This is a genomic window from Mycolicibacterium septicum DSM 44393, assembly GCF_000455325.1.
Taxonomy (GTDB): domain Bacteria; phylum Actinomycetota; class Actinomycetes; order Mycobacteriales; family Mycobacteriaceae; genus Mycobacterium; species Mycobacterium septicum.
Genome location: NZ_HG322952.1, coordinates 44149 through 96615, shown reverse-complemented (window position 1 = coordinate 96615; position 52467 = coordinate 44149). Strand labels below are relative to the sequence as shown.

General features: G+C 67.9%; 50 protein-coding genes and 2 pseudogenes. 36 read left to right on the top strand and 16 right to left on the bottom strand.

Features of this window, described 5'->3' with window-relative positions:
* Both TX88_RS20405 and TX88_RS20400 read right to left on the bottom strand, forming a co-directional pair.
* A partial coding sequence (locus TX88_RS20405; RefSeq protein WP_044519706.1) for a HAMP domain-containing protein occupies positions 1 to 752 on the bottom strand: 752 nt, incomplete at its 3' end.
* On the bottom strand, positions 749 to 1465 hold the full coding sequence (locus tag TX88_RS20400) for a response regulator (RefSeq protein ID WP_044519705.1): 717 nt from the start codon (positions 1463 to 1465) through the stop codon (positions 749 to 751). The genes TX88_RS20400 and TX88_RS20405, both read right to left, overlap by 4 nt.
* A 99-nt stretch (positions 1466 to 1564) precedes the next feature.
* Here TX88_RS20400 and TX88_RS20395 point away from each other — a divergent pair, with 99 nt between their 5' ends.
* The 6 genes from TX88_RS20395 to TX88_RS20370 all read left to right on the top strand — a co-directional run bounded on the left by TX88_RS20395 (position 1565) and on the right by TX88_RS20370 (position 7626).
* Positions 1565 to 1771, top strand: coding sequence for a heavy-metal-associated domain-containing protein (locus TX88_RS20395; protein WP_044519704.1), 207 nt, complete (start codon positions 1565 to 1567; stop codon positions 1769 to 1771).
* A gap of 13 nt (positions 1772 to 1784) precedes the next feature.
* Positions 1785 to 2612 carry a DUF8832 domain-containing protein gene (locus TX88_RS20390; RefSeq protein ID WP_044519703.1) on the top strand — a complete coding sequence of 276 codons (828 nt, stop codon included), beginning with the start codon at positions 1785 to 1787 and terminating at the stop codon, positions 2610 to 2612.
* Positions 2609 to 4825, top strand: coding sequence for a heavy metal translocating P-type ATPase (locus TX88_RS20385; protein ID WP_044519702.1), 2217 nt, complete (start codon positions 2609 to 2611; stop codon positions 4823 to 4825). Before TX88_RS20390 ends, TX88_RS20385 begins: the two co-directional genes overlap by 4 nt.
* Complete coding sequence (lpqS, locus tag TX88_RS20380; protein ID WP_049925223.1) at positions 4822 to 5205, top strand: putative copper homeostasis (lipo)protein LpqS; 384 nt, start codon at positions 4822 to 4824, stop codon at positions 5203 to 5205. Before TX88_RS20385 ends, lpqS begins: the two co-directional genes overlap by 4 nt.
* A 73-nt stretch (positions 5206 to 5278) precedes the next feature.
* Positions 5279 to 6367: a PLP-dependent cysteine synthase family protein gene (locus tag TX88_RS20375; protein WP_044519701.1), complete on the top strand. Its 1089-nt coding sequence runs from the start codon at positions 5279 to 5281 to the stop codon at positions 6365 to 6367.
* On the top strand, positions 6364 to 7626 hold the full coding sequence (locus TX88_RS20370; RefSeq protein ID WP_044519700.1) for an MFS transporter: 1263 nt from the start codon (positions 6364 to 6366) through the stop codon (positions 7624 to 7626). Before TX88_RS20375 ends, TX88_RS20370 begins: the two co-directional genes overlap by 4 nt.
* Here the strand turns inward: TX88_RS20370 and TX88_RS20365 are convergent.
* A complete protein-coding gene (locus tag TX88_RS20365) occupies positions 7607 to 8461 on the bottom strand; it encodes an AIM24 family protein (RefSeq protein WP_044519698.1) in 855 nt (284 codons plus the stop codon). The genes TX88_RS20370 and TX88_RS20365 overlap by 20 nt on opposite strands.
* Before the next feature lie 148 nt (positions 8462 to 8609).
* Here TX88_RS20365 and TX88_RS20360 point away from each other — a divergent pair, with 148 nt between their 5' ends.
* The 3 genes from TX88_RS20360 to TX88_RS20350 all read left to right on the top strand — a co-directional run bounded on the left by TX88_RS20360 (position 8610) and on the right by TX88_RS20350 (position 10450).
* Complete coding sequence (locus TX88_RS20360; RefSeq protein ID WP_244438555.1) at positions 8610 to 9608, top strand: zinc-binding dehydrogenase; 999 nt, start codon at positions 8610 to 8612, stop codon at positions 9606 to 9608.
* Positions 9609 to 9635: 27 nt separating this feature from the next.
* The gene (locus tag TX88_RS20355; protein ID WP_044519696.1) at positions 9636 to 9839 is read left to right on the top strand and encodes a hypothetical protein; all 204 of its coding nucleotides are present in this window, start codon (positions 9636 to 9638) and stop codon (positions 9837 to 9839) included.
* Positions 9840 to 9916: 77 nt separating this feature from the next.
* Entirely contained in the window at positions 9917 to 10450 is a 534-nt protein-coding gene (locus TX88_RS20350) for an ATP-binding transcription factor AbmR (RefSeq protein ID WP_044519694.1), read from the top strand.
* Here the strand turns inward: TX88_RS20350 and TX88_RS20345 are convergent.
* Genes TX88_RS20345 through TX88_RS20335 form a run of 3 tightly spaced genes read right to left on the bottom strand, consistent with a single transcriptional unit; the run spans position 10447 to position 16283 of the window.
* Positions 10447 to 12612 (bottom strand): molybdopterin-containing oxidoreductase family protein, encoded by a 2166-nt coding sequence (locus tag TX88_RS20345; RefSeq protein WP_044519693.1) that lies wholly within the window; start codon positions 12610 to 12612, stop codon positions 10447 to 10449. The two genes, TX88_RS20350 and TX88_RS20345, sit on opposite strands and share 4 nt — an antisense overlap.
* A 36-nt stretch (positions 12613 to 12648) precedes the next feature.
* The gene (locus tag TX88_RS20340) at positions 12649 to 14541 is read right to left on the bottom strand and encodes an ABC transporter ATP-binding protein (protein ID WP_044519691.1); all 1893 of its coding nucleotides are present in this window, start codon (positions 14539 to 14541) and stop codon (positions 12649 to 12651) included.
* A complete protein-coding gene (locus TX88_RS20335; protein WP_044519689.1) occupies positions 14538 to 16283 on the bottom strand; it encodes an ABC transporter ATP-binding protein in 1746 nt (581 codons plus the stop codon). The genes TX88_RS20340 and TX88_RS20335 overlap by 4 nt, the downstream gene beginning before the upstream one ends.
* A gap of 116 nt (positions 16284 to 16399) precedes the next feature.
* Between TX88_RS20335 and TX88_RS20330 the strand changes: the two genes are divergently transcribed.
* Together TX88_RS20330 and TX88_RS20325 are read left to right on the top strand one after the other, a co-directional pair.
* A complete protein-coding gene (locus TX88_RS20330) occupies positions 16400 to 16993 on the top strand; it encodes a DUF3558 domain-containing protein (protein WP_044519687.1) in 594 nt (197 codons plus the stop codon).
* The gene (locus tag TX88_RS20325) at positions 16993 to 17538 is read left to right on the top strand and encodes a DUF3558 domain-containing protein (protein WP_044519686.1); all 546 of its coding nucleotides are present in this window, start codon (positions 16993 to 16995) and stop codon (positions 17536 to 17538) included. Before TX88_RS20330 ends, TX88_RS20325 begins: the two co-directional genes overlap by 1 nt.
* On the opposite strand, the gene TX88_RS20320 is transcribed toward TX88_RS20325, so the two are convergent.
* Positions 17535 to 18056 carry a SixA phosphatase family protein gene (locus TX88_RS20320; protein WP_210742831.1) on the bottom strand — a complete coding sequence of 174 codons (522 nt, stop codon included), beginning with the start codon at positions 18054 to 18056 and terminating at the stop codon, positions 17535 to 17537. The two genes, TX88_RS20325 and TX88_RS20320, sit on opposite strands and share 4 nt — an antisense overlap.
* A 128-nt stretch (positions 18057 to 18184) precedes the next feature.
* Here TX88_RS20320 and TX88_RS20315 point away from each other — a divergent pair, with 128 nt between their 5' ends.
* From TX88_RS20315 to TX88_RS20305, 3 genes are read left to right on the top strand one after another with little or no spacing between them, the layout of a single operon-like run.
* A complete protein-coding gene (locus TX88_RS20315; RefSeq protein WP_044519684.1) occupies positions 18185 to 19345 on the top strand; it encodes a metallophosphoesterase family protein in 1161 nt (386 codons plus the stop codon).
* Positions 19342 to 21984 carry an AAA family ATPase gene (locus TX88_RS20310; protein WP_044519683.1) on the top strand — a complete coding sequence of 881 codons (2643 nt, stop codon included), beginning with the start codon at positions 19342 to 19344 and terminating at the stop codon, positions 21982 to 21984. Before TX88_RS20315 ends, TX88_RS20310 begins: the two co-directional genes overlap by 4 nt.
* A 36-nt stretch (positions 21985 to 22020) precedes the next feature.
* Entirely contained in the window at positions 22021 to 23520 is a 1500-nt protein-coding gene (locus tag TX88_RS20305) for a GMC family oxidoreductase (protein ID WP_044519682.1), read from the top strand.
* Here the strand turns inward: TX88_RS20305 and TX88_RS20300 are convergent.
* Both TX88_RS20300 and TX88_RS20295 read right to left on the bottom strand, forming a co-directional pair.
* Positions 23511 to 24731: an acyl-CoA dehydrogenase family protein gene (locus tag TX88_RS20300; protein ID WP_044519681.1), complete on the bottom strand. Its 1221-nt coding sequence runs from the start codon at positions 24729 to 24731 to the stop codon at positions 23511 to 23513. The two genes, TX88_RS20305 and TX88_RS20300, sit on opposite strands and share 10 nt — an antisense overlap.
* 66 nt (positions 24732 to 24797) lie before the next feature.
* Positions 24798 to 25394: a TetR family transcriptional regulator gene (locus tag TX88_RS20295; protein WP_044519680.1), complete on the bottom strand. Its 597-nt coding sequence runs from the start codon at positions 25392 to 25394 to the stop codon at positions 24798 to 24800.
* Between the two features lie 122 nt (positions 25395 to 25516).
* On the opposite strand from TX88_RS20295, the gene TX88_RS20290 reads away from it, so the two are divergent.
* The 5 genes from TX88_RS20290 to TX88_RS20270 are packed head-to-tail and all read left to right on the top strand — an operon-like array spanning position 25517 to position 29152.
* The gene (locus TX88_RS20290; RefSeq protein ID WP_044519679.1) at positions 25517 to 26284 is read left to right on the top strand and encodes a hypothetical protein; all 768 of its coding nucleotides are present in this window, start codon (positions 25517 to 25519) and stop codon (positions 26282 to 26284) included.
* A complete protein-coding gene (locus TX88_RS20285) occupies positions 26281 to 27003 on the top strand; it encodes a hypothetical protein (protein ID WP_044519678.1) in 723 nt (240 codons plus the stop codon). The genes TX88_RS20290 and TX88_RS20285 overlap by 4 nt, the downstream gene beginning before the upstream one ends.
* Before the next feature lie 4 nt (positions 27004 to 27007).
* Positions 27008 to 27604 (top strand): cytochrome c oxidase subunit 3 family protein, encoded by a 597-nt coding sequence (locus tag TX88_RS20280; protein WP_110918109.1) that lies wholly within the window; start codon positions 27008 to 27010, stop codon positions 27602 to 27604.
* Between the two features lie 2 nt (positions 27605 to 27606).
* Entirely contained in the window at positions 27607 to 27873 is a 267-nt protein-coding gene (locus TX88_RS20275; RefSeq protein ID WP_044521445.1) for a cytochrome C oxidase subunit IV family protein, read from the top strand.
* A gap of 25 nt (positions 27874 to 27898) precedes the next feature.
* Entirely contained in the window at positions 27899 to 29152 is a 1254-nt protein-coding gene (locus tag TX88_RS20270) for an alpha/beta hydrolase (protein WP_044519677.1), read from the top strand.
* Here the strand turns inward: TX88_RS20270 and TX88_RS20265 are convergent.
* From TX88_RS20265 to TX88_RS20250, 4 genes and pseudogenes are all read right to left on the bottom strand, one after another.
* Entirely contained in the window at positions 29145 to 30836 is a 1692-nt protein-coding gene (locus TX88_RS20265) for an oligopeptide ABC transporter substrate-binding protein OppA (RefSeq protein ID WP_044519676.1), read from the bottom strand. The genes TX88_RS20270 and TX88_RS20265 overlap by 8 nt on opposite strands.
* Before the next feature lie 42 nt (positions 30837 to 30878).
* Positions 30879 to 32724: pseudogene (locus TX88_RS20260) on the bottom strand (ABC transporter ATP-binding protein).
* Entirely contained in the window at positions 32721 to 33662 is a 942-nt protein-coding gene (locus TX88_RS20255; RefSeq protein WP_044519675.1) for an oligopeptide ABC transporter permease OppC, read from the bottom strand. The pseudogene TX88_RS20260 and the gene TX88_RS20255 overlap by 4 nt, the downstream one beginning before the upstream one ends.
* Positions 33659 to 34636: an oligopeptide ABC transporter permease OppB gene (locus TX88_RS20250; RefSeq protein WP_044519674.1), complete on the bottom strand. Its 978-nt coding sequence runs from the start codon at positions 34634 to 34636 to the stop codon at positions 33659 to 33661. The genes TX88_RS20255 and TX88_RS20250 overlap by 4 nt, the downstream gene beginning before the upstream one ends.
* A gap of 161 nt (positions 34637 to 34797) precedes the next feature.
* Here TX88_RS20250 and TX88_RS20245 point away from each other — a divergent pair, with 161 nt between their 5' ends.
* From TX88_RS20245 to TX88_RS20240, 3 genes are all read left to right on the top strand, one after another.
* The gene (locus TX88_RS20245; RefSeq protein ID WP_044519672.1) at positions 34798 to 35052 is read left to right on the top strand and encodes a hypothetical protein; all 255 of its coding nucleotides are present in this window, start codon (positions 34798 to 34800) and stop codon (positions 35050 to 35052) included.
* 65 nt (positions 35053 to 35117) lie between these two features.
* Positions 35118 to 35387 (top strand): hypothetical protein, encoded by a 270-nt coding sequence (locus TX88_RS33425; protein ID WP_084622035.1) that lies wholly within the window; start codon positions 35118 to 35120, stop codon positions 35385 to 35387.
* A 75-nt stretch (positions 35388 to 35462) separates the two neighbouring features.
* Complete coding sequence (locus TX88_RS20240) at positions 35463 to 35699, top strand: hypothetical protein (protein ID WP_235732578.1); 237 nt, start codon at positions 35463 to 35465, stop codon at positions 35697 to 35699.
* Here TX88_RS20240 and TX88_RS20235 read toward each other — a convergent pair.
* Entirely contained in the window at positions 35696 to 36145 is a 450-nt protein-coding gene (locus tag TX88_RS20235; protein WP_044519671.1) for a hypothetical protein, read from the bottom strand. The two genes, TX88_RS20240 and TX88_RS20235, sit on opposite strands and share 4 nt — an antisense overlap.
* A gap of 178 nt (positions 36146 to 36323) precedes the next feature.
* Here TX88_RS20235 and TX88_RS20230 point away from each other — a divergent pair, with 178 nt between their 5' ends.
* From TX88_RS20230 to TX88_RS20205, 6 genes are all read left to right on the top strand, one after another.
* Positions 36324 to 37028 (top strand): response regulator transcription factor, encoded by a 705-nt coding sequence (locus TX88_RS20230; RefSeq protein ID WP_044521442.1) that lies wholly within the window; start codon positions 36324 to 36326, stop codon positions 37026 to 37028.
* Positions 37006 to 38613, top strand: a complete 1608-nt coding sequence (locus TX88_RS20225) for a sensor histidine kinase (RefSeq protein WP_044519670.1) — start codon at positions 37006 to 37008, stop codon at positions 38611 to 38613. Before TX88_RS20230 ends, TX88_RS20225 begins: the two co-directional genes overlap by 23 nt.
* A gap of 151 nt (positions 38614 to 38764) precedes the next feature.
* Positions 38765 to 40516: a glycosyltransferase family 39 protein gene (locus TX88_RS20220; protein WP_409365896.1), complete on the top strand. Its 1752-nt coding sequence runs from the start codon at positions 38765 to 38767 to the stop codon at positions 40514 to 40516.
* A gap of 55 nt (positions 40517 to 40571) precedes the next feature.
* Positions 40572 to 41858 carry a bifunctional glycosyltransferase family 2/GtrA family protein gene (locus tag TX88_RS20215; protein ID WP_044519669.1) on the top strand — a complete coding sequence of 429 codons (1287 nt, stop codon included), beginning with the start codon at positions 40572 to 40574 and terminating at the stop codon, positions 41856 to 41858.
* Positions 41855 to 43795, top strand: a complete 1941-nt coding sequence (locus TX88_RS20210) for an ArnT family glycosyltransferase (protein ID WP_044519668.1) — start codon at positions 41855 to 41857, stop codon at positions 43793 to 43795. The genes TX88_RS20215 and TX88_RS20210 overlap by 4 nt, the downstream gene beginning before the upstream one ends.
* A 125-nt stretch (positions 43796 to 43920) precedes the next feature.
* A complete protein-coding gene (locus TX88_RS20205; RefSeq protein ID WP_044519667.1) occupies positions 43921 to 44412 on the top strand; it encodes a beta-class carbonic anhydrase in 492 nt (163 codons plus the stop codon).
* A gap of 3 nt (positions 44413 to 44415) precedes the next feature.
* Here TX88_RS20205 and TX88_RS20200 read toward each other — a convergent pair whose 3' ends face one another.
* A complete protein-coding gene (locus TX88_RS20200; RefSeq protein WP_044521437.1) occupies positions 44416 to 44805 on the bottom strand; it encodes a PaaI family thioesterase in 390 nt (129 codons plus the stop codon).
* Between the two features lie 146 nt (positions 44806 to 44951).
* Between TX88_RS20200 and TX88_RS20195 the strand changes: the two genes are divergently transcribed.
* The 6 genes and pseudogenes from TX88_RS20195 to TX88_RS20170 all read left to right on the top strand — a co-directional run bounded on the left by TX88_RS20195 (position 44952) and on the right by TX88_RS20170 (position 51024).
* The gene (locus tag TX88_RS20195; protein WP_162563213.1) at positions 44952 to 46286 is read left to right on the top strand and encodes an MFS transporter; all 1335 of its coding nucleotides are present in this window, start codon (positions 44952 to 44954) and stop codon (positions 46284 to 46286) included.
* Positions 46287 to 46379: 93 nt separating this feature from the next.
* Entirely contained in the window at positions 46380 to 47321 is a 942-nt protein-coding gene (gene cysD, locus TX88_RS20190; RefSeq protein ID WP_044519665.1) for a sulfate adenylyltransferase subunit CysD, read from the top strand.
* A complete protein-coding gene (cysC, locus tag TX88_RS20185; RefSeq protein WP_044519664.1) occupies positions 47321 to 49165 on the top strand; it encodes a sulfate adenylyltransferase subunit CysN in 1845 nt (614 codons plus the stop codon). The genes cysD and cysC overlap by 1 nt, the downstream gene beginning before the upstream one ends.
* Positions 49162 to 49904: pseudogene (locus tag TX88_RS20180) on the top strand (3'(2'),5'-bisphosphate nucleotidase CysQ). The gene cysC and the pseudogene TX88_RS20180 overlap by 4 nt, the downstream one beginning before the upstream one ends.
* A gap of 17 nt (positions 49905 to 49921) precedes the next feature.
* Positions 49922 to 50518 (top strand): cysteine hydrolase family protein, encoded by a 597-nt coding sequence (locus tag TX88_RS20175; RefSeq protein ID WP_044519663.1) that lies wholly within the window; start codon positions 49922 to 49924, stop codon positions 50516 to 50518.
* Between the two features lie 35 nt (positions 50519 to 50553).
* Positions 50554 to 51024: an Rrf2 family transcriptional regulator gene (locus tag TX88_RS20170; RefSeq protein WP_044519661.1), complete on the top strand. Its 471-nt coding sequence runs from the start codon at positions 50554 to 50556 to the stop codon at positions 51022 to 51024.
* Positions 51025 to 51033: 9 nt separating this feature from the next.
* On the opposite strand, the gene TX88_RS20165 is transcribed toward TX88_RS20170, so the two are convergent.
* The gene (locus TX88_RS20165) at positions 51034 to 51417 is read right to left on the bottom strand and encodes a VOC family protein (protein ID WP_044519659.1); all 384 of its coding nucleotides are present in this window, start codon (positions 51415 to 51417) and stop codon (positions 51034 to 51036) included.
* A 55-nt stretch (positions 51418 to 51472) separates the two neighbouring features.
* Between TX88_RS20165 and TX88_RS20160 the strand changes: the two genes are divergently transcribed.
* Both TX88_RS20160 and TX88_RS20155 read left to right on the top strand, forming a co-directional pair.
* On the top strand, positions 51473 to 51997 hold the full coding sequence (locus TX88_RS20160; protein ID WP_044519658.1) for a GNAT family N-acetyltransferase: 525 nt from the start codon (positions 51473 to 51475) through the stop codon (positions 51995 to 51997).
* Positions 51997 to 52467: nitronate monooxygenase (locus TX88_RS20155; protein WP_044519657.1), on the top strand; the 471-nt coding region annotated here is incomplete at its 3' end. The genes TX88_RS20160 and TX88_RS20155, both read left to right, overlap by 1 nt.

Sequence of the window (52467 nt, the reverse complement as noted above, 5' to 3'; positions counted from 1 at the left end):
GCCCACAGCGACGGCAGGTTCTCGTCCGCCCGCCAGCTCAGCGTCACGCCCTTGTCGTCGAACCGGTCCTGGGCCGCGGCGACCGCGGCGGCCACCACGGCGTCCGTCGCCACCGGGACCGGGGTGACCGTGGCCGGGCTTTCTTCGGCCTTGGCCAGGGCGCCGGCATCGTCGGCGAACCGGACCAGGCGGTGCGTCTGCTGGCGCAGCATCGAAACAGTCTCGGGGTCAAGAGTTCTCACGCCGTCCTCGATGGCCTCGAAGTAGGCCTCCAGAACCGAAACCGGAGTCCGGATCTCATGGGCAAGATCGCTGAACAATCTGCGCCGGCCGGCGTCGACAGCCTCCAGTCGCCCGGCCATCTGATTGAAAGAACTTGCCAAGGAGTCGAACTCGTCACCGAGATGGGCCGGCGGGACCCGCGAATCGTAGTGGCCGTCGGCGATGGCCGTGGCGGCCTGCGACACCTGGGTCAGCGACTTCTGCAGCCGCCTGCCGAAGTACCAGGTGACGATGAGCGCCGCCAGGATCGCGACGCACGATGCCACCCCGATCGCGATCACCGTGGCGTAGACGTAGGCCTCTTCCGCGTGCATCTGCTCGGCCGAGTCGCCGGATACCCCTGCGCGGTGCAGATGTTCGCGGAACAGCGGAGGGCCGACGATGGCGGCCACGAGTCCGGTGGTGCCCGCACCGGCGACCAGCACCAGGGCCTGGGCCGAGAGCAGCCGGGTGCGCAGGCCGACGCTCACCGTTGGCCGTCCTGCCCGGTGCCCATCCGATATCCGACACCGCGCACCGTGATCACGTACAGCGGGTCGGCAGGATCGTCGCCGAGCTTACGGCGGAGGTGACCGATATGGACGTCCACGAGATGCTCGTTGCCGACATAGGTGGTCTCCCAGACGGATTCGAGCAGCTGGCGACGGCTGAGCGCCACCCCTGGGCGGGCCGAGAGGGCGGCCAGTACGTCGAATTCGGTGCGCGTCAGCATGATCGGGTCGTCGTCGAGGAACACCTGGCGGCCGTCGACGTCGATACGCAGTGCGCCGAACACCCGGCCGCCGGTCGCCGCGGGGGAGGAGACGCGCGGCCGGCGCAGCATGGCCCGGATCCTGGCCACCAGTTCCCGCGGGCTGAACGGTTTGGTCATGTAGTCGTCGGCGCCGACCGACAGGCCGACGATGGTGTCCACCTCGGTGTCGCGGGCGGTCAGCATCACCACGTAGGCATCGGAGAACGTGCGCAGCGATCGACAGACTTCCACGCCGTCGATGCCGGGCAGGCCGAGGTCGAGGACTACCACGTCGGGGTCGACCTCACGGGCCAACCGCAGTGCCTCCGACCCGTCGTGGGCGAGGGTGACCTCGAACTGTTCGCGGGTCAGATAACTGGCGATGACCTCGGCGAGCGGGGCTTCGTCGTCGACCACCAGGGCCCGGTAGCCACCCGGAATGTGCTCCATCAGCCCATAGTGCAGGAGTGGGGAGGGAGGCATAGGGAATTCATACCCTAGGGGGGTATAGTATGAAGCGACAACGAATCGGGTTCAGGAGGAAACTGCATGAGTACCCAGACTGTCACGGTCACCGGGATGACCTGCGGGCACTGCGTCACGTCGGTGCGTGAAGAGGTCGGCGGCCTTCCCGGTGTGCGCACCGTCGAGGTCGACCTGTCGACCGGGCTGGTGACCATCGACAGCGACAGTCAGCTCGATCCGTCCGCCATCAGCGACGCGGTCGCCGAGGCCGGCTACGCCGTCGCGGGTTGAGCAGGGGTCGATCATGAGTGCGCCGCGGAAGCTCATCGGGTTCGTCGTCGGACTCGTCGTGGTCTTCGCCGTGTCCTTCGGGATCGGTTCTGCGGTCACGATCAACAGCGTCCCGGCCGAAGGCCATGACGCCGGCCATGTCGCGGATCATGGGTCCGCGTACACGCTCCAACTCGAAGAGATAGCGCTGCCATCCGGCACCGCGGTTCCGCTGCGGTTCCGCATCGCCGACGGCACCGGCGCCCCGGTCACCGAATACGTCGAGAGCCACGAGAAGCTGCTGCATCTGATCGTGGTGCGCCGCGATCTCGCCGACTACCAGCATGTGCATCCGGTGCTCGACGATTCCGGCACCTGGAGCGTCCCGCTGAATCTGACCGAGCCCGGCGACTACCGGGTGTTCGCCGACTTCGTGCCTGCCGACGGCCGCGCGGTCACGCTCGGCGCGGATATGACCGTTGCCGGCAGGTATGCGCCGCAGCCTCTGCCCGCGCCGTCGGGCACCGCCACGGTCGACGGCTACACCGTGACTCTGACCGGGGTGGCCAACGTCGGCCGGCCCTCGGAGTTGACCCTCTCGGTCAGCCGCGACGGCAAGCCGGTCAACGATCTGCAGCCGTACCTGGGCGCCTACGGACACCTGGTCGCGGTACGCGCGTCGGACCTGGGCTACCTGCACGTCCATCCGATGAGCGATGCGGCAGACCCGGCCACCGCGCCCGGTCCGCAGATCGCGTTCCACACCACGCTTCCAAGTGCCGGTGAGTACCGGATGTTCCTGGACTTCAAGCATCGCGATGCGGTGCACACCGCCGAATTCACCGTTGAGGGGGCACCGTGAGCACCGCCACCGGACACGTCGTACTCGAGATCGGTGGGATGACGTGTGCCTCGTGCGCCGGACGTATCGAGCGGAAGCTCAACCACCTGGACGGCGTCACGGCGACGGTGAACTTCGCCACCGAGAAGGCCACCGTCGACGTGGCGGGTGAGGTGACGCCCGAACAGCTGATCGAGGTCGTCGAAACCGCGGGCTACACAGCACAACTGCCCGCCACCGAACCGGGCGAGAGTCATACCGAGGACGATCCGACCGCCACGTTGCGCACCCGGCTGATCGTGTCGGCGGTGCTGACCATTCCCGTTGTGGCCATGGCGATGGTCCCTGCGCTGCAGTTCACCAACTGGCAGTGGCTTTCGCTGACCCTGGCCGCGCCGGTCGTGGTGTGGGGCGCGCTGCCGTTCCACCGGGCTGCGTGGACCAACCTGCGGCACGGCACCGCCACCATGGACACCCTCATCTCGATGGGCACCATCGCGGCGTTCGGCTGGTCGCTGTACGCGCTGTTCTGGGGTACCGCCGGGATGCCGGGTATGACGCATCCGTTCTCGCTGTCCATCTCGCAATCCGACGGCACCGGCAACATCTACCTGGAGGTCGCGGCGGGCGTCACCACCTTCATCCTGGCCGGCCGGTATTTCGAGGCACGGTCCAAGCGGCGTGCCGGGGCGGCGCTGCGCGCGTTGCTCGAGCTCGGCGCCAAGGACGTCGCGGTGCTGCGAAACGGTGTGGAACAACGCATTCCCATCGAGTCGCTGGCCGTGGACGACGAGTTCGTGGTCCGGCCCGGAGAGAAGATCGCCACCGACGGCGAGGTGGTCGACGGTTCGTCCGCGGTGGATGCCTCGATGCTCACCGGCGAATCGGTGCCGGTCGAAGTCGCCCCGGGGGACCAGGTCGTCGGCGCGACCGTCAACGTCGGCGGCCGGCTCGTGGTGCGGGCCAAGCGAATCGGATCCGACACCCAGCTGGCCCAGATGGCCCGGTTGGTCGAGGATGCGCAATCCGGCAAGGCGCAGGCACAGCGCCTGGCCGACAAGGTCTCCGCAGTGTTCGTGCCGATCGTCATCGCGCTCGCGGTGGGAACCCTGGGATTCTGGCTGGGTACCGGCGGCCCGGTCGCCGCGGCGTTCACGGCCGCGGTGGCGGTGTTGATCATCGCCTGCCCGTGTGCGCTGGGCCTGGCGACCCCGACGGCGCTGTTGGTCGGTACAGGTCGCGGTGCCCAGCTCGGCATCCTGATCAAGGGGCCCGAGGTGCTGGAGTCCACCCGTCGCGTAGATACCGTCGTGCTGGACAAGACCGGGACGGTGACCACCGGGGCGATGACGCTGCTCGACGTGATAGCCGCTGCCGGAGAGGATCCCGCCGAGGTGCTGCGGTTGGCCGGTGCGGTCGAGGACGGCTCCGAGCACCCGATCGCGCGGGCCGTCGCCAAGGGCGCCCGTGACAAGGTCGGGGAGCTGCCTCCGGTGGAGGATTTCGCCAATGTGGCGGGACTCGGGGTGCAGGGCGTCGTCGACGGCCATGCGCTCGTGGTCGGCCGGCGCCAGTTGCTGGCCGACTGGTCACAGAGTCTGCCCCCGGAGTTGGATACCGCGATGCGCGAGGCTCAGGCCCTGGGCCGCACGGCGATTGCCGTGGGCTGGGACGGGCAGGCGCGCGCGGTGCTGGTGGTCGCGGACGCGGTCAAGCCCACCTCGAAGGAGGCGATCGAGCAGCTGCGCGCCCTCGGCCTGGATCCGATCATGCTGACCGGCGACAACGAGGCGGCAGCGCGGGCAATCGCCGAACAGGTTGGTATCCAAGAGGTTTACGCCGAGGTGCTGCCGCAGGACAAGGTCGATGTGGTCAAACGCCTGCAGGACGAGGGCCGGGTGGTGGCCATGGTCGGCGACGGCGTCAACGATGCAGCGGCGCTGGCCCAGGCGGATCTCGGCCTGGCCATGGGTACCGGCACCGATGTGGCGATCGAGGCCAGCGACCTGACCCTGGTCCGCGGTGATCTGCGGGCAGCCGCCGATGCCATCCGGCTGTCCCGGCGCACGCTGGCCACGATCAAGGGCAACCTGTTCTGGGCGTTCGCCTACAACGTCGCCGCGTTGCCACTGGCCGCGGCCGGACTGCTCAACCCCATGCTGGCCGGCGCCGCCATGGCGTTCTCCTCGGTGTTCGTGGTCAGTAACAGCCTGCGGCTGAGACGCTTCCGATGAAGCGGCTGGCAGCCCTGATGGCGATTGTCCTGTGGGCTGGGGTACTCACCGGGCAATGGCAGGCGACGGGCCACGATCACCCGACGCATCTGCCGCACGCGGTCTCGGCAGCGATCGGCGAGGGTGCCGATCTGATGATGCTGGATCACCCGCACGTCAGTGACGGCTCGCCTTCACACATGCCGGATGGCTTCACCGCCGCCGTTCTGCCCAGGTCCTCCGTCACCCCTGTAGCGCTCTCGGTTGTGGCGCTCGTCCTCGGCTGCGCGGTGGTGTGCGCGTGTGCCGCGGTACGCACGCAGCGGGGTCCACCCGACCGGCATGGTGTCCTACTCGCCGGACAGGAACTTCTGGTCCGGATCTGTATCGCGCGCCGCTGATCTCGCAGCGCTCCAACGCTGCCCAGGTCAGTTGCCGCGCTCAGTCGCGGCCGGATACAGAAACGACGAATCCATGAACCATGCCCTGTCCACCCGTTCATTCCACATTCTGCGCAGAAACCGTGGTCCCAACACCATGGTCGGCCACACTCCCACGCTGTGGGTGTCCACTCCGTTCGCCGACGCCGGGCGCGGATTCTGGGCGAAACTCGAAGGTTTCAACCCCGGCGGCATGAAGGACCGGCCCGCCATGCACATGGTCGAGCAGGCCCGGGCCCGCGGCGATCTGAAACCCGGTGGCCGCATCATCGAATCGACCAGTGGCACATTGGGTCTGGGGCTCGCATTCGCGGGAACGATGTACCACCACCCGGTGACCTTGGTGACCGATCCGGGTCTGGAACCCATCATCGAGCGCATGTTGACCGCCTACGGCGCCCAGGTGTCGACGGTGACCGAACCGCATCCCACCGGGGGTTGGCAGCAGGCCCGGCGGGACCGGGTGGCCGAACTGCTCGCGGCTGACGAGAACGCCTGGTACCCGGACCAGTACAACAACCCGGACAACGTGGAGGCCTACCGGCCGCTGGCGCTGGAACTCAATGCCCAGATCGGCCATGTCGACGTGCTGGTCTGCTCCGTCGGTACCGGCGGGCATTCGGCCGGGGTGGCGCGGGTGCTGCGTGAGTTCAACCCGAACCTGCGGCTGATCGGGGTCGACACCATCGGTTCGACGATCTTCGGTCAACCCGCCGCGACCCGCGTCATGCGGGGCCTCGGCTCGAGCATCTATCCCCGCAACGTGGATTACGCCGCGTTCGACGAGGTGCACTGGGTCGCACCGGCCGACGCGGTATGGGCCGCCAGGACTTTGGCGTCGACGTACTACGCGAGCGGGGGATGGAGCGTGGGCGCGGTCGGTCTGGTGGCGGGTTGGGCAGCACGAAACCATCCGGCCGGTACCACGATTGCCGCGGTGTTCCCCGACGGACCGCAGCGCTACTTCGACACGGTGTACAACGACGACTACTGCCGTGACCTCGGTCTGCTCGATCACCAACCGGCCGATGAGCCGGAGACGATCGCCAACGCAGGCGACCGCGTGGTGCAGACCTGGACACGTTGCGAGACGGTGGCCGACCCGACGGCGGTGGCCCGATGAGCGGACTCATCACGCAGTTCCGCAGCTTCGACCTGCCCAGCCGGTTGTTGATGGTCAACCAGTTCGGCATCAATCTCGGCTTCTACATGCTGATGCCGTATCTGGCCGGCTATCTGGCCGGGCCGCTGGGTCTGGCGGCGTGGGCGGTGGGCCTGGTGCTGGGCGTGCGCAACTTCTCCCAGCAGGGCATGTTCATCGTCGGCGGCACGCTGGCCGACCGGCTGGGCTACAAGCCGCTGATCGTCGCCGGGTGTCTGTTGCGCACCGCCGGGTTCGGTCTGCTGGTCGTCGCGGATTCCCTGCCGGCGATGCTGATCGCCTCGGCGGCAACAGGGTTCGCCGGGGCGCTGTTCAATCCCGCGGTGCGGGCCTACCTGGCTGCCGACGCAGGTGACCGCCGGGTCGAGGCCTTCGCGACGTTCAACGTGTTCTACCAGGCCGGGATCCTGTTGGGCCCGCTGGCGGGAATGGCGTTGCTGGTCTTCGATTTCCGGGTGACCGCGGCCGCGGCCGCCGGAGTCTTCGCGGTGCTGACGGTGGCCCAGCTGCTCGCCCTGCCGCGGCAGCGCGCCCAACCCGTCGAACAGCGGAGCTCGGTGCTCGACGACTGGCGCAGCGTGGTCGCCAACCGCGGGTTCCTGTTGTTCGCGGTGGCGATGATCGGCTCCTACGTGCTGTCCTTCCAGGTCTACCTGGCATTGCCACTACAGGCCGCGGCGCTGCGGCCGGGGAACGAAACCGTATTGGTGGCAGCCGTGTTCGTGGTCTCCGGCCTGATCGCGGTGGGCGGTCAGTTGCGGATCACGCGATGGTTCGGCAACCGCTGGGGCCCGCGCCGCAGCCTGGTGGTCGGCTTGCTGGTGCTGGCGGCGGCCTTCGTTCCGTTGGCAGTGGTACCGGACGCGGACCGGTTCGGCACCGCCGCCGCGGTGGCCGCACTGCTCGGCTCGTCCGCACTGCTGGCCCTGGGGTCGGCCGCGGTATTCCCGTTCGAGATGGACACCGTCGTGGCACTGTCGGGGGATCGGCTGGTGGCCACCCATTACGGGTTCTACAACACCGTCGTCGGAGTGGGCATCTTGCTCGGCAATGTGGCGACCGGATCGCTGATCGGCGCGGCGCGCGCCGCGGACCTGGCCGAATTGGTGTGGCTGGGCCTCACGGCAATCGGGCTGGTGTCCGCGGCGGCGCTCTATCTGCTGACCCGGGATGGTGGGAGGCTGGCGCCGGACGCGTCGCTCACTGCATCGGAACCGTGACACCCTCCGAGGGCTGCACGATCACAAAGCCATTGCCGTGGAACGCGACCTGAATCGCTTCACCGGAGCCCCGGCCGATCAACGCACCGGCCTTGAAGCTGGTCTTGAGCTGGGTCTGCAGGTGCGCCGACCAGGCCACGACGGCATTGGTGTCGGCGAAGGTCGGGGCCTCGGAGGCGTTGAGCACCACGGGCGGGCCATCGGTGGTCAGTGCCACCCATCCGGTGCCACGCAGGGTGGTGTTGAACAGGCCGCCGGTGGCGATGCTGCCGCCGCGGACCCGTTCGATGTTCCAGTCCAGGCTCGATGAGAACGCCAGCACGTTCTTGCCGCTGATCGACAGACCCGAGTTGGACAGCTGCAGCAGGTGTACGTCGAAACCCTGATCCGCCAGGAACACATCGCCTTGGCCCTGGCAGCGCATCAGCGGCAGGCCCTCACCGGTGAGGGCCTTCTTGATGAACTTCGATGCGCCGCCGCCTTCGAAGGCGAAGTCGACGTTGCCCTGGTACGCGACCATCGAGCCCTGCCGTGCCATGAAGGGTTCGCCGAGGCGGACCCGCAGCATCTTCTTGTTCTGGTTGGCGATCGGCGTCGCCTCTTTCTCGCTGAACCGCCCGTCGACGAGATCCCCGCTGATGCCGTTGAACCCGTCACCGGTCGGCTGGGCCTGGACCTGCTGTGGCTGCTGAGGGGAAGCGCTGAGCGGCGCCCGGCCGGCCTGGCCCTGATGAGAGATCTGATCGGTCCAGGATTGTCCGTCCCACCAGCGGTATTCGTAGCGGCCTTCGGGATCGGGCAGCCAGCCGGGTTGCCAGTTTCCGTTCACAGTCATTCCTCGAATCGTCGGGTGGGGGAGAAATCGACACCAGGCTACAAGTCGGGGTTTCCGCCAAGTACTGTAACGATTACGGTAGCTCCGCCCAGGGTATCCGCGAGAGGTTCGGTGGTTGATGAAAGCCGTTGTCGCGCAGCGTGGTTCGGTGAGTGTCGAGACCGTCTCCGACCCTGTTCCCGGGCCTGGCCAGGTGCTCGTCGCCCCGCTGGCCTGCGGGATCTGCGGTTCGGACCTGCATCTGGTGGAGTCGCAGGCGGCGATGCCGGATCTGGTGCCGGCCATGGTGCTCGGGCACGAGTTCGTCGGGGAACTGCTCGACTACGGTCCGGGCACTGAGCGCTCCTTCCCGATCGGGACGCCGGTCACCTCCGTTCCCTACCTGGACACCGGCGACGGGCCGCAGCTGGTGGGGCTGTCCCCGGCGGTGACGGGCGGGCTGGCCGAACGCCTTGTTCTGCAGGAGAAGCGGTTGCTGCCGGTATCGGGCGACATCCCCCTGCGCTATGCGGCCGTTGCGGAGCCGTTGGCGGTAGGCGTGCACGCCGTCGCCGCTGCGGACCTGCAGCCCGGTGATGCGTTCCTCGTCGTCGGCTGCGGCCCGGTGGGCCTGTCGGTCATCGCGTGCCTCAAGGCCGCCGGACTGGGGCCCGTCGTCGCGGCGGATTTCTCGCCGGCTCGCCGGGCCCTGGCCGAGCAGGCCGGTGCCGACGTCGTCGTCGATCCGGCCCTGAGCAGTCCCTACCAGAGCTGGACCCAGCTGGCCGGTGCGCCGGTACCCATGTCGCCACTGATGGATACGCCGATGCGGGCCAACACCGTGGTTTTCGAATGTGTCGGTGTACCAGGAATTCTCGCGACCGTGATGGATTCGGTGCCCCCGCAGACCCGGATCGTGGTGGTCGGGGTGTGCCAGCAACCGGACACCATCACGCCGGTCATCGGCATCACCAAGGAACTCTCGATCCGGTTCGTGTTCGCCTACCGCCCCGACGAGTTCGCCAGGGCGCTGGACTGGATCGTCACCGGCACGGTCGATGTGGCACCGTTCGTCACGGCGACCTTGCCGCTGGAGGCGGCCGCCGAGGCCTTCGATGAACTCCGGCAGCCCGACAAACACTGCAAGATTCTGCTGCTGCCATCCTGACCGGCGGTCAGCTGGCATTCTGGTGCCATGGCAAAGGAAATCGACCCGGTCCGCGCCCAGGGTGCGCTCGCGGTCTTGAAGCAGCACCCCGGCATGGTGCTGTTCGCGGTGTCGCCGGCAATCATCGTGCTGGGTGCCGTGTGGTGGATCGCCGGCCCCGGCTGGGCGGGGCTGCTGCTGGTCGCCCTGGTGCTGGCCGGCGGCGCTGCGCTGCTGCTCAAGCGCAACTGATCACTCAGCGGCGAAAATGACGTTCGCCGGTGGTGAACGCCGTCCCATCAGCGATGTAACGGTGTAATCATGTAATCATGAACAAGCATCAGCACCATCGCCGGTCTGCCGATGAGGCCGCCGAATGGTTTGCGGGCCGACTGCCCGATACCTGGTTCACCGGCGACCCGACCGTGATCGTCGACCGTGAAGAGATCACCGTCATCGGCAGACTCCCCGAGGGGTCCGAAGAAGAGTCCACGGCACGGGCCTCCGGGCGGGCTGCCCGGTTCCGCGAGGAGACTCGTGGCGAGCGCATGCGTATCGCCGACGAGGCGCAGGGCCGGTTCGACCGGAAGGTGTCCTGGGGCGTGGAGGTCAGCACAGCAGCCGGGTCCGATCCCGAACGAATCCTGTTCACCCACATCGCCGTACCCGTGATGACCCGGCTCAAGCAGCCCGAACGGCAGGTGCTCGACACCCTGGTCGACGCGGGCGTGGCGCGGTCGCGCTCGGATGCGCTGGCCTGGTCGGTGCGCCTGGTGGGTGAGCACACCGAGGAGTGGCTGGACAAGCTGCGCGACGCCATGAAGGCGGTCGACGATCTGCGTGCCGAAGGCCCCGGCGCCTAGACCAGCTCGATCCCGACGTACACCGAGCCCAGCGTCGAGGTCTGCGAGAGCGGATCGATCGCCGCGCGGTCGGCCAGCAGGTTGCGGTTGACCCCGTAGGAATCCGGTGCTCCGCCGTGGCGCGGGTCGAATACCCGTGAGCCCCAGCCATGGTCGAGCACCACGACTCCGCGGCGGGGCCGGTCGCTGAGCGCGGCCGTCACCTCCAACCGCCCGACCGGCGAGAACACCCGGACCCGGTCGCCGGCCGAGATACCCAGGGTTGCGGCGTCATCGGGGTGCAGCAGTACCTCGTTGCCCTTGCCTGCCGGATGCAGGCCCGGCAACTCGTTGAGCCAGGAGTTCATCGAGTGCCGTCGGCGCCGGTTGCCCAGCAGGAACGGGAAACCGGCCGGCGCCCCCGGCTCCGGTGTGGCGAGCAGTTCACGGGCCCGGGCCACGAACTCAGCGGGCGCCGCATGGACCTTGTGGTCCGGGGTCCGCAACGCCTCCCGGAACCGGCCGAACTGCCGGGGGCCGAGCACCATGCCGTGCGGGTGCGCCTTGAGCTCGCGCCAGGTGAGCTTGTGCCCGTCGAACTTCCGCGACGTGAGAATGATCAGGCGGTCCATCCACTGCGGCCCGAACGCCAGCCCGGGCCGCCGGGTCCGCGCGGCCAGCCGGCGGGTGGCACGGACGAAACCGTTGAACCCCTTGGCGCCGAACAGCGGACGGCGCATCGCCAGCGCCAGATCGGTGAATACCCGCCACTCCTCGCGGGCGCCGTCCGGTGGTTCGACGGCCTTCACGCCGTACTGCACGTACGGCTCGTCGTGCATGCCGCTGGTGAAGGCCAGCAGATCGTCGCGTTCCAGCCAGTGCACCGCGGGCAACAGCCAGTGCGCATGCCGGTGGCTTTCGCGCTGCACGAGATCGATGGCCACCAGCAGATCGAGCTGGGCCAGGGCCTCGTCGAGCCTGGCCCCGTCGGGTCCGGAGACCACCGGGTTGCCGGAGTTGATCAGCAAGGCCCGGATCTGGCCGCGGCCCGGCGTGGTGATCTCGTCGGGCAGTTCGGAAAGCGCGTGCGCACCGGCCACCAGGTCCCGCCCGGCCAGCCGGCTCGAGTGCGGGCGGGTCGCCGCCAGCCCGGCCAATCGCAGGGTGTCGACATACCCGGGCTCGAAGCGACGCCCACCCGGGCGGTCCATGCGCCCGGTGATCAGGTTGAGCACGTGGCCCAGCCATTCGGCCACCGTGCCGGCGGCATGCAGCGACACTCCGGTCCGCGTGATGGCCATCGCCCCTGCTGCGGAGGCGAAATCCCGGGCCACCTGCTCGATCACGTCGCGGGCGACGTCGCAGCGCGCGGCCAGGTCGTCGAGGTCGGCCTCGGCGGTCAGGGTGCGCAGTTCGGCCATCCCGGTGGCCAGCTCGGCGCAATCGCCGCGGTGCTCGCGCCCCTCGTCGAGGATCACCTTGACCATCGCGAGCAGCAGCGCCCAGTCCTGACCCGGGCGCACCGCCAGATGCAGATCGGCGGCCTCTGCGCTCTCGGTACGGATCGGGTCTACCACGACGATGCGGGCACCCTGCTTCTGGCGGGCCAGCGCGCGACGCCAGCCGCCTGGCACCGATTCGACCCAATTCCAGGCGCTCACAGCGGGATTGGCCCCGATGATCAGGAAGTAGTCGCAGTTGTCGACATCGGACACCGGCACCATCAGCGGCGATCCGTACATGGCCTCGGCCACCACGTGCAGGGCGTTCTGGTCCACCGATCCGACCGCATACCGGTTGTGGGTGCCGATGGCGTCCAGCCAGGCGTTCATGAACACCAGGTTCGACGACGAGTACCCGGCCGGATTGCCGTAGTAGGCCGCCACCGCGTCGGGGCCACCGGTCTCGATGATCCGGTTCATCCGCTGCGCGATATCGCCGATCGCCTCGTCCCAGGTCGCCTCGACATAGCTGTCACCGACCCGGCGCATCGGCGCCACGATGCGTCGCGGATGCTCCACCACCTGACCGGCGGTGCGGCCCTTCGCGCAGAAATCGCCCCAGGTGTGCGGGTTGAGTTTGTCGGGGGCGATCTTGAGCACCCGGTTGTCCTCGACCGTCACCTCGAGACCGCAGGACGCCAGGCAGTACCGGCAGAACGTGTGCACGGTACTGGTCGTCATTACATCGACACTACAATTTGTAATGGGTGCGCGGAGCTAAACCTGGGTCATCTCCCAGTACCGCCCATGTCGCGCCACGAGCTCCTCATGGGTACCGCGTTCGACGATCCGGCCGGCATCCATCACCAGGATCAGATCGGCATCGCGGATCGTCGAGAGCCGGTGGGCGATGATGAAACTCGTGCGGTCCCGGCGTAACTCGGCCATCGCGTGCTGGATCAGCAGTTCGGTCCGGGTGTCCACGGCGCTGGTCGCCTCGTCGAGCACCAGCACCCGGGGTCGCGCCAGCACCGCCCGGGCGATCGTGATGAGCTGCTTCTCACCGGCACTGATGGCGCCGCCGTCGTCGTCGACGCGGGTGGCGTATCCGTCCGGGAGAGTGTGGACGAACCGGTCCACGTACGCCGCCCTGGCCGCCTCGAGCACCTCGTCCTCGGAAGCGTCCGGCCGGCCGTAGGCGATGTTGTCGTAGATGGTCCCGCCGAACAGCCAGGTGTCCTGCAGCACCATGCCGATCGAGGATCGCAGCGACTCGCGGCTCACCGTGGAGATGTCCACACCGTCGATCAGGATCCGGCCGGAGTCGACGTCGTAGAACCGCATCAGCAGGTTGACGCACGTCGTCTTTCCCGCACCGGTGGGGCCGACGATCGCCACGGTGCTGCCGGCCTCGGCCACCAGGGACAGGTCCTCGATCACCGGGGTGTCCGGGAGGTAACCGAAGTTCACCCGGTCGAATTCGACGCGGCCGGCCCGGATCTGGAGAGTGGCGGGCGGTTCCGGGCTCTGCTCGTCCGCGTCGAGCAGGTCGAAAACACGTTCGGCGCTGGCGATCCCGGACTGCAGCGTGTTGTACATCCCGGCCATCTGGCCCAGCGGCTGGTTGAACTGCCGCACGTACTGGATGAACGCCTGGATGCTGCCAAGCGTGATCTGTCCTCCGGCCACCTGCAGGCCGCCCACCACGGCGACGGCCACATAGCTGAGGTTCCCGATGAACATCGTCGCCGGGCCGACCAGACCCGAGAAGAACTGCGCCCCGATGCTGGAGCGGTAGACCTCGTCGTTGAGCTCATCGAAGCGTCGCTGTGCGGCGTCCCGGTGGCCGAACGTCTTGACGATCGTGAAACCGCTGTAGGTCTCCTCGATGTGGGCCGCGAGCCGGCCGGTGTTGCGCCACTGCGCGACGAACAACGGCTGCGACCGGCGGGTGATCCAGCGGATCACCCACAGCGACAGCGGCACGGTGACGACGGTCAGCAACGCCAGCAGTGGCGAGATGGTCAGCATCATCACCAGCACCGCGAACACCGTCAGCACCGAGGTCAGCAGCTGGCTGATGGTCATCGACACCGAGGTCTGGATGTTGTCGATGTCGTTGGTGACGCGGCTGAGCACCTCACCGCGCTGACGGGAGTCGAAGTAGGACAGCGGAAGTCGGTGGAGTTTGTCCTCCACCTCGGCCCGCAGCGCCACCATGGTGCGTTGCACCGTGACGTTGAGCAGCCGGGCCTGCAGCCAAACCAGCACGGCGGCAAGCAGATACAGGCCCAGTGCCAGCGCCAGCGTGCGGGCCACCGCCGCGAAGTCCACCCCGTGGCCGGGGACCACGTTCATCCCGGACAGCAGGTCGGCGAACCTGGTGTCACCGCGGGCCCGGGCGGCCTCGACGGCCTGATCCTTGGTCAGGCCGGCGGGCAATTCCCGCCCGATCACGCCGTTGAACAGCAGGTCGGTGGCGTGCCCGAGAATCCGCGGACCGATCACCCCGATCGCGATCCCGGCCACGCCGAGCAGCACCACCGAGATCGCCAGGCCGCGTTGCGGCACCAGGCGTCTGACCAGTCGCAGGGCCGATCCGCGGAAGTCACGGGTGCGTTGGGGAGGTGCGACGGGCGTCCCCGAGCGGCGCAACACGGGCCCGGTCATCGCGGGTCTCCGGCGGTGACCGCCTGCGACGCGGCGAACTCGGCATAGGTGGGGCAGTCGGTGAGCAGTGACTCATGGGTGCCGGTGCCGACGATGCGGCCGTCCTCCACCACGACCACCTGGTCGGCCTCGATCACCGTCGAGATCCGTTGCGACACGATGACTACGGTGGCGTCGGCCGATACCTCGCGTAACGCGGCCCGCACCCGGGCGTCGGTGTGTACGTCGAGTGCCGAGAACGCATCGTCGAACAGGTAGATCGCGGGCCTGCGGATCACCGCACGGGCGATCGCGAGCCGTTGTCGCTGTCCGCCAGAGAAATTGATGCCGCCCTGGGCCACCGGGCGCTCCAGCCCGTCGGGGTGCGCGGCCACGAAGTCGTCGGCCGCCGCGATGCGCAGTGCCTCCCACATCTGTTCGTCGGTGAGTTCCTGGCCCGGCGCAGCCCCGTAGCGCAGGTTCTCGGCGATGGTTCCGGAGAACAGGTAGCCGCGCTGGGGGACCAGACCGATCGACGCCCACAGCTGTTCGAGGTCGAGTTCCCGGACGTCGTGGCCGTCGATGCGCACTGCCCCTGAGCTGACGTCGTAGAACCGGCAGATCATGGCCAGCAGGGTTGACTTGCCGGAGCCGATGGAGCCGACCACCGCGGTGGTGGTGCCGCGCTGTACCCGCAACGTAACCTGCTGCAGCACGGGGCGATCGGCGCCGGGGTACCGAAACGATGCGTCGTCGAAGGCGATCTCGCCGGTCAGCGCCTGCGGCCGCACCGGGTTCTCGGGGCTGGTGATCTCGGGCCGGGTGGCGAGCACGCCCGTCACGCGCTCGGCGCACACCGACGCGCGCGGGAGCATCACCGCCAGGACGGCCACCATCAGCACGGCCATCAGAATCTGCATGAAGTAGGCCAGAAACGCGATCAGCGAGCCCACCTGCATGTGCCCGGCGTCGATGCGCAGCCCGCCGAACCAGATCAGCGCGACACTGGAGATGTTGATCACCAGGGTAGTGGCCGGCAGCATCAACGCCTGCCACTGCCCGGCCTCCAGGGCGGTGGCCGACAGAGCCTGGTTGGCTTCGGCGAATCGTCGTTGTTCGACGGGTTCGCGGGCGAACGCCCGGATCACGCGGATGCCGGACAGCTGATCGCGCATCACCCGGTTGATCCCGTCGATATACCGCTGCATGCGACGGAAGATCGGCATCAGGTGGGTGATGACCCAATAGTTGGCCAGCGCCAGGACCGGGACACTGACCAGCAGCAGCCAGGACAGGCCCGCGTCCTGATGCACCGCCATCAGGATTCCGCCCACCGACATGATCGGGGCGGTGATCAGAATCGTCGCGGTCATCTGTAGCAGCTGCTGGATCTGGCCGACGTCGTTGGTGGTGCGGGTCAGCAGCGACGGCGCGCCGAACCGGGCGGTCTCCTCGGCCGAGAACGTGGTGACGTGGCGGAAGACCGACGAGCGCAGGTCGCGGCCGAAGCCCATGGCTGCGCGCGACCCGAAGAACACCGCTCCGATGGCGCAGGCCACCTGCAACCCGGTGACGCCCAGCATCACGCCGCCGAGTTCGACGATGAGCCCGGTGTCGCCCTTGGCCACTCCGTCGTCGATGATGGCCGCGTTGACCGTGGGCAGGTACAGCGAGGCCAGGGTGCTGATCACCTGAAGCGTCGCGACGACCGTGAGCAGCCGCCGGTACGGCCGCGCGTACTGTCGCAGCAGCGCCCAGAGCATCTGGCTACTCTCGCACACCGGCCCGGTGTGGTCCGTTTCCGGAGTCGTCGTGTCCGCGTTGCCGAAAGTCCAGGTCAGTCGGTATACCGGGATGGGACATAGGTGTTGCCGCTACAGTGCATGGCGTGACTGTCCGCACGGCCGCCAAGGCACGATTCGCCCACGCCAGAGCCTTTGCGGTACTGGCTGCCGCAGTGGTTCCGGTGTTCGCCGGCTGCTCGTCGGGTGAGCCCGCGTCCCCGCAGGTTCCCCAGACCGAGACGCCGAGTGCCGACGCGTCGGGCAAGCACGGCCCGCATTTCCCGCATTGCGGCGGCGTCACCGATCAGACGGTGACCGAGTTGACCCAGGTGCAGGGGCTGGTCAACACCGCGACCAATTCCTCTGGCTGCCAGTGGCTGCAGGGCGGCAGTATCCTCGGACCGCACTTCTCCTTCACCTGGTTCCGGGGCAGCCCGATCGGCCGGGAGCGCAAGACCGAGGAGTTGTCGCGGACCAGCGTGGAGGACATCAACATCGAGGGCCACGGCGGCTTCATCGCCATCGGGGAGAACCCGCTCAAGGCCGGCGACGTGAACCTGTGTGAGATCGGCATCCAGTTCGACGACGATTTCATCGAGTGGTCCGTGAGCTTCGACCAGAAGCCCTATCCCGATCCGTGCGAGGTCGCCAAAGAGCTGACCCGCCAGTCGATTGTGAATTCCAAATGATGACGCGACGTGGGGCTGCCGGACTCGTGGCCGCGATGGCGGTGTTCGTCGGCCTGACCGGGTGCACCAGCACGGTGGAGGGCACCGCGGCCAAGGAGGGGTCCAGTGGCGGCCCCAGCAACAACAAGTCCGAGAAGACCTACCCCAACTTGCTCAAGGAATGTGACGTCCTGACCACGGACATCCTGGCCAAGACGGTGGGTGCCGACCCGCTGGACATCCAGAGCACGTTCGTCGGCGCGGTGTGCCGCTGGCAGGCGGCCAACCCGGCCGGCCTGGTCGACATCACCCGGTTCTGGTACGAGCAGGGCAGCCTGGCCAACGAGCGCCAGACCGCCGAGAAGCTGCAGTACGCGATCGAGCAGCGCCGGATCGCCGGTGTCGATTCGATCATCATGCGGCCCAACGGGCTCAACGGCGCGTGCGGAGTGGCCAGCGACGCGGCCGGTGTGGTCGGCTGGTGGGTCAATCCGCAAGGGCCGGGCATCGATGCCTGCCCCATGGCCATCAAGCTGATGGAACTGACGCTGGCCACCAACTCCTAGCGAGGCACGTGGAAACGCACCAGCGTCGCGCCGCCCAGCGCGAGCTGGTCCCACGGGTCGCTTGTGCTCAGCATCGCGATCGCCGAGGTCGGGAATTTCAGCGAGATGCTCTCCGCGGCAGTGGGGTTGGATCCGTCGGCCAGCCCGAGCGCGACGGCGGACATGGCGGGCTCGTGGCCGATGACCAACACCGTGGACGGGTCGGTGCCGAAACGTGACGACACACCGTTGATCTCGTCGATGACGGTGCCCGGCCGGGCGTCGTAGATGCGCTCGGCGAACTGCACGGGTGCCTCGATGCCGGTGCGCTCCAGTGTCTGACGGGTCCGCGTCGCCGTCGAGCACAACACCGCGTCCACCGCGGGAAAATTGGCCCGGATCCAGTCTCCGGCGAGCGCAGCTTCCCTGATGCCGCGCGCGGCGAGCGGGCGGTCGTGGTCGGCCACCCCGTCGGGATAGTCCGACTTGGCGTGGCGCATCAGCAGCAGGGTTCTGATCGGACTGATCGGACTGGCCATTCTTCATACGGTATCGGCAAACCGGGGCCATGCCGCCGCAGGTCCCCGGACTTGTCGGCCCCCGGTTTTAGACTCGCCTTGCTTCCGGGATGAACCCACGGGGAACGGACACAGAAGGGACGGGGCCGATGCGTTTTCTACACACCGCCGACTGGCAACTCGGCATGACCCGTCATTTCCTCAGTGCCGGTGACGGCGAGGCCCAGCCCCGCTACTCGGCGTCGCGCCGGGAGGCCGTCGCGGCCCTTGGCCCGGTGGCCGCCGCATCGGGTGCGGAGTTCGTCGTGGTGTCCGGGGACGTGTTCGAGCACAACCAGTTGGCCCCCCGTGAGGTGAGCTTGTCGCTGGAGGCCATGCGTGCCATCGGCGTGCCGGTGTATCTGCTGCCCGGTAACCATGACCCGCTCGATGCCGCGTCGATCTACACCAGTGCGCTGTTCACCGCCGAATGCCCGGACAACGTCGTGGTCCTGGATCGGGCGGGCGTGCACGAGGTGCGGCCGGGTCTGGAGATCGTCGCCGCGCCGTGGCGCTCCAAGGCGCCCACCTCGGATCTGATCGGGGACGTGCTGGCCGACCTGCCCGCCGACGGTGTCACCCGCGTGGTCGTCGGGCACGGCGGCGTCGACATCCTCGATCCGGACAAGGACAAGCCGTCGCTGATCCGGCTGGCCGCCGTCGAAGACGCCCTGGCGCGCGGCGCGGTTCACTATGTGGCATTGGGGGACAAGCACTCCCGCACCGAGGTCGGGTTGACCGGCCGGGTCTGGTACTCGGGCTCACCCGAGGTGACGAACTACGACGACATCGAATCCGACCCGGGACATGTCCTGCTGGTCGAGATCGACGAGACCGATCCGCACCGCGGCGTCCGGGTCGACTCCGAACGGGTGGGCCGCTGGCGGTTCATCACGCTGCGCCGTGAGGTGGACACCGACCGCGACGTGGCCGATCTGGATCTGAATCTGGATCTGTTGGAGGGCAAGGAACGCACCGTGGTGCGCCTGGCGCTGACGGGCTCACTGACGGTCACGGACAAGGCCGCGCTGGATGCCTGCCTGGACCGCTACGCCCGGCTGTTCGCCGCGCTGACGTTGTGGGAGCGGCACACCGAGATCGCTGTCCTGCCCGCCGACGGTGAGTTCGACGACCTGGGAATCGGTGGCTTCGCCGCGGCCGCGGTGGACGAGTTGGTGGCCACTGCCCGCACCGACGGCGCCGGGGCCGACGACGCGCGGGCCGCGCTGGGGCTTCTACTGCGCCTGGTCGACCGGGGGAGTGCGGCATGAAACTGCACCGCCTGGTCCTGACCAACTATCGCGGCATCACCCACCGCGAGATCGAATTCCCCGATCACGGTGTGGTGGTCGTCAGCGGCGCCAACGAGATCGGCAAGTCCTCGATGATCGAGGCGCTGGATCTGCTGCTCGAGGCCAAGGACCGCTCGGGCAAGAAGGAAGTCAAGCAGGTCAAGCCGACCCATGCCGATGTCGGCGCCGAGGTGATGGCCGAAATCTCCACCGGCCCTTATCGGTTCATGTACCGCAAGCGCTTTCACAAGCGTGCCGAGACCCAGCTGACGGTGCTGGCGCCGGTCCGCGAGCAGCTCAGCGGCGACGAAGCGCACGAGCGGGTGCTGGGCATGCTCGCCGAGACCGTGGACACCAATCTGTGGCAGGCCCAGCGGGTGCTGCAGTCGAGCTCGACGGCACCGGTCGATCTGTCGGGGTCGGATGCACTTGCCCGCGCACTGGATGTGGCCGCGGGCGAGGCGGTCGCCCTCTCCGGGGACGAGCCGCTGCTGATCGAGCGGATCGACGCCGAGTATCTGCGCTACTTCACCGCCACCGGCCGGCCGACGGGTGAGTGGGCGGCGGTGACCAAGCGGCTCGCCGCGGCCGAGGGCGAGGTGGCGCGGTGCGCCGCCGCTGTGGCCGAGGTCGATGACGCGGTGCGCCGGCATGCCGAGCTCACCGCCGAGGTCACCGGGGTGTCCGGTCAACGCGAACAGGCCCAGGCCGACTTGGCCGCGGCCCGCAAGGCCGCCGATGAGGTCGCCGCGCTGGTTCAGCGGCTCAAGGAGGCCGAGGTGGTGGCCGAGGCCGCCCGGGTTGCCGGGACCGCATCGGCCGCTGCGCTCACCGAACGCCGGCGGCTGCGTGCCGAGCTCGACGAGCGCGCTACCACCATCACCGAATTGCAGGCGGCGCTGGCCGTGGCCGACGGCGAAACCGGCACGGCGCGTGAGGTTCACGAGGCCGCCGAGCTGGCAGCCGAAGAGGCGCGGGTGGCGGCGCAGGAGCACGAAGCCCGGGTGGAGACGGCCCGCACCACGCTGACGCGGATGACGGATCGTGACGAGGCCGACCGGCTGGCCACCCGGCTGAGCAAGATCGACGCCGGTGCGCGTGAACTCGACCGGGTCAACCGCGAACTCGCCGAGATCACCCTCGACGATGCGGGGATGCGGGCCATCGAGACCGCCGCGGTAGCAGTGGAACGCGCCGCGGGACAGGCGGAACTCGCCTCGGCGCGAATCGAACTCGTGGCGGTCGCCGACTGCGACGTCCGGGTGGACGAGGCGCAGGTGTCCCTGGAAGCGGGGCAACCGTGGTCGGTCAACACCACCGCCGACACCGAGATCGACGTGCCCGGGGTGCTCACGGTGCGCGTGGTGCCGGGCACGCCGGCTGCGCAGACGCAGGCCCGTCTCGACGAGGCGCAGAGCGCGCTCACTGCCGCACTGGCCGCGGCCGGGGTCGACGATGTGGATGCCGCGCGTATCCTCGACGCCCGTCGCCGCGAGCTGCTCGGCGGCCGGGACCGGATGCGCGCCACGGTGGATGCCCTCACCGGTGATGATGTATTGGCGGATCTGCGATCACGGCTGACCCAACTGCAAGCCGGCCAGCCCGATGAAGCCGGCCTGTTCGAGCTGGCCGGGCCCACCGATACCGGCGCCGCCCGAACCGAACTCGAGGCCGCGGTGGGGGCGCACCGTAAAGCGGTGGCCGACAGCGAGACCAGCCGCAAGGTGATCGTCGCGGCAGCCAAGAAGCTGTCGGAGAAGTCGACCCGCTGCAGCGTTCTGCGCGACAAGCTCACCACGGCGCAGGCCGAGCTGACGGTAGCCGGCGGCCGGCTCGAAGTCCAGCGCGCGCAAACCGGCGATGACGAGTTGGCAGTGAAGGCCCAGGCTGCCGATGAGGAGGCTGCCGCCACCGCGGGCCGGGCGGTCGCGCTGCGGACCGAATTGTCGGCGACCGAACCGAATTCGGTGAAGGCCGCGCTCGACGAGGCGGTGCGCCGCGCGGAGCTGCTCAACACCCGTCACGAGGCCGCTGTCGAGGGGCTGCGGGAGGTGGCCGCGCAACTGAAGGTCTACGGCACCCAGGGCCGCAAGGGGCATCTCGATGCCGCCGAGACCGAACGCGAGCACGCCCACGCCGAGTACCTACGGGTGCACCGTCGGGCCCGCGCGGCCGAGACGCTGCGGTCGGTGATGGCGCGCCACCGTGACGCCACCCGGCAGCGTTACGCCGATCCGTTCCGCCTCGAGGTGCAGCGGCTGGGCCGGCTCGTGTTCGGTGAGGATTTCGAGGTCGACGTCGACAGCGATCTCAACATCAGGACCCGCACGCTGTCCGGTCGGACGGTCCCGTACGAATCGCTGTCCGGCGGCGCCAAGGAGCAGTTGGCCATCGTCGCGCGGCTGGCCGGTGCCACGATGGTGGCCAAGGAGGACAGCGTGCCCGTCATCATCGACGACGCGCTCGGCTTCACCGATCCGGACCGGCTGACCAAGATGGGCGCGGTGTTCGACGCGGTCGGTGGAGACGGTCAGGTCATCGTGTTGACCTGCAGCCCAGACCGCTACGCCAGCGTCGCCGGCGCACACCACATCGAACTGACCACCACATCGAATTAGCCGCGCGCGGCCGTGCCGGGTCCTACACTCCGCCACGTGGAGGCTGACTACATCGTGGTGGGGACCGGTTCGGCAGGCTCGGTCCTGGCGAACCGGCTGAGTGCACGACCGGATGTGTCGGTGCTGGCGCTGGAGGCCGGGCCGCGCGACCGCAACAAGTTCATCCACATCCCGGCGGCGTTCTCCAAGCTGTTCCGCAGCGAGGTCGACTGGGACTACCTGACCGAGCCGCAACCGGAACTCGACGGCCGCCAGATCTATTGGCCGCGTGGCAAAACACTCGGCGGCTCATCGTCGATGAACGCGATGATGTGGGTCCCGGGCTTCCCCGCCGATTACGACGAATGGGGCGATCATGCCGGCGCGGACTGGAACTACGCAGGCCTGGAAAAGTACCTGAAGCGGATCGAGGCCGGGCCGCTGGTGATCGAGGCGCAACGCAGCCCGCGCAGTTCGACGGCGGCGTGGCTGGCCGCGGCCAAGGAGCGCGGACACGACGGCTTCTGCGAGACCAGGGTCACCCAGCGCCGCGGCGCCCGGTGGAGCACCGCCGACGCGTACCTCAAGCCCGCGCTGCGGCGGCCCAATCTCGACCTGCTCACCGAGGCCACCGCGACGCGGATCGTCTTCGCGGGGAATCGGGCCATCGGCGTCGAGTTCGACAGGGGCGGTGTTCGGGATGTGGTGACGGCGCGCCGCGAGGTCATCCTGTGCGGGGGCGCGATCAATTCGCCGCACCTGCTGATGCTGTCGGGAATCGGAGACCGGGACCAGTTGGCGCACCACGGGATCAAGGTGACCCGGCACGCGCCCGCTGTCGGCACCAATCTCCTTGACCACCTGGTGGTTCCGCTGGGGTTCGACGTCCGCGACGACAGCCTGTTCGCTGCCGAGAAGCCGCTCGAACTGGTCAACTATCTGGCTCGCCGTCGCGGCATGCTGACCTCCAACGTCGGCGAGGCGTACGGATTCGTCCGCAGCAGGCCGGACCTGGATCTCCCTGACCTCGAACTGATCTTCGCCCCGGCCCCCTTCTTCGACGAAGGTATCGGCGACCCGTACGGTCACGCCGTCGTGATGGGCCCTATCCTGCTCAAGCCCCGCAGTCGGGGGACCATCACGCTGCGGTCGGCCGATCCGACGGACAAACCGATCATCGACCCGCGCTACCTGAGCGACGAGGCCGACCGCGCCGCACTGATGGCCGGCCTGCGGATAACCGCCGATATCGCGCGGGCGCCGGCACTGGCGAATGTGGTCGGCAAGGTGGCCAGGCCACTCGGCGCGGCCGATCTGGACGACGAAACATTCACGCGGGCAATAAATTCGGTGTCACACACGCTGTATCACCCCGTCGGCACCTGCCGCATGGGAAGCGACGAGGGCAGCGTGGTCGACCCGCAGCTACGAGTCCGGGGAATCGAGGCGTTGCGGGTCGCCGACGCATCGGTGATGCCGACGCTCATCCGTGGCCACACGCACGCGCCCAGCGTGCTGGTCGGTGAGAAGGCGGCCGAGCTGATCACTCAGAAGTAGGCATTGGCCGGAACGGGCGTGCCGTGCAACAGGTTCTGGCCGATCACCCGCGCCTTGTAGGCAACCGGGTTGTGCAAGGTGATCGTGCGGATGTTGCGCCAGTGCCGATCCAGGTTGCGCTGCCGGGAGGCCGCGCTGGCCCCACCGAGTTCCAGCAGCCGGGTGGCGGCTTCGGGGGCGACGTCGTCGAGGTGCACTTTCACCTTGGCGACCTTGAGCTGGGCTTCCGCGGCGAGCCGCGAATCGGGCACAGCGGCGAGCGCCGAATCGGTGGCAGCCCCGATCGCCGCGGCTGCATCGAGCACTGCGGCCCGCGCCACATAGGCCGTGCTCGCGAGAACCCCGAGCTGGCGCTGCAGCAGGGGATCGTCGGTGGGCCGCTCGGTGACGGCATGGCTGAAATTGCGTTCCCGGGAGCGCAGCAGCGCCACGCCGTCGTCGACGACGTTGGCCAGGATGCCGGCGACCACCGCGTGGATGAACAACTGAAGCGAGGCGTACTGCACGGTAGGCACCGGCTCGGCGTCATACGGGGTGTCGGTGAGTATCTCGTCGGCGGCCACCGCGACGTCGGTGAACGTCGTGGTGCCGGTTCCGGTGCGGCGCTGGCCGAACCCGTCCCAGTCGTCGACGAGCCGCACTCCCTCGCGGTCGGTGGGGACCAGGACATTGGCCACCGAGTCGTGATCGGTGGTGGCGGTGACGGTCAGATAGTCCGAGAACAGGGTGCCGGTGCTGTAGTACTTTTCGCCGGTCAGGCGGAACGCGCCCGGGTTCGCGCTGTCGGCCAGCAGCCGGGTGTTGAACACCAAACTGCCCACGGCCAGTGAACCCTTCTCGCTGAAGGCGTTGCCGAAGATCTTTCCCTCGGCGATCTTGCCCAGCCAGTGCCTGGACACCGGGTCGTCGGCGCTACGCAGCCGCTCCTCGGTGAACCAGAAGTGGGTCCGGAAGATATGCGCCACGATGGGATCGGCCTTGGCCACGTCGATCACCGCGGAGAACAGCTGCGGCACAGTGAATCCGGCACCACCGAGGGACTCGGGCAGGCGCAGGGTGCCGAACCCGGCGCGCTTGAGCGCGGCGACCTGATCGAAGGGATTCTCGTCGTTGAGGTCGCGGTCCTTGGCGCCTGCGGCGATGGAGGCCAGCAGGTCATCCCATTCCGGTGTACCGGGCAAAACACGGGTCACGTTCTCGACGGTGGTCATGGCACCGTTTGTATCCGCACCGGCTATCGGTGGGCACCCCTTTGGATCAGCCCGAACGTAAGCCGCCTAGACGACCCGCAAGCCGTACAGATACGTGGTCAGGTATTCGGCGATCACCGGGGCTCGGACCTCGGCCGCGTCCGGGATGGTGATGAGCAACGCGTAGAGCCCGACGAGGAATGACACGCCGTTGTACATCACGTCCACTTCGGCCGGGATCTCGCCGCGCTCCTGGGCCCGTTGCAGTTCTTCCACGACGGCGACGATCACGGGGTGACGCGACCATTCCTCCGAAGGCGGCCGCGTGGTGGAAAAATGCAGGGCGAGAAAATCTTTGAACAATCGGCCACCCAGGCGCCGTTCGAGTTTCTCCAAGACGCGGACGGATTCGGCCAGGGTGGTGTGCACGTCGTGCGGCGTGGCGAAGAGCCGGCCGAGCTCGGTGGCCATGCGGAGTTGCTCGCGGTGTTCCAGTTCCACCAGGACGTGTTCCTTGGTGGGGAAGTGGAAGAAGAAGGTGCCGTGGGCGACACCCGCGGCCGACGCGATCGCAGCGGTATCGGCCGCGGCCATGCCGTCGCGCTTGAACTCGGAGATCGCGGCTCCCAACAGCCGTTCCCGCGTCTGCAGGCCCTTGCGGCTGCGGGGCGGTCCAGTGAGCACGGCCCGATGCTACGACATCGACAAACTGACTGTACTCAGTATTGCTCTTTCCTTTCTTCCCGCCTGCAGTTACGGTTTCGAGGGCAGACAGTTCTGACTTGAGTCAGTTTTTGGAGGTTGGCGTGCAGATCCTGGAGCAGGTACAAGACCTGCCGAAAGCCGGAAACATCAAGGCCCAGTGGGTGAGCCTGTGGACCGGGCCCGTCGTCGGCGCGGTGCTGCTGGTGGCGATGCTGGCGTTTCCCGGCTTCTGGCCGCCGATGGCGCCGACCTGGAACGCGCAACAGGTCGCCGAGTTCTACGCCGATCACACCGCGTGGATCCGATTCAGCCAGGTGACGTTCAACCTCTGCGGGATCCTGATCCTGCCGTTCTTCATGGTGATCGTCGTCCAGATGAAGCGCATGAAGACCCAGAGCCATGTGTTCGCCTACTGCTATCTCACCGCGGTGGTCAGTGGCGCCACCATCTTCGCGCTGTCCAATGTCTTCTTCCTGGTGGCCGCGTTCCGTCCGGACCGCAATCCCGAGCTGATCATGCTGCTCAACGACCTCGCCTGGATCGTGTTCGTCGCCCCGGTGGGGATGGTGGTGTCGCAGTTCGCGCTGCTGGCGGTCGCGGTGTACTTCGACAACGGGCCCGCCCCGGTGTTTCCCCGCTGGGTAGGGCATTACTCACTGGCCACTGCTGGGGCGATGATCCCGGCCGCCGGCGCGGCGGTGTTCCAGACCGGGCCGCTGGCCTGGGACGGCGTGCTGACCTTCTGGTTGCGCAACGGCGCCTTCGCGGTCTTCGTCGTGGTGATGTTCTTCGTGCTGCGCCGTGCGGTGCTCAGCCAGGCCGTCGAAGAGGGCGTAGTAGCGGGCTTGGAAGAAGGCACCGGCGCATGACAGTTTTGACTGAAGCGCCACCGGGCAAGCCCGATGTGCGGTTGATGACCTGGTTCTTCCCGATCTGGTACGGGGCCTTCGGCGTCATCATCTGCATCCTGACCCGGGTGACGCCGCCGCCGCGGCCCGATGTCACCGCCGCCGACAAGGTGGCGTTCTTCACCGAACACGGCCTGACCATCAAGATCGGCTTCTGCCTGCTGCTGATTCTGCTGGGCGGTGCGGCGATGACCAACGGGCTGGTCGCCTACCAGATCAAACGTATGTCGGTGGGGTCGGTGTTCGCCTACGGCTACATCGGCGGCATGGGTGTCGGGGCGGTGCCCGGGTTCCTGCTGGTGTCGGTCTGTTTCCTCGCCGCGGCCTTCCGGCCCGACCGTGACCCGGAACTGATCAGCCTGCTCTACGACCTCGGAATGCTGTCGTACAACGGCTCGTTGGGCTGTTTCACGGCCGCCTATCTGGTGCTGGCGATCGCCATCCTGTACGACAAGAACAATGTCTTCCCGGCCTGGTTCGCCTACGTGACCATCTGGCAGATCATCACCGAGGTGATCGCCACCCAGATGTTCGTGTTCCCGTCGGGGCCGTTCGCCTGGAACGGCTCGATCGCCTTCTGGTTGGCGGTGGTCGTCTTCTCCGTCTGGCTGTCGGCTCTGATCGTCCTGCTGCGGCAGGCCGCGATGCGTGAGGCAGCCGAAGAACCGGGACTGGAGTGAGTGAATGTCGACTAATCCTGTACTGACGCAAGCAGACTCACCACCCAAGGCGACCCAGGCCCACCTACCGGGTGACGGGCACATGTGGGTGATGGTGCTGGGCGATCTGGTCATCTTCGGTGGCTACTTCATCATCTTCATGATCTACCGGACCATGCATCCGGACGAATTCCTGCGTGCCCAGCAGCATCTCGACATCACCGTCGGTGTCGCCAATACGGTGATCCTGCTGACCAGTTCGTGGCTGGTGGCCCGGGCGGTGCTGGCCACCAGGGCCGGACGTCACGAAGCGGCGATCCGGTTGACCTACGCCGGCGGCGTCGGCGGCCTGATGTTCATGGCCTGCAAGGGTTATGAATGGGTGGTCAAGATCCGGGCGGGGCACACCAACTCCGAGATGTTCTACTCGTTCTACTACGTGCTGACGGGTGTGCACCTGATCCACGTGCTGATCGGGCTCATCGTGCTGGGCGTGATCGTGCGGGAGCTGCGCAATCCGTCGCGGCGCCGGGCGTCGGTGGTGGAGGCGGGCGCGGTCTACTGGCACATGGTCGACCTGCTCTGGGTGATCATCTTCGGCCTGCTCTACGTGGTGAGGTGATCATGACCGACAAGGCTGTGACTCAGACGTGGCTGGTGCTGGTCGCCATCACCGTCGGATCCTGGTGGTTGGCGCCGGCCCAGTACTCGGACGCCCTGCGGGCCAGCGTGCCGATCACCGCGCTGGTGCTCGCGCTGACGCTGATCAAGTCCCGCTTGATCATCCGGCAGTTCATGGAGGTCCGGACCGCGCCACGGTGGCTCAAACTCGCCACCGACGGGTGGCTGGTGGTGCTGTTCGGGGCGGTTTTCACCATCTATCTGATCTGAGCGTTGCGCGGCACAATGGAACGCAATGACGATGAACGCCAAGCGTCGGCGCGTGCACGACAAGCTTGCCGCACTACCGGGAGTGCGGGCCGTGCGACGCCCGGTCAGTCCCGGTTCCGACGAGCTGTTCGACCTGTTCTACGTGCGGGCCGGCCGCAAGTCGGCGCACCCGGTGGTGATCGTTCCGGGAGGCCCCGGCGTCGCGTCGATCCAGCCCTACCGTGCGCTGCGCAGACGTGCGACCGCGGCCGGATTCGACGTGATCATGATCGAGCACCGGGGTATCGGGATGTCGCGCCACACCGATGCGGGCGCCGATCTGCCGCCGGCGGCCATCACCGTCGAGCAGGTGGTCGACGACATCGCCGCGGTGCTCGATGACGCGAGCGTACACGAGGCAGTGCTGTACGGCACCTCGTACGGGAGCTACATCGCCGCCGGTTTCGGGGTTCGACATCCCGACCGGGTCGCGGCGATGGTGCTGGACTCGCCGCTGCTGTCCACTGCCGATATCGAAGCGATGCGCAGTGCCATCCGCGGGCTGCTGTGGGAGGGCACGAACCCGGAGACCGCGGACCTTGCGCCGAAGGTGCGACGCCTGGTGGCCGACGGGGCGTTGGCCACCAAAGGGGGAGAACTGGCCGGCCTGCTGTACGGGCTGGGCGGTGCCGCACTGCTGGACCGCCAACTCGATCTGCTGCTCCGCGGGCGCACCGTGGTGTGGTCGGGGCTGGGCCGGCTGAGCCGGCTCTCGACGCGAAAAGCGCCGTACCGCAACGAGGTAGATCTGGTCGGACGGATCGCGTTCCGGGAGTTGAACTACGCCGGGGTGCCCGATGGGCTGCCGCTGGATCCCGCGCTGGAGATGGCCGACATGATCGGCAGTGCCAAGTTCTACGAACCTTTCGAGGCCGAGCCCTTCGACCTGCTCGCTGAGTTACCGGACTTTCACTGGCCCACCGTCGTGCTGTCCGGTGGCCGGGATCTGACCACACCGCCGGCTGTGGCGGAGCGGATCGCGGCGCTGGTGCCCGGGGCCGTGCTGGTTCGGATGCCGACGGTGGTACACAGCGTGATCGACACCCGCGAACGTGCCGCATTCGCGGTGATCCGTGCGGTACGCGACGGTGTGGCCGAACAACTTTCGGCCACCGCCGCCGAGCTGGACGCCCTGCCGGCGCGCCCCGTCGTCCGGGCGGCGGTGTCTGCGATCTCGGTCGCCACCGTCGTGGAGACGGCGCTGCCCACCGCCAAATGGCTCTGCCCGGAAACTACTTGAGGAAACCGATCTTCGAGTAGTCGGCGTCGGCCAAGCCGAAAGCCCCGAAATTGGCCAGGCTGCTGCGCACCGCGACGTTTCCGGGCGACTGGAACAGCGGCAGGCTGAACACCTCTTCGAACAGCATCTGGTCGAGCTCGTTGGCCAGCGTGCGCGCCTTGACCGGGTCCAGTTCTTCCAGCGTCTGCTCGATCTTGGCGTCGATCTCCGGGCTGCCGATCTTGCCGAAGTTACTGGCCCCGTCCTGCGCGTAGATCTGGGTCAGCGAGCTCAGCGGGAAAGCGTCACCGAGGAAGGCGAACTGGGCGATGTCGAAGTCGCCCTTGATGATGTAGTTGGTGAAGAACCCGGTGCCGGGCTTGGTGTCGAGCTTCAGGTTCACCCCGATCTGGCCGAGCATGTTCTGCGCGATCTGGGCCACCTGGCGGGTGCTGCCCGCGTCGTAGAACACATTGCGGATGACGAGTTCCTTGCCGTCCTTCTCCCGGAACTGGCGTCCCTCAGGCACTTTCCAGCCCAGGGCGTCCAGTTCGGCCTTCGCCTTCTCGGGGTCGAACGCCACCGACGCGGCGTTGTCCTGGTAGCCCTGCTGGCCCGCGACGAAGATGTGGTTGTTCAGCGGCACCGGATTGTCGGTGAGTCCCCGCTGGGTGATGTTGGCCAGCGCCTGCCGGTCGATGCCCTTGGCGACCGCACTGCGCAGCGCCGGGTCGGCGAGGATCGAGCCGGGCGCGCCGTTGAAGGTCAGGTGGTACCAGCTGGCCGACGGTGCCCGTCGGATGCTGATCCCCGCGGTCTTGCGCGCGATGGTCAGTTCGTCCAATGATGCGGTGCCCGTGGCGTCGATGGTGTTGTTCTGCAGCGCGGGGATGCGCGCTGCGTCGTCGAGCACGAGGTAGGTGATGGTGTCGAGCAGCGGCGGGGCGCCCCACCATTTCGGGTTGCGGGTCATCGTGATCCGCTGGGCACCCCGGTCGATGTTGGAGACCAGGAACGGCCCCGCCGACGGCCCGGGCTCTGTGAGCTGAGCCTTGTTGAACGCCTCGGGGGTGGCGGTCATGCTCTTGGGGAGCAGTCGGCCGTTGCCCGCGAACATGCCCTTCCAGTCGGCATACGGTTTGGCGAAGGTCATCACGGCCTGGCGGTCGTCCACGCCACGGGTCACGGAGGCGACCCGCTCGAAGCCGTTGGGTGCGGCGATGACGAACGCGGGGTTCTTCCCGCTGTTGGCCTCGGACTGGGACTTGATGTCCTCCCAGGTGATCGGCGTGCCATCGGTCCACACCGCCTTGGGGTTGATCGTGTAGGTCACCACCTGCGGGCTGGCGCTGGTCAGTTCGACGTTGGTGAAGTAGTCGGTGTTCACCGTCGCCGATCCGTCGGCGGCGATCACGAACGCGCGCGGCAACGTGGGCCTGGTGAGCGAGCCGACATCGCCGGTATTGCCGTCGAGGTGCAGCGGGTTGAAGTTCGACGGGAACTCGGTCAGGGCCAGGCGCAGGTTGCCGCCCTGCCGCAGATTCGCGACATCCTGTGGATTGATGTCGTTGGTGCTACCGAGCTCGGCGTTACCGCCGGCCGAAGGGGCTTCCCGATCGCCTCCCGAACACCCGGCCAGGGCCAGTGCGGTGACGGCTGCGACGACGGCGAAACGCTGGAACTTGAACCGCTTGAACCCGTTCACCCAGACGATGCTAGATGCCGACACCAATAGATGCGGCGATACCTAACCGTTGACCGGCTTTGGTTGCGGAACCGCGGCCAGCAACTTGCGGGTGTAGGCGTGCTGTGGGTTGGCGAACACCTCGTCGCCGGAGCCCTGTTCGACGACCGCGCCCTTGTACATCACCGCGACATCGTGGGCCAGGTGCTTGACCACCGAAAGATCGTGGGAAACGAACAGGTAGGCCAGGCCGAACTGGTCCTGCAGGTCCAGCAGCAGGTTGATGATCCCGGCCTGGATGGAGACGTCCAGCGCGGAGACCGGTTCGTCGAGCGCGATGATCTTGGGCTGCAGAGCCAAGGCGCGGGCGATCCCGATGCGCTGTTTCTGCCCGCCGGAGAACTCGGCCGGGTAGCGGCCGGCGTCGGCGCGGCGCAGGCCCACCAACTCGAGCAGCTCGGCCACCCGTTCGTCGATCCGCGGTTTGTCGAAACCATTGGCGGTCAACGGCTCTGCCAACACATCCGATACCGGTAGCCGCGGGTCCAGGGACGCCACCGGATCCTGGAACACCACCTGAAGGTCGGTGCGCAGGGCGCGGCGGGTCCTGCGGTTCAGGGTGGCCACGTCAGATCCGAGTACTTCGATCGAACCCGATTGCGGGGCAGACAGATTCAGGATCTGGTGCAGGGTGGTGGACTTGCCCGACCCGGACTCGCCGACGATGCCGAGGGTCCGGCCGCTGCGCAGGTCGAAGCTGACGTCGTCGACGGCCCGGACCTCACCGACCTGCCTGCGCAGCACCACCCCTTTGGTCAGCTTGTAGGTCTTGGACAGGTTGCGCACCCGCAGCACCACGTCGGCCTCGGCGGGCTGGGCCTCGGGGGCGACGGCGCCGGTGTCGGCCACCTGGTAGATCTCAGCGGCGCTGCGCCCGCTGACCTGGTCGGTGCGGATACACGCGGCATCGTGGCCCGGAGCCAACTCGATCAGCTCGGGTTCGGCGGCCTCGCATTCGTCGATGGCCAGCGGGCAGCGCGGGGGCGAACGGGCAACCGTGCGGCGTCGTGGTGAGCGACGGTGGTGCGCCGGGGATCGGCACCAGGCGGGTGCCCTGCGGGGCATCCAGCCGTGGCACCGAGCCGAGCAGGCCGACGGTGTAGGGCATCCGGGCCTTCTCGTACAACCGGGCCACCGGGGCGTCCTCGACGGCCCGCCCGGCGTACATCACCATGGCCCGGTCGGCGAATTCGGCCACCACACCGAGATCGTGGGTGATGATCAGCACGCCGGCGCCGGTGACGTCGCGCGCGGTCTTGAGCACTTCGAGAATCTGGGCCTGCACCGTGACGTCGAGGGCGGTGGTGGGCTCGTCGCAGATCAGCAGATCGGGGTCGTTGGCGATGGCGATCGCGATGACCACCCGCTGGCGTTCACCGCCGGACAACTCGTGCGGGAAGGCCCGGGCACGCTGCTCGGGCTGGGCGATGCCCACCAGCTCGAGCAGCTCGACCGCCCGGGTACGGGCCGCGCGCCTGCCCAGGTCGCGGTTGTGGACGGTGAGGGCCTCGGCGATCTGGTCGCCCACGGTGTAGACCGGGGTGAGGGCGGACATCGGGTCCTGGAACACCGTGCCGATGGTGTTGCCCCGCACCTGTGACATCTGGGCGTCGGACAAGCCGACCAGTTCCTCGCCGCGCAGCCGCACCGACCCGGACACCTCGGCGAATTCGGGCAGCAGCCCGACCACGGCCATGGCACTGGCGGATTTCCCGGCACCGGATTCGCCGACGAGCGCGACCACCTCGCCGGCGTCGACGTGAAAGTTCAGGCCCCGCACCGCGTGTACCGCGTCGGTGTCGGTGGGGAAGTCCACCGTCAGATCGGATACTTCGAGGAGGCGGGTCATCGGCGGGCCCTCTTCCGCCGGCGCAGCCGGCCGCTTCCCGGGTCGAGTGCGTCCCGCAGGCCGTCACCGATCAGGTTGGCGCACAGGATGATCAGCACCAGCACCCCGGCCGGGAACAGGAACACCCAGGGGAACGTGGTGGCGGATTTGGTGCCGTCGGCGATCAGCGTGCCCAGCGATACGTCGGGCGCTTGGATACCGAATCCCAGGTAGCTCAAACCGGTTTCGGACAGGATCGCCACTCCGACGTTGAGTGCGGTGTCGATGATCAGGATGGATGCCACGTTGGGCAGGATGTGGCGCACGATGATGCGCCAGCTGCTGACGCCCATATAGCGGGCAGCCAATACGAATTCGCGTTCCCGCAGGCTCAGGGTCATCCCGCGCACGATGCGCGAACTGATCATCCAGCTGAACGCCGAGAGCAGCACGATCAGCCAGAACACCCGGTCGGACTGGCTCAGCCGCGGCGTGACGATCGCGATCAGGATGAAGCTGGGTACCACCAGCAGCACGTCGACGATCCACATGAGCGTGCGATCGCGCCAGCCGCCGAAGTATCCGGCCACCGAGCCGACCGTGGCGGCGATGACGGTCGAGATGAAAGCCACGCAGACACCGATCAGCATGGATTTCTGCATGCCGCGCAAGGTTTGGGCGAAGATGTCCTGCCCGAGTGCGTTGGTGCCGAACCAGTGGTCGACCGACGGCGGCTCCTGCAACGCGTAGTAGTCGAGGTCCGAATAGCTGTAGGGCAGCACGGACGGCAGCGCGTAGCAGGCCACGAACATGATCACGAGCAGGGCCAGTGAGACAACGGCGGGCCAGTTGCGCAGGAACCGCCGGAACACCAGGGTGCGCCGGGTGGCGAACTCCTCGGTGTGCAGACCCGAGCGGGCCGCGGCGGCATCACCGGTGGGGGCGGAGGTCTGGGTCATGTGACTCTCACCCTCGGATCCAGCATCGCGTAGATGACGTCGGAGAGCAGGCCGGCAACCAGGATCACGGTGCCGGTGAACACCGTGATGGCCGCGATGATGTTGGTGTCCTGGGTGGCGATGCCCTGTACCACCCATTCGCCCATGCCATGCCAGCCGAAGATCTTCTCGACGAACACCGATCCGGTGACCAGCCCGGCCACGCCGTAGGCGAACAGCGTGGCCATCGGGATGAGTGCGGTCCGCAGCCCGTGCTTGAACAAGGCGTGCCGCCGGGTCAGCCCTTTGGCCCGCGCGGTGCGGATGAAGTCCTGGCCGAGCACGTCGAGCATCGCGTTGCGCTGGTAGCGGCTGTAGCCGGCGATGGCCATCAGCGCCAGCGTGAACGTCGGCAACACGAGGTGCTGTAGCCGGTCGACGAACTGGTCCCAGGCGCCGCCTACGGGCACCGGCGCGGTTTCCCCCGTGTATTCGAAGATCTGTACGCCCAGTATCGAGTTCACGTTGAGCGCGGCCAGGATCAGCATGTTGGCGATCACGAACGATGGCGTGCTGATCACCAGCAGGGACAACACGGTGATGACGCGGTCCGACAGCCGGTATTGGCGGATCGCGCCCCAGGCCCCGACCACCACGCCGATCACGGCGCCCGATATCGCGCCGATGACGAGCAACCGCAGCGTCACCCCGATGCGCCGCCACAACTCGTCGCTCACCGGCTGTCCGGTCACGGTGGTGCCGAAGTCGCCGCGGACCGCGCCGGCGGCCCAGTTCGCGTAGCGCAGCGGGATGGGCTGGTCGAGACCGAGTTCAGCGGCTTTGGCGTCGATCGCGGACTGCGGGGGCCGTGGATTGCGCTGCTCGAGGCTGTCGAGGGGTTTGAAGTTCAGAGACGTCAGCGTGAACGTCAGGAACGATGCCAGGGCCAGCAACACGATGTAATTGAGCAGCCGGCGCGCCAGAAAGCGCGTCATCCGGTTGTTCCTGCCCACGGCTGCATGCCAGACAGGGTAGAGCAGCCGGGAACCGGAATCCGGTCAGTGCGCGATGTGATGCTTCGGCGCGCCCGCACTCGGTGGGTAACTGACAGTGGAGCCACAGCCCTGGCATAGAAATCAGGGGTTCACTGAAATACATGAAGGTCAGCGGGCTCAAGAATGTGAAAGTGATCGCTGCGGTAGCCGGTGGCGCGGCAGTGGTGGGACTGGGAGTCATCGGTGCCATCTCCGACGGCACCGGGGCCGGCTCTCCGGCGCTGGCGTCCGGATCCCACATGAACGTCGGCCAGACCAGCACCGAGACGACGCCTCCGACCGCGCCCGAGGTTTCGATGGCCGTGCCTGCGATGAGGGGCTACACGCCGCCGTCCGGGTTCGCCGTCACGCATTGATCGCCGGGCGAGGCTCCGGGTAACGGTTTCACCTCCGGCCGCAGCGGTTATACGAGGCTGCGGAGGTGAGCGCATTGAGTAGCGCACAGGGAAACAATCAGCGAAATCTGAAGTTCGTCGCCGCCGGGCTCGGAGCCCTCGGCGGGTTAGCCACGGCCGTGATCGGTGTAGGGATGGGTGGCGGCCACATCGGAGCCCAGCAGCGGGTCGAACCGCCTGCCATCACCACTGGGCAGACCGTCACCGAGACGACTGCGCCGAGTGCTCCTGAGACGTCCGAGGCCACACCGACGGTCTCGGCGACGACTCCGCCCGGGTTTGCCACACCGCACTGATCACCGCTGATCTCGCCGCTGGGGCCGGCGGGCTGCCGGTTTCCTCGCCAGTCGGTTCGCGGTAGGCAGGTCGGTGTGACAGGAGACGAACGCAACAAGCGGACCAAGTACGTGATGGCCGGTGTGGGAGCGATCGCACTGGTGACGATGGGGGCATTCGGCGCGACGATGGCCGTGGCGCCGAGCAGTGGGGCGGTGCCGGCGGTCAACGTCGGCGAAACCGTAACGAAGACAACGGCTCCCGCTGAGCTGGAAACCTCATTTGCGAAACCCACGGTGAAGGTCGAACTGCCCGACGGCTACGGCAACTAGCGTCGGGGGTTCGGCACTTCGCCGATGCTGGTGACAGTCGGCTCGGCGGTCGACGCCGGTCCGGTGCGGGTGGCCTTGATCTGGACCCGGTCGTCGACGCCGAACGAGGGCGTGACGGAGGTGGGCAGAACGTAGCTCTGCGTGAACCCGTCGTTGCTGCGCACCGTGACCGAGGTTGGCGTCAGTTCGGTGATCGTGCCGGTCTGGGTCAGTTCGGTGGAGTAGCCGCCGCCGTCGCGGTCGGCCAGTACGGCCTCGCTGTGGAGCGTGGCCGGTGCGGGCTGATCGCGTGGACCGTCCATCCACGGTGGCGGGCCGCCTTCGGCATTGGGTGGCCCGCCGTGCCCTGGGCCTTGGCTGTCGGTGGCGGCGTACACCGCCGCGCCCCCGAGTCCGGCAATCGCCGCGGCAATGCCCAGCGCAGCGGCCGTATGTCGGATGCTCATGCGGTCCACGGTGCAGGTGTTGTCTGTGAGTCGGCTGTGTAGCCCCTCAGCGTGGGATATGGCGATCTTTCACAGCTTGCGCATAGACAGGACACAGTGTGGGCCTATTGGCGCGACGAATAATGACTGCGTGAGTATGACCACCAACGGCACCGATTCAGAGTCCGGGCGCGCCGTCATGCGGCGTGCCGACGGCAACCCGATCCAGGTCCTGGTGGTCGACGACGAGCCCGTACTGGCCGAACTGGTGTCGATGGCGCTGCGCTACGAGGGCTGGGACATCGCGACGGCGGGGGATGGCGCGAGTGCGATCGCCGCGGCCCGGGAGAACCCGCCGGATGTGGTCGTCCTCGATGTGATGCTGCCCGATATGAGTGGTCTGGACGTCCTGCGAAAGCTGCGCGAACAGATCCCCGGCCTGCCCTTGCTGCTGCTGACCGCCAAGGATTCGGTCGAGGACCGCATCGCCGGACTCACCGCGGGCGGCGACGACTACGTCACCAAGCCGTTCAGCCTGGAGGAAGTGGTGCTGCGGTTGCGGGCGCTGCTCCGGCGCACCGGGGTGACCAGCGAGGACGGCGGCGCCAAGATCGTCGTCGGCGATCTGGTGCTCGACGAGGACAGTCACGAGGTGACCCGCGCTGGTGACCCGATCACGCTGACCGCCACCGAGTTCGAACTCCTGCGGTTCATGATGCGCAACGCCAAGCGGGTGTTGAGCAAGGCTCAGATCCTGGACCGGGTGTGGAGTTACGACTTCGGCGGCCGGTCCAACATCGTCGAGCTGTATGTCTCGTATCTGCGCAAGAAGATCGACAGCGGACGGGAACCGATGATCCACACGCTGCGCGGTGCGGGTTATGTCCTCCGGCCCGCGCGCTGAGGTGACGGCCGGGACCGCAAGCGCCACTCGGTGGTGGTCACCGCGGACCTGGTCGCTGCGCGCCCGTCTGGTGGTCACCCAGGTGGCACTCCTGGCCGTGGTGTGCGCCAGTATCGGGGTGGCGACAGAGTTTGCGCTGCAACGGTTCCTGATGAACCAGCTCGACGATCAACTGATCGAGGCGGGCCGGCGCTCCGCTGCCATCTTCGATCTACCGCCTCCACCACCTGGATCCCCGCCGCCGCCGGGGATGCACGGTCACCATCGCTTCCCCTTCGACCCGGAGGAGGGGCCGGGCCCCGGATTCCTCAACGCACCGGGACAGGCCGCGCGCACGGTCGGGGCCGTGGTGGCGCCGAACCGGCCCGTGGACGCGGGCGTGATCACCGCCGAAGGGGAGCGGATCGAGGTCAGCGGCGCTGCGGCCGAACAGCTTTCCCAGATTCCGCCGAACCGGATCCCCGAAACCGTCGAGCTCGACGGACTGGGCCGTTACCGGCTGATCGGCCTGCATTCGCGCCATGGCGGCCCCCAGACCATCGTGACCGGCCTGCCGACCGCCGTCGTCGACGACACCCTGCTGTGGGTGCTCGGAATGTTCTGTGTGCTGGCGGCCATCGCGCTGATCGCCGCGACGACTGCGGGCACGCTCATCATCCGGCGTCAACTCGCCCCGCTGTCAAGGGTTTCGGCTGCGGCGCGAAAGGTGGCCGATCTCGAACTCGACCGTGGCGAGGTGGAACTGCCCACGCCGATCGTCCCGGTGGACCCGGCCAGCGCGCACACCGAGGTCGGTCAGCTCGGCACCTCGCTGAACCGGATGCTCGACCGCATCGCCAGTGCGCTCTCGGCCCGGCACGCCAGTGAGACCCGGGTGCGCCAGTTCGTCGCCGACGCCAGCCACGAGTTGAGGACGCCGCTGGCCGCGATCCGCGGTTACACAGAGCTGGCCCAGCGCAAGCGTGACGACCTGCCCCCCGATGTGGCCCACGCGATGAACCGGGTGGAGTCCGAGACGACACGGATGACGCAGCTGGTCGAGGACATGCTGCTGCTGGCCCGCCTCGACGCCGGGCGGCCGCTGGAGCGGGACAGCGTCGACCTGTCCCGGCTCGTGGTCGACACGGTCAGCGACGCGCACATCGCAGGCCCGGACCACCAGTGGTCGCTGGACCTGCCCGATGACCCGGTGCTGGTCGAGGGCGATGAGGCCAGACTTCATCAGGTGCTGGCGAATCTGCTGGCCAACGCCCGGACCCACACTCCAACGGGGACCTCGGTGACGGTGTCGCTGAACGTGGACGGCAAAGACGGGAGCGCGGTACTGCTGAGCGTGGCCGACGACGGCCCCGGCATACCGGCGACGCTGCTGCCCGACGTGTTCGAACGGTTTGCCCGCGGCGATTCGTCGCGGTCACGGCGTGAGGGCAGCACCGGGCTCGGCCTGGCGATCGTCGCCGCGGTGGTCAAGGCGCACGGCGGCACCATCGAGGTGAGCAGTGCCGCGGGTTCGACCACGTTCGTGGTGCGCTTGCCAGGGTCGAGCTCACAGAGCACACACAGGATGGACCAATCGGATACCTAGCGGCCGCGGCAACGATGTAGGGGTGACCCTGGTTGCCGCAGATCCCGCTGCCGAGGTGGAGACGGCAACGCCGGCCGCCTCGGGGCCTGCCCGTACGAAGCCCGACCTCTCCGGCCCGGTAGCCCAACGCTTCACGCTCGCCGTCCTGCTGGTGGGCACCGCTCTTCTCTACCTGTGGAACCTGTCGAGCAGTGGGTGGGCGAACGCGTTCTACTCGGCCGCGGCGCAGGCCGGGGCCGAGAACTGGACCGCGATGCTCTTCGGGTCCAGCGACGCGGGCAACGCCATCACCGTGGACAAGACGCCCGCGGCACTGTGGGTCATCGACATCTCGGTGCGCCTGTTCGGGCTGAGCTCGTGGAGCGTGCTGGTGCCGCAGGCGCTGATGGGGGTCTGTGCTGTCGCGGTGCTCTACGCCGCGGTGCGCCGGGCGGCCGGCCCATGGTCCGGCCTGTTGGCCGGCGCCGTACTGGCGCTGACGCCGGTGGCCGCGTTGATCTTCCGGTTCAACAACCCAGACGCACTCCTGGTGCTGCTGCTCGTCGCGGCGGCGTACTGCATTCAGCGCGGAATCGAAAAGGATGCCAGCCGTTGGTGGTTCGCCGCCGCGGGAGCCGCGGTCGGCTTCGGGTTCCTGGCCAAGATGCTGCAGGCGTTCCTGGTGCTGCCCGCCTTCGTCGGGGCGGCCCTGATCGCCGGTGACCGTCCGCTGGGCCGGCGTGTGCTCGATGTCGTCACGGCCGGGGCCGCCATGGTCCTCAGCGGTGGCTGGTATCTGGTGCTGGTGGAGCTGTGGCCGAGCTCGGCGCGACCATACATCGGTGGTTCGCAGAACGACAGCATCGTCGAATTGGCGTTGGGCTACAACGGTTTGGGGCGACTGACCGGCGATGAAACGGGCGGTCTGGGCAACCTCAACTTCGATGTGGGACCGGGCCGGTTGTTCGGATCGCAGATGGGCGCCGACATCGCCTGGCTGCTGCCGGCAGCCCTGATCTGCCTGGCAGCCGGCCTCTACCTGACCCGCCGGGCCGCCCGCACCGACCCGACCCGTGCCGCTCTGATCCTGTGGGGCGGTTGGCTGTTGGTCACCGCCGTGGTGTTCAGCTTCATGAACGGCATCGTGCATCCCTACTACACCGTGGCGCTCGCCCCTGCGATCGGCGCGGTGATCGGGATCGGCGCCACGCTGCTGTGGCAGTACCGGGGCGATATCCGGGCCGCCACGGCGATGTCGGGCGGGGTGCTGGTCACCGCGATCCTGGCGGCGGTACTGCTGGCCCGCAACGACGATCCCTATCCGTGGCTGCGGGCAGCGGTGGCGGTGATCGGAGTGGGTGCGGCGGTTCTCCTGCTCGTGGTCGCGCGGTCGGACCGTCCGATGGTGCGGGCGACCACGGCGCTGGCCATCGCCGCCTGTCTGGCGGGCCCGGCCGCATACTCGATCGCCACTGCGGCGAGCCCGCACAACGGGGCGATACCGTCCGTCGGCCCGTCGCGCGGCGGAGGATTCGGCGGACTGTTCGGAGCTCCTGAACCGGGGCCGACCTTGACCGCGACCCTGGCCGCCGATGCCGACCGTTACCAATGGGCGGCAGCCGTGGTGGGTTCATCGAACGCCGCCGGATACCAATTGGCCACCCGGGCACCGGTAATGGCCGTCGGCGGTTTCAACGGCACCGATCCGGCGCCGAGGCTTCAGGAGTTCCAGCAGCTGGTCGACGACGGTGCGATCCACTTCTTCATCCGGTCCCACATCATGGCGGGCGGCTTCGGCGGACATACCCCCAGCGGCAGCCAGGCGGCCACCGAGATCGCGGAATGGGTACAGGCCCACTACAACCCGATCGCCGTCGACGACGTCACCATCTACGACCTGACTCAACGTGCGACGAACACATAGCAGGCGCATAGCTTCGCCCCACTCAGATCACAAGCCGCGGGAGAACGATGAAGTCATGACAACCTTGGTCCAAGCCCCCGAGCAGCGATTCCAATTCGCGTCCCGGCCGAACGCCGCACTGGCCGCCCGGGAGGCCGGGGTTCCAGTGCTCGACGTTGTCGTGCCGGTGTACAACGAGCAGGCCGCACTTGCCCATTCGGTGCGGCGGCTGCACCGCTACCTCGAAGAGAACTTCGCTGTGCCGGTGCGCATCACCATCGCCGACAACGCCAGCATCGACGACACCCCGCGCATCGCCGCCGAGCTGGCTGCCGAACTCGACGGCGTGCGGGTGGTGCGACTGGAGGAGAAGGGCCGCGGACGCGCCCTGCACGCGGTGTGGTCGACCTCGGACGCGCCGGTGCTGGCCTACATGGACGTGGACATGTCCACCGACCTGGCCGCGCTCGCACCGTTGGTCGCGCCGCTGATCTCAGGTCATTCCGATCTGGCCATCGGTACCCGGCTGGGCCGCGGCTCACGGGTGGTCCGTGGTGCCAAGCGCGAATTCATCTCGCGCTGCTACAACCTCATCCTGAAGTCGGCTCTGGCAGCGCGGTTCTCGGATGCACAGTGCGGTTTCAAGGCGATCCGCGCCGACGTCGCCCGCCGGCTGCTGCCGCATGTCACCGATACCGGATGGTTCTTCGACACCGAGCTGCTGGTGCTGGCCGAGCGCAGTGGCCTGCGCATTCACGAGGTACCGGTGGACTGGGTGGACGATCCGGACAGCCGGGTCGACATCGTCGCCACCGCCACCGCCGATCTCAAGGGCATCGGCCGGTTGCTCCGCGGATTCGCCAATGGCTCGATCCCGGTGAACACCATCGCGGCGCAACTCGGATCGTCGCGGAAATCGGCTGCCCCGCGGTCCCTGCTGCGCCAGGCGGTGCGGTTCGGCGCCGTCGGCGTCGTCTCCACCCTGGCCTACCTACTGTTGTTCACGGCGCTGCGGGCCGGCGTCGGCGCCCAGGCCGCCAACCTGATCGCCCTGTTGGTGACCGCGATCGGAAACACCGCGGCCAACCGGCGGTTCACGTTCGGTATCGCAGGGGCGGGCAACATCACCCGCCATCATCTCGAGGGCCTGACGGTGTTCGCCATCGCGCTGACGATCACCAGCGGATCGTTGGGACTCTTGCACGCCGTGGCCCCCGTGCCGCACCGCGGCATCGAACTCGCGGTATTGGTGGCAGCCAACCTGCTGGCCACCGTGGTGCGCTTCGTGTTGTTGCGGGGATGGGTATTCCATCCCTCGCGGACACAGCGTGCCGCCGGGCCGGACGGGGAGACAGGACTGTGACGGCCATCGTCGAGACGGCACCAGGCGCCGCGGCAGAGCCCGCGGAATCGCCGAAGCCGTTGAGCCCGCGCTGGGTTCGGCCCTCCTACTGGGTTCTGCTGGCCGGCACCGCGGTGCTCTACCTGTGGGGTCTGGGATCGTCGGGGTGGGCCAACAGCTACTACGCCGCCGCGGCCCAGGCCGGTACCCAGTCCTGGAAGGCCTGGCTGTTCGGATCGCTGGACGCCGGCAACGCCATCACGGTGGACAAGCCGCCCGCCGCGATGTGGGCGATGGGGTTGTCAGGCCGGCTGTTCGGCTTCAACGAGTTCACCATGCTGCTGCCGCAGGCACTGATGGGCGTCGGTGCGGTGGCACTGCTCTACGCCACGGTGCGCCGGACCAGCGGTCCGGCCGCCGCACTGATCGCCGGGGTCGCGCTGGCGTTGACACCGGTGGCGGCCTCGATGTTCCGCTACAACAATCCCGATGCACTCCTAGTGCTGCTGTTGGTGCTCGCGGCCTACTTCATGGTGCGCGCGGTCGGGCCGGTGTCGGCCAGGGCCAGCGCGGGGTGGGTGGCACTGGCGGGATGCGCGCTGGGTTTCGCCTTCCTGACCAAGATGCTGCAGGCGTTCCTGGTCGTGCCGGGGCTGGCCTTGATGTTCCTGGTCGCCGCACCCGCGGTGAGCATCTGGAAACGATTGGGCACCTTGCTGATCGGCGCGGCGACGATGATCGCCTCGTCGGGTTGGTACATCGCGCTGGTGGCGCTGTGGCCGGCGGACTCCCGGCCGTACATCGCCGGCTCGACCGACAACAGCCTGCTGCAGCTGGCATTCGGCTACAACGGCCTCCAGCGCATCATGGGACAGGAAGGCCCGGGACCGGGCCACGGCCCTGGCCCCGGCGGACCCGGTCATGGGCCGGGCGGCGGCGCCAACCTGATGTTCGGCGGCGATCCCGGGATCGGCCGGATGTTCGGGATGTCCATGGGCACCGAGGCATCGTGGCTGCTGCCCGCCGCACTGATCGGCCTGGTGGCCGCGCTGTGGCTGACGCGGCGTACCGCGCGGACAGCCGGGCTGCGGGCCGGCCTGCTGATGTGGGGCGGCTGGATGCTGGTCACCGCCGTGGTGTTCAGCTTCATGGACGGGATCATCCACCCGTACTACACGGTGGCGCTGGCGCCTGCCGTGGCGGCGCTGGTGGGCATCTCCGTCGCCGAACTGTGGCGGGTACGCGAACGGCTGGCGTCGCGGCTGGTGCTCGCGGTGATGCTGGCCGGCACCGGGGTGTGGGCATTCGTACTGCTCAACCGGACACCCGACTGGCTGCCGGCGCTGCGCTGGATCGTGCTGATCGGCTCGGTGCTGACCGCGGCTGTCCTGGTCGTGGTCGCCTACCGCCCGGGCAAGCTGACCGCGGTGGTTGCCCTGGCCGCCATGGTCCTCGGGTTGGGTGCGACCGCGGCCTACACCGTCGAGACGGTGGCCGCCGGTCACAGCGGTGGACCGATCGCCACCTCGGGACCCAAGCGGGACAACGGCTTCGGCGGGCCGGGCGGACCCGGCGGGCCGCCTCCTGGCTTCGGGCGGGCCGACGACCCGGCGCTGGCCGAGCTCATCGCGGGTGCCGACGGCCGTTGGGCCGCAGCGAGTGTGGGATCGATGATGGTCAGCGACCTCGAACTCAAGACGGGGGAGTCGTTGATGGCGATCGGCGGGTTCACCGGCAGCGACAACTCGCCGACACTCGCGCAGTTCCAGCAGTATGTGTCCGACGGACAGGTCCGGTATTTCCTGGATCGCCAGGAGGGCGGCCGTGGCGGGCCTCCCGGTCCGTCACGCGAAGAGCACGGCAGCGCCGCCCAGATCACCGATTGGGTCAAGGCCAACTTCACCAAGACCATGGTGGGTGACGTCCCGGTGTACGACCTGTCGGCACCACGTACCTGACCATCTGACCGCGACGGCCGTCCTGCAACCCCCCGGCAGGACGGCCGTTGCTCGTTCATGCACCCATCGACTCAGCCTGATTCTGCCGCTGGCGGGGCCACCCGTTGCGGGGCTAGCGTCGAATCATGTCTGTCACCGACCAGTACCTGGCCAACAACGAGGTCTACGCCACGACCTTCACCGGGCCGTTGCCCCTGCCGCCGAGCAAGCACGTCGCGGTGGTGGCGTGCATGGACGCCAGGCTGGACGTCTATCGCATCCTCGGTCTGGGTGACGGCGAGGCGCATGTCATCCGCAACGCGGGCGGTGTCATCACCGACGACGAGATCCGGTCGCTGGCCATCAGTCAGCGTCTTCTGGGGACCAAGGAGATCATCCTGATCCACCACACCGACTGCGGCATGCTGACTTTCACCGACGACGGGTTCAAACAGCAGATCCAGGACGACACCGGTATCAAGCCGAACTGGGCGGCCGAGTCGTTCATCGACCTCGAAGAGGATGTGCGCCAGTCATTGCGGCGGATCGAGGCAAGTCCGTTCGTCACGAAGCACGAATCGTTGCGCGGCTTCATCTTCGACGTCGCCACCGGCAAGCTCAACGAGGTCACGCTGTGAGGCTCACCCCACCTTGTACGTCGCGAGGGCCTTGGCCACCGCCTCGCCGTCGGGCGTGACGATATCGACGTCGCAGTTCACCAGGGACCTGCCCTGGCGCAGCACCCGCCCGAGGCCGATCAGATCCGTGGCCCGCGCCGGCGCCAGGTAGCTGATGGTCATCGAGACCGTCACTCCGCGAAGCGAATCCGGAACCTCGGCCTGCGCCCAGGCCGCGGCCATCACCGTGACATCGGCCAATGCCGCGATCGCACCGCCGTGCACCATGTCGGCGATCGTGATGTTCGAGGGATCCCACGGCAGCCGCAGCCGGACTTCGGGGCCTTCCAGCGTCTCGGCGACGATCCCGAGTTTGGCCACAAAGGGCGACTGGGGCAGGAACTGCGCCATCACGGCCGGGCCGGTCTGGATACTCATGGCCGCCAGTGTGTGCCGCCGGTGGTCAGCGTCTCAATTACCTGCGGGGTAACCACTGCGGTCGCCGGCTGGCATGGGCCGGTGTGATGTCCGGACCCGAGAACCCGGCGTTCCCGCGGGGCATGGCGCTGCTGGTGGCCGGCAGCCTGTTCATGGAAATCCTCGACGCCACGATCATCGCGCCGGCCATCCCGCTGATCGCCGCGTCGTTCGGGGTGGAGGCCATCGACGTCAATGTGGCGATCTCGGCCTATCTGGTGACGGTTGCGGTGCTGATCCCGGCCAGCGGATGGCTGGCCGACCGGTTCGGCACCCGACGGGTGTTCATCGGGGCCATCGCGGTGTTCACCCTGGCCTCGGTCGGCTGCGCGGTGAGCGCGTCGCTACCGATGCTGGTGCTGATGCGGATCTTGCAGGGGGTCGGCGGCGCCATGATGGTGCCGGTCGGCCGGCTGGCGGTGTTGCGGCAGAGCGGCAAGGCGGACCTGGTCCGTGCCATCGCCTTGTTGACCTGGCCCGCGCTGACCGCGCCGGTGTTGGCCCCGGTGCTGGGTGGGGCCATCGCGACGCTGGGCAGCTGGCGATGGATCTTCGCGGTGAACATTCCGATCGGCGTGATCGGAATTGTTCTCGCGCTCAAACTCGTCCGCGGTGAGCCGCAGCCCACGACCCGATCCCTGGATTGGCCGGGTCTGCTGGCGCTGGGCTCGGGGATTGCTGCGGCTCTGATCGCCCTGGAGAACATCCGGGTGTCGGGGACCGATTGGGGGTTGGTCGCGGGGTGCGGCGTCGCAGCCGTCCTGCTGCTCGCCGGCGCGGTGTGGCGGCTGCTCACCGCGACGGCCCCGCTGGTGCAGTTGCGGGTGCTGCGGGTGCACACGCTGCGCATCACCGTGGTGGCCGGGTCGCTGTATCGCCTGGTGATCACCGCGGTGCCGTTTCTGCTGCCGCTGCAGTTCCAGCTGGAGTTCGGCTGGACGCCGCTGGCCGCCGGTGCCATGGTGGCCGCACTGTTCGCCGGGAACCTGACCATCAAGCCGGCCACCACGCCGCTCATGCGCAGATTCGGCATCCGCACCGTGCTCCTGGTCAACGGGCTGGCCTCGGTCGCGTGCTTCGGCCTGCTGGCCCTGTTGCAGCCAGGGCTGCCGGTGGCGGTGATGGCCGTGATCCTCTATCTGAGCGGGGCGCTGAGGTCGATCGGCTTCACCGCCTACAACAGCCTGGCCTTCTCCGACGTCGACGGAGAGGAGCTGACGCATGCCAACACGCTCAATGCGTCGGTGCAGGAACTGGCGGCCGGGCTCGGGGTCGCAGTGGCAGCGCTGCTGCTCAGCCAACTCACCTCGTATCCGGTGACCTATCTGGTCCTCGGTGCGTTGCTGGCGCTGACGCTGGTCGCAACGGTGCGCTTGCCCAGGCGGGCGGGCGCGCACGTCACGGGGCACCGGGCCTGACCATCAGACTCCATTGACACCGCGGCGGCCCGGCGATAGATTCCTGGCCATGCTTGCAATTCTGGCCATTCCTACCAACTTAATGGGGAAGTGATGACCACCGCGCAGAAATCCGAAGCAGGTCGAGCCGGCCGCTCAGGTAATTATGAGCTGAGCCACCTGCGGTCCCTCGAGGCCGAGGCCATCCACATCATCCGCGAGGTGGCCGCCGAGTTCGAGAAGCCCGTGCTGCTGTTCTCCGGCGGCAAGGACTCGATCGTCATGCTGCACCTGGCGGTCAAGGCGTTCGCGCCCGGACGGCTGCCGTTCCCGGTCATGCACGTCGACACGGGTCACAACTTCGACGAGGTCTACGAGGCTCGCGACGAACTCGTCGAGCACTACGGTGCGCGTCTGGTCGTCGCCAAGGTGCAGGACGACATCGACGCCGGCCGCGTCGTGGAGACCATCCCGTCGCGTAACCCGATCCAGACCGTCACACTGCTGCGCGGCATCCGGGAGAACAAGTTCGACGCCGCCTTCGGTGGAGCCCGGCGCGACGAGGAGAAGGCCCGCGCGAAGGAGCGGGTGTTCTCCTTCCGCGACGAGTTCGGCCAGTGGGACCCCAAGGCCCAGCGCCCCGAGCTGTGGAACCTGTACAACGGCAGGCACCACAAGGGCGAGCACATCCGTGCCTTCCCGATCTCCAACTGGACCGAGTTCGACATCTGGTCCTACATCGGCGCCGAGAAGATCAAGCTGCCGTCCATCTACTACGCGCATCAGCGCCAGGTGTTCGAGCGCGACGGCATGCTGCTCGCGGTGCACAAGCACATGCAGCCCCGCAAGGACGAACCGGTGATCGAGAAGACCGTGCGGTTCCGCACCGTCGGCGACGTCACCTGCACCGGTTGCGTGGAGTCCACGGCGGCAACGGTTTCGGAGGTCATTGCCGAGACCGCGGTGTCCCGGCTCACCGAGCGTGGCGCCACCCGCGCCGATGACCGGATCTCGGAGGCCGGAATGGAAGATCGCAAGCGCGAGGGGTACTTCTGATGTCGACTTTGCTGAGAATTGCCACCGCGGGATCCGTCGACGACGGTAAGTCCACGCTGATCGGCCGGCTGTTGTTCGACTCCAAGGCGGTTATGGAGGATCAGCTGGCCGCCGTCGAGCGCACCTCCAAGGAGCGCGGCCACGACTACACCGACCTGGCGCTGGTCACCGACGGCCTGCGTGCCGAGCGTGAGCAGGGCATCACGATCGACGTCGCCTACCGCTACTTCGCCACGGCCAAGCGCAAATTCATCATCGCCGACACCCCGGGGCACATCCAGTACACCCGCAACATGGTGACCGGTGCCTCTACCGCACAGCTGGTCATCGTGCTGGTCGACGCGCGCCACGGTCTGCTCGAGCAGTCCCGCCGGCACGCGTTCCTGGCCTCGCTGCTGGGCATCCAGCACATCGTGCTGGCCGTGAACAAGATGGACCTGATCGACTGGGACCGGGAACGCTTCGAGGCGATCCGCGACGAGTTCCATGCGTTCGCAGCGCGATTGGACGTCCACGACGTGACGACGATCCCGATGTCGGCGCTCAACGGCGACAACGTGGTGACGAAATCCGATGTGACGCCCTGGTACGAGGGACCGTCGCTGCTGAGCCACCTCGAAGACGTCTACATCGCCGGTGACCGCAACCTGGTCGACGTGCGCTTCCCGGTGCAGTACGTCATCCGCCCACAGACCCATGAGCACGCCGACCACCGCAGCTACGCCGGCACCGTCGCCAGCGGTGTGCTGCGCCCCGGTGACGACGTGATCGTGCTGCCGGCCGGAAAGCCCACCCGCATCACCCAGATCGACGGCCCGAGCGGCGTCGTCGACGAGGCGTTCCCTCCGATGGCGGTGTCGATCAGCCTGTCCGACGACATCGACATCTCCCGCGGCGACATGATCGCCCGGCCCAACAACCAGCCCCGCGTCACCCAGGACTTCGACGCCACGGTGTGTTGGATGGCCGACGAGTCGTCGCTGGAGCCCGGGCGCGAGTACCTGATCAAGCACACGACCCGCACCACCAGGGTCAAGGTCACCGGTCTGGACTACCGCCTCGACGTCAACACCCTGCATCGGGACAAGTCCGCGAGCGCGCTCAAACTCAATGAGCTGGGCCGTATCTCGTTGCGTACGCAGGCCCCGTTGCTGCTCGACGAGTACAGCCGCAATGCGGCCACCGGATCGTTCATCCTGATCGATCCCAACACCAACGGCACCGTCGGCGCCGGCATGGTGTTGCGCGACATCCGCAACGAGACCGCGAGCCCCAATGCGGTGCGGCACGAATCGCTGGTCACCCCCGGCGATCGACTCAGCCGTGGGCGCACCGTGTGGTTCACCGGCCTGTCGGGTTCGGGCAAGTCCTCGGTGGCGATGCTGGTCGAGCAGAAGCTGCTCGAAAAGGGCGTGCCGGCATACGTTCTGGACGGTGACAACCTGCGCCACGGTCTCAACGCCGACCTCGGCTTCTCGATGGCCGACCGCGCCGAGAACCTGCGCCGGCTGGCGCATGTCGCCTCGCTGCTGGCCGACTCCGGCCAGATCGTGCTGGTGCCCGCGATCAGCCCGCTGGAGGAGCACCGTGAGCTGGCGCGAAAGGTGGCCAACGAGGGCGGCGTCGACTTCTACGAGGTGTTCTGCGACACCCCGCTGGAAGACTGCGAACGCCGTGACCCCAAGGGCCTGTACGCCAAGGCGCGGGCCGGTGAGATCACCCACTTCACCGGTATCGACAGCCCGTACCAGCGGCCGAAGAACCCGGATCTGCGTCTGACGCCGGACCACAGCACCGCTGAACTGGCCGACATGGTGATCGAGCTGTTGGAATTACCGTCGTGAACGATCACGAACTGGCTGCCCGGCTGGCCACCAGGGCCGGGGACCTGCTGCTCGACGTCCGCGCCGACTACGCCGATGCGCCGGCTGCCGAGCGAAAGGCCGCAGGCGACAAGCAGTCCCACGACTTCCTGATGGCCGAGCTGGCCGCACTGCGTCCCGGTGACTCGGTGCTGTCGGAGGAGGCGACCGCCGATCAGCGGGCCGACCCGGCACGGCTGAGCGCCGAACGGGTCTGGATCGTCGACCCGCTCGACGGCACCCGGGAGTTCTCCGAGCTCGGCCGCGACGACTGGGCCGTGCACGTGGCCCTGTGGAGTGCGGGCGAACTCGTGGCGGGGGCGGTCGCACTGCCCGCGCAGAACACCACGCTGTCCACGCCCGACGTGGCCGCACCGCGGCCCTTCGACGGCCCGCCCCGGGTCGTGGTGTCGCGCACCCGACCGCCCGCGGTGGCGCTGGCGGTGCGGGAGGCGCTGGGCGGAACGCTGGTTGAAATGGGTTCGCCGGGGCCAAAGTGGCCGCGGTGATCCGCGGGGTCGCCGATGTGTACGTGCATGCCGGTGGCCAGTACGAGTGGGATTCGGCCGCGCCCGTCGCGGTGGCCCGCGCGGCCGGCCTGTACACCTCGCGCATCGACGGATCGCGGTTGGTCTACAACTCGGCCGATCCGACGCTGCCCGACCTGATCGTGTGCCGGCCCGAGCTGGCCGAGCGGGTACTGGCCGTCACGGCGGGGTAGGCCACTAGGCTTGCCAGATGAGCCGCCCCACACTCCGCGAACTGGCCAGCCTGCCCGCCGCACCGGCCCGCCTCGCCGATTCCACCCTGGTTCTGATCGACTGTCAGAACACCTATACCCAGGGAATCATGGAGCTCGACGGTGTCCAGGCCGCCCTCGAACAGACGGCGCAACTGCTCGACCGGGCCCGCAGCGCCGGCATCCCGATCATTCACATCCAGCACTCCGACGGCCCGGGTTCGCTGTATGACATCGACGGTGAGAGCGGTGCGATCGTCGCGTCGGTGGCCCCGCGCGAGGGAGAACCGGTGGTGGTCAAGCAGTTCCCCAACTCGTTCGTGCAGACCGATCTCGACGATCGGCTGAAAGGCCTCAACGCGTCGAACTTGGTGCTGGCCGGATTCATGACGCACATGTGCGTCAACTCCACCGCGCGCGGCGCTTTCAACCTCGGATATGCCCCGACCGTGGTGGCCGCCGCCACCGCCACCCGCACACTGGCCGGTCCTGACAGCGCCCCCGTGCCGGCCGCGGTCATGCAGTCGGCGAGCCTGGCCGCGATGTCGGACCTGTTCGCCGTCGTCGTGCCGGATGCCGCGGGGATCCCTGATTAGGCGCGGGCGATGAGTGAGCTGGCACAATCCTGAGCATGCGGATGTCGGCGAAGGCGGAGTATGCCGTCCGCGCCATGGTCCAGCTCGCCACGGTCGAGGACGGCGAGCTGGTCAAAACCGACGACTTGGCCAAGGCGCAGGGCATTCCGGCGCAGTTCCTCGTCGACATCCTCACGGCCCTGCGGACCGACCGTCTGGTGCGCAGCCATCGAGGCCGCGACGGTGGCTACGAGCTGGCCCGTCCGGCGGGCGAGATCAGCATCGCCGACGTGCTGCGCTGCATCGACGGACCGCTGGCTAGTGTGCGTGACATCGGCCTGGGGGATCTGCCGTACTCCGGTCCGACGGCAGCACTTACCGACGTCTGGCGTGCGCTTCGGGCCAGCATGCGCTCGGTGCTGGAGGAGACCAGCCTGGCCGACGTGGCGGCGGGCACGTTGCCCGGTCATGTCGACACGCTCGCCGACGCCTACCGCGATCAGGAACACAAGCGCGGACACCGCTAGTCGCCGTCGTCAGCCCCCGTACGGGCGGGTGATGATCTCCAGATAATGCCCGGACGGGTCCTGGAAGTAGACCCCGCGGCCGCCGTCGTTGTGGTTGATCTCGCCCGGGTGCTGACCGTGCGGATCGGCCCAGTGCTGCATACCGCGGTCGCGGATCTTGCCGTAGATCGAGTCGAACTCGTCCTCGGACACCAGGAATGCGTAGTGCTGCGGCCGGATTTCCTCGTCGGCACCGACCTGGGCGTAATCGAGACTCACTCCGTGATTGATCGTCACGGCGAGAAACGGGCCGAACTCCTGCGGGCTGGGCAGGCCGAACAACTCGGTGAAGAACTCGGCCGAGACCTGCCGATCCTTGGCGGCGACGATGGTGTGGTTGAAGGTGATAGCCATATCAATCCAGTAAACCGCTGGACTGGCAGCCCCGGCAACGGTGCAGGATGGGGCCATGCCCAACACCCAGATCCTGGCCGGGCCACAGGTGCGGCTGCGGCCGCCGGTCGTCGAGGACGCCGAGGCCCTGTACGCCCGCATCGCCTCCGATCCCGAGGTGACGCGGTATCTGTCCTGGTGTCCCCATTCGGGGGTGGCCGAAACGCGCCGGGTCATCACGACGTTGTTCAACGTCGGTGACGAGCAGACCTGGTTGGTCGAAGTCGACGGCCAGGTGGCCGGGCTGTGCGCGCGGCGACGCCCGCAGCCGTACGCGGTGGAACTCGGCTACTGCCTGGCCCCGCAGTGGTGGGGGCGCGGCCTGATGTCGGAAGCGGTTTCGTTGATGCTGGCCGATCTACGGTCCGATCCCACGGTGTACCGGGTCACGGCGTACTGCCATGCCGACAACGCCGGCTCTGCCGGGGTGCTGCGGCGGTGTGGTCTGTCACTGGAGGGAAGGCTCGCGCGGTACGCGATGTTCCCCAATATCAGTGACGAACCACAGGACGTGCTGTTGTTCGGGAAGGCGGTGCGGTGATGGGCACATTCGATATTCGCGGGCTGCGGCGTCCGGTGGTCGTGGCGCCGATGGCCGGTGGCCCCTCGACCCCGGAGCTGGCCGCGGCGGGAAGCAACGCCGGCGGGCTGGGATTCCTCGCAGCCGGCTATCTGACCGCCGACGGACTTGCCGAAAGAGTCACCGCGGCGCGCAAGCTGACCACCGAGCCGCTGGGCGTGAATCTCTTTGTGCCGCAACCCAGTGCGGGTACACCAGAACAGATCCAGGCCTACGCCGCGCAACTGGCCGGTGAGGCGCAGCGTTACGGTGTGGCCCTGGGTGACCCGCGCTACGACGACGATGCGTGGGCCGCCAAGCTGGATGCGGTATTCGATCTACGGCCCGAGGTGGTCTCGTTCACCTTCGGATTGCCCGGCGAGGCGGAGATCGCCCGGTTGCGTGGTGCCGGAATCACCACGGTCGGGACCGTGACGACGCTGGTCGAGGCT

Excerpts from the sequence above, each read along its gene's own strand:
- TX88_RS20400 (WP_044519705.1), bottom strand. The coding sequence starts at position 1,465 with ATGGAGCACATTCCGGGTGGCTACCGGGCCCTGGTGGTCGACGACGAA.
- TX88_RS20395 (WP_044519704.1), top strand. The coding sequence starts at position 1,565 with ATGAGTACCCAGACTGTCACGGTCACCGGGATGACCTGCGGGCACTGC.
- TX88_RS20390 (WP_044519703.1), top strand. The coding sequence starts at position 1,785 with ATGAGTGCGCCGCGGAAGCTCATCGGGTTCGTCGTCGGACTCGTCGTG.
- lpqS (WP_049925223.1), top strand. The coding sequence starts at position 4,822 with ATGAAGCGGCTGGCAGCCCTGATGGCGATTGTCCTGTGGGCTGGGGTA.
- TX88_RS20375 (WP_044519701.1), top strand. The coding sequence starts at position 5,279 with ATGAACCATGCCCTGTCCACCCGTTCATTCCACATTCTGCGCAGAAAC.
- TX88_RS20370 (WP_044519700.1), top strand. The coding sequence starts at position 6,364 with ATGAGCGGACTCATCACGCAGTTCCGCAGCTTCGACCTGCCCAGCCGG.
- TX88_RS20365 (WP_044519698.1), bottom strand. The coding sequence starts at position 8,461 with ATGACTGTGAACGGAAACTGGCAACCCGGCTGGCTGCCCGATCCCGAA.
- TX88_RS20355 (WP_044519696.1), top strand. The coding sequence starts at position 9,636 with ATGGCAAAGGAAATCGACCCGGTCCGCGCCCAGGGTGCGCTCGCGGTC.
- TX88_RS20350 (WP_044519694.1), top strand. The coding sequence starts at position 9,917 with ATGAACAAGCATCAGCACCATCGCCGGTCTGCCGATGAGGCCGCCGAA.
- TX88_RS20345 (WP_044519693.1), bottom strand. The coding sequence starts at position 12,612 with ATGACGACCAGTACCGTGCACACGTTCTGCCGGTACTGCCTGGCGTCC.
- TX88_RS20340 (WP_044519691.1), bottom strand. The coding sequence starts at position 14,541 with ATGACCGGGCCCGTGTTGCGCCGCTCGGGGACGCCCGTCGCACCTCCC.
- TX88_RS20335 (WP_044519689.1), bottom strand. The coding sequence starts at position 16,283 with ATGCTCTGGGCGCTGCTGCGACAGTACGCGCGGCCGTACCGGCGGCTG.
- TX88_RS20325 (WP_044519686.1), top strand. The coding sequence starts at position 16,993 with ATGACGCGACGTGGGGCTGCCGGACTCGTGGCCGCGATGGCGGTGTTC.
- TX88_RS20320 (WP_210742831.1), bottom strand. The coding sequence starts at position 18,056 with ATGGCCAGTCCGATCAGTCCGATCAGAACCCTGCTGCTGATGCGCCAC.
- TX88_RS20315 (WP_044519684.1), top strand. The coding sequence starts at position 18,185 with ATGCGTTTTCTACACACCGCCGACTGGCAACTCGGCATGACCCGTCAT.
- TX88_RS20310 (WP_044519683.1), top strand. The coding sequence starts at position 19,342 with ATGAAACTGCACCGCCTGGTCCTGACCAACTATCGCGGCATCACCCAC.
- TX88_RS20300 (WP_044519681.1), bottom strand. The coding sequence starts at position 24,731 with ATGACCACCGTCGAGAACGTGACCCGTGTTTTGCCCGGTACACCGGAA.
- TX88_RS20285 (WP_044519678.1), top strand. The coding sequence starts at position 26,281 with ATGACAGTTTTGACTGAAGCGCCACCGGGCAAGCCCGATGTGCGGTTG.
- TX88_RS20280 (WP_110918109.1), top strand. The coding sequence starts at position 27,008 with ATGTCGACTAATCCTGTACTGACGCAAGCAGACTCACCACCCAAGGCG.
- TX88_RS20275 (WP_044521445.1), top strand. The coding sequence starts at position 27,607 with ATGACCGACAAGGCTGTGACTCAGACGTGGCTGGTGCTGGTCGCCATC.
- TX88_RS20270 (WP_044519677.1), top strand. The coding sequence starts at position 27,899 with ATGACGATGAACGCCAAGCGTCGGCGCGTGCACGACAAGCTTGCCGCA.
- TX88_RS20255 (WP_044519675.1), bottom strand. The coding sequence starts at position 33,662 with ATGACCCAGACCTCCGCCCCCACCGGTGATGCCGCCGCGGCCCGCTCG.
- TX88_RS20250 (WP_044519674.1), bottom strand. The coding sequence starts at position 34,636 with ATGACGCGCTTTCTGGCGCGCCGGCTGCTCAATTACATCGTGTTGCTG.
- TX88_RS20245 (WP_044519672.1), top strand. The coding sequence starts at position 34,798 with ATGAAGGTCAGCGGGCTCAAGAATGTGAAAGTGATCGCTGCGGTAGCC.
- TX88_RS20235 (WP_044519671.1), bottom strand. The coding sequence starts at position 36,145 with ATGAGCATCCGACATACGGCCGCTGCGCTGGGCATTGCCGCGGCGATT.
- TX88_RS20230 (WP_044521442.1), top strand. The coding sequence starts at position 36,324 with ATGCGGCGTGCCGACGGCAACCCGATCCAGGTCCTGGTGGTCGACGAC.
- TX88_RS20225 (WP_044519670.1), top strand. The coding sequence starts at position 37,006 with ATGTCCTCCGGCCCGCGCGCTGAGGTGACGGCCGGGACCGCAAGCGCC.
- TX88_RS20215 (WP_044519669.1), top strand. The coding sequence starts at position 40,572 with ATGACAACCTTGGTCCAAGCCCCCGAGCAGCGATTCCAATTCGCGTCC.
- TX88_RS20205 (WP_044519667.1), top strand. The coding sequence starts at position 43,921 with ATGTCTGTCACCGACCAGTACCTGGCCAACAACGAGGTCTACGCCACG.
- TX88_RS20195 (WP_162563213.1), top strand. The coding sequence starts at position 44,952 with ATGGCGCTGCTGGTGGCCGGCAGCCTGTTCATGGAAATCCTCGACGCC.
- cysD (WP_044519665.1), top strand. The coding sequence starts at position 46,380 with ATGACCACCGCGCAGAAATCCGAAGCAGGTCGAGCCGGCCGCTCAGGT.
- cysC (WP_044519664.1), top strand. The coding sequence starts at position 47,321 with ATGTCGACTTTGCTGAGAATTGCCACCGCGGGATCCGTCGACGACGGT.
- TX88_RS20175 (WP_044519663.1), top strand. The coding sequence starts at position 49,922 with ATGAGCCGCCCCACACTCCGCGAACTGGCCAGCCTGCCCGCCGCACCG.
- TX88_RS20170 (WP_044519661.1), top strand. The coding sequence starts at position 50,554 with ATGCGGATGTCGGCGAAGGCGGAGTATGCCGTCCGCGCCATGGTCCAG.
- TX88_RS20165 (WP_044519659.1), bottom strand. The coding sequence starts at position 51,417 with ATGGCTATCACCTTCAACCACACCATCGTCGCCGCCAAGGATCGGCAG.
- TX88_RS20160 (WP_044519658.1), top strand. The coding sequence starts at position 51,473 with ATGCCCAACACCCAGATCCTGGCCGGGCCACAGGTGCGGCTGCGGCCG.